This window comes from Microcoleus sp. BR0-C5 (assembly GCF_036705045.1).
In the GTDB taxonomy this organism is placed as follows: Bacteria; Cyanobacteriota; Cyanobacteriia; order Cyanobacteriales; family Microcoleaceae; genus Microcoleus.
Map to the genome: position 1 here is coordinate 4,697 of NZ_JAUBTR010000027.1, position 57,671 is coordinate 62,367.

Consider the following 57,671-nt stretch of genomic DNA (forward strand, 5'->3'; position numbering starts at 1 on the left):
CCGACAGTCCGACAGGGGTTGAAACCCCTGCCTCAAAGCTAAAGTCGGTTAAAACCGACTACAGAATCTGATGAAAATGCAATTAATTGTAGTCCTCTTTTAGAGGAATTTCGCTGTGAGATAAAGGTTTTAAACCCCTGTCGGACTGGGAGTCAAACGATAGATTCGATCGCAAATATGAATACTGCTGAACCTTCATTAACTAAAACAGAATGTTGATACTTTCCGACAGTCCGACAGTCCGACAGTCCGACAGGGGTTGAAACCCCTGCCTCAAAGCTAAAGTCGGTTAAAACCGACTACAGAATCTGATGAAAACGCAATTAATTGTAGTCCTCTTTTAGAGGACTTTCGCTATGAGACAGGGGTTTTCAACCCCTGTCGGACTGCAACTAAAACGAGAAATTCGATCGCAAATATGAATACTGCTGAACCTTCATTAACTAAAACAGAATGTTGATACTTTCCGACAGTCCGGCAGTCCGGCAGTCCGGCAGGGGTTGAAACCCCTGCCTCAAAGCTAAAGTCGGTTAAAACCGACTACAGAATCTGATGAAAATGCAATTAATTGTAGTCCTCTTTTAGAGGAATTTCGCTGTGAGATAAAGGTTTTAAACCCCTGTCATGCTGCAACTAAAACGAGAGATTCGATCGCAAATATGAATACTGCTGAACCTTCATTAACTAAAACAGAATTAAGAAAATCGCTCCTCAACACTCGCAAATCCCTATCAGCACAAGAATGGAGACAAAAGAGCGATCGCCTCTGCAATCACCTGCAAAACTCGCCCTTATTCACCCAGGCAACCACAATCCTCGCCTACTTCAGTTGTCGCCAAGAACCAGATTTAAGTCCCCTATTTACATCTTCTGTGGAGGAGGCATCTTCCCTGCTCAATTCTGGAGACAGGCAAGATGCCTGTCCCACAAATGCCATTCCCACCCCTAAAAAATGGGGATTTTCCCGCTGTGTCGGCAAACAGCTATCCTGGCACATCTGGCAGCCCGGAGATGCTTTACATACTGGAGCTTATGGCATACTTGAACCACTGCCGGATGCTCCTAAAATAGACCACTCAGAAGTAGATTTAATGCTCGTACCCGCAGTAGGCTGCGATGTTCGCGGCTATCGCTTGGGCTACGGCGGTGGCTATTACGATCGAATGCTCAGTTTAGCTGAGTGGGAATCAAAAGTTACGATCGGCATTATCTTTGAATTTGCCTTGAACCCCCAACTACCAGTTGACTCCTGGGATCTACCGCTGCACGGCATTTGTACAGAAAGCGGTTGCAAAATTGCACAGCGAAAATCTTAAACGGGCATAAACAAATTAATTTTCCGCAATTATGCCTATATCCTCTTAATCTAGAATCTAGAATCTAAAATCTAAAATCTAAAATCTAAAATAGTATGGCCCAGCGCTACGTTCGAGTTAAAACAACACAAGGACACATCCATTACGGTTTACTGCAACTGGGCCACAGCGTTCAAGTATTTGATGCACCGCCCTGGTTAAAAGGACAACCAACCGATTTGGAACTTTCACCCGATACTTACCAAATTCTCGCCCCGTGCTCTCCCTCAAAAATTGTAGCCGTCGGCAAAAATTATGTCGATCACGCCGCCGAGATGGGAACCCCAGTACCTGCTGAGCCCCTGTTGTTTTTCAAGCCTCCGAGTGCTGTCATCCCCGCAGGTGCAGCGATTCGCTATCCGCAGCAGTCGGAAAGGGTAGACTACGAGGGAGAATTGGCCCTGGTAATTGGCGAACATTGTAGCAACTGTACTCCCGAACAAGCACACAGCAAAATTTGGGGTTATACGATCGCCAACGACGTAACAGCTAGAGATTTGCAAAAGCGGGACAACCAGTGGGCGAGGGCCAAAGGGTTCGATACTTTTTGTCCGTTGGGGCCTTGGATTGTCCGCGAACTGAGTCCTGCTGCACAATTGCAGACTTTTGTCAATGAGAGCGAGCGACCGGTACAGTCATCCCAGATCGATCGCATGGTATTTTCGCCAGACTTTCTCGTCTCCTACATCAGTCAAGTAATGACCCTAATTCCAGGCGATGTGATACTGACTGGAACGCCACAAGGAGTAGGGCCGCTACAAATAGGCGATCGAGTCCGCATCGAAATTGAAGGCATCGGCAGTCTGGAGAATACTGTCACTCATTAGTTATGGGTTATTTGTGAGGACACGGCGAAAGCCTTTGTCCCTACGGGGAGGGCTTGGAATCTGCTGTATAATATCAATTAGCCCGTCAATTTTCACCAACTTTGAAATAGGATCATTCGCCCATGCAACTCGAAGACTATTTTGACTTTCAGCGGCCAGATGATATTCGGGTCAAAGGGACGCGAATCGGCATTGAAACTGTTCTCTATGATTTCATTCATCGCGCGCGCACTCCTGAACAAATTGCTCAAACTTATCCATCTCTTAACTTGGAACAAGTTTATGCTACTATCCTTTACTATCTGCACAATAAAGAAGCCGTTAGTAACTACATTGCTGATTGGTTGGAGTGGAGCCATCAGCAACTTAAAGCACAAGAACTTAACCCTCCACTTGGTATTGTTAGACTGCAAAAACTGAGCTCGGAAAAAAAATCCCAACAAATCATCAATGAGTCTCAATTATCTGTTGGATGAAAATGTAGATCCTACCTATAAAGCTGAAATCCTTACACGCAATCCAAATTTGATAATTTGGTGTGTAGGCGAACCAGAAGCTCCGAGTCGGGGAACTTTAGATCCAGAAATTATTAAATGGTGTGAGGAATATAACTTTATATTGGTGACGAATAATCGTAAATCCATGCCCGTGCATTTGACAGACCATTTGGCTGAAGGTCATCATATTCCGGGCATTTTTATCCTCAATTCCAAGTTGAGTGTTGGACAAAATATTCGGCAATTAATTTTTATTGCTGAGGCATCTTTTAATGATGAATATCAAGATCAAATAGTTCATCTGCGAGAGATTGTTTGAATAATTTTGTCTCATTGATAAGTAGAAGGAAGAAGGAAGAAGGTGGAAGAGAAATAAATTGGATATGCAAGCTGGATTTGGTATAAACCCTATGATTTTCATTATCGGAAAAATGAACGATTTTGCGAGGATACAGTTAACGCAATATCGAGATTTCACCTCATTTTGAAAATCATAGGGATAACAACTAACAACAGTCAACTGCCAACTGCCAACTGACTAACGAACCTGCATATAAACAGCATCCGAAAGCGGAGGAATCTCTGCATAGCGTCCCAAAAGTGACTGCACGACTGCATAGACAAATGCAGCAAAAGCGCCCAAAAACACCATGTTATACAGAGTTTCCGCAATAAATGCGACTTGTAAGCCGTTAGAAAAAATCGGCAAAACCAGACCACACAGCATCAAAACAATGTCTAAAAGAATCGCCTGCATCGCATTAAAACGAATGAAGTGACTGATGTTTTCGTTTCTAACTACTCCTAAATACAAGGCAAAGAAGATAATCAAGCTAGCAAAAGGCAAACTATAAATTTGCATCAATGGAGCTAGCGGTATCAACAACAGTTGCAGGACAGGAAACTGTGTAAACAGAAACCTGCCAAAGGCAAGCCCGTCAACCAACGGGAGCAAATAAGGCAAAGAAGCAAAAATCCGGTCTGGAACAGTTGTAGATCCGCGCCAAGTCATAATGAACTCTCCTGAGTCGATCGATTAACTATGAATTCCATTAAACTCAGGATAACGCAGCAGCAGGGTTTGTGTTTCGACTCTGCCGGAACTTGCTTTTCACTCAGCACGGAGCAGCCCCAACTACCAGATGCAGGCTTTTTTATTTAATATTAGCGATCGTGAAGCCCATTTGACACTCGTACCGATCGGGCAAATTTTCCGTAGGTTTAGCAACTGGATGGCCACAGCGAAGCTCTCCACCACTCCAGCGCGGTTGGCCTGTGCGATCGGCCAGCAAACAACTTTGGCAAACACACTGAGGGGCAAGCATCTGATTTTCCATTAAAATGACTAACATTTGATACCTCCGGCAGGTTTCACACCAGTAATTTCATTGTATGTCAGGAGTTGGGGACAAACGGCTTAACCTGAACACAACGTAATATTTATATCAATGGGGCGAAATCCGTAGTACGGTATAAGATCCCCAATTCCCAATCCCAAATTTGTCAAGAGGTTGATTATTGTGACGGACACTAACTTAGAATTCCTTTCCAAAACCGATCCGCTCATTGCCGATTTAATCGGGCAAGAGCTTCAGCGGCAGCGAGACCACCTAGAACTTATCGCCAGCGAAAACTTTACCTCCGCAGCGGTAATGGCAGCTCAAGGCTCAGTGCTGACCAATAAATACGCCGAAGGACTGCCAACGAAACGGTACTACGGCGGCTGCGAATTTATTGACGGCATCGAGCAAATCGCGATCGATCGCGCCAAACAGCTATTTGGAGCCGCTCACGCCAACGTCCAGCCCCACTCCGGCGCTCAAGCCAACTTTGCAGTATTTTTGAGCTTGCTAGAACCCGGAGACGGAATTATGGGCATGGATTTGTCCCACGGCGGACACTTGACTCACGGTTCGCCGGTCAACGTATCCGGCAAATGGTTCAAAGCTTTTCACTACGGCGTCAGCAAAGAAACAGAACAGCTCGACTACGACGAAATTTTGGCACTCGCCAAAGAAAACCGACCGAAATTGCTAATTTGTGGCTATTCAGCATATTCGCGAATTATCGACTTTGAGAAGTTTAGAGCCATCGCCGACGAAATCGGAGCCTACCTGCTCGCCGACATCGCCCACATCGCCGGGTTAGTCGCCACAGGGCATCACCCCAACCCCCTCCCTCACTGTCACGCAGTCACCACCACCACTCACAAAACCCTGCGCGGCCCCCGTGGTGGCTTGATTATGACTAATGACCCGGAATTAGGTAAAAAATTTGACAAAGCAGTGTTCCCCGGCACTCAAGGCGGCCCCTTAGAACACGTCATTGCTGGCAAAGCAGTAGCTTTCGGCGAAGCATTAAAGCCTGAATTTAAAACTTATTCGGGTCAAGTAATTGAAAATGCGCGCGCATTAGCTGCACAGTTGCAGCAGCGGGGTTTAAAACTCGTTTCCGGCGGCACGGACAATCACTTAATGCTAGTTGATTTGCGATCGGTAAACATGACAGGCAAACAAGCGGACCAATTAGTCAGCGGTGTGAATATTACTGCTAATAAAAATACCGTGCCTTTCGATCCGGCATCGCCCTTTGTCACCAGCGGTTTGAGACTCGGTTCGCCGGCGATGACCACCAGGGGAATGGGAACAGCAGAATTTACCGAGATTGGCAATATTATTGCCGATCGCCTGCTAAATCCCGATGATGAAAGCGTCGCAGCCGACTGCCTGCGACGAGTTGCGGCACTGTGCGATCGCTTCCCGTTATATCCCCACTTGTACTTGAAAGTGCCGGCATTAGCTTAATTTTCCTGATCGGCAATGGGGAATTGGTAGTTGGAAGTGTACGGGTAAAAGGGTAAAAGAGCAGGAAAAGATTGATAGTTGCCGGTAGCGATATTGACAAGCGGTTTTCACCAAAAATATCGATCGCCAATACGGTTTTTAGTAAAGATATTTGTCGGGCGGGGCTGGTTTGACTAACGGTATTTGTCGGTTGCGAAAGATACCGCTAGGGCTGGGCCCGCTCGCCAAATATCGACTTTTTTGCTCGCGAAAGAGTCGATATTTCAAATCGTTAATTCGAGAGTTATGAATGAACAACCTGACAATTCGCCCCAGGGCAACTGCCATTGTGGCAAATCTCCGACTCCCAAACCCCCAGTCGCTCTTCAAGATGTTTCCTTGTTATAAGCCATCTGAAATGTAGTAGACTCTGCCTGACAGCCTAATTGCCCCGCACTATTTAAAATTGATTTCAGATGCCGTACCAGTATCTGTACCACATACTCGCTTTTCTGGTTTCTGCGATCGTCGTCCTCTGGAGTACACCAATAGTCAAAAAAATTGGTCTCAAAAGCGGGCGAGTCGATCGGCCAGGCGAGCGAAAAGTCCACAAGCGCCCTATGGTGCGCTTGGGAGGAGTTTCCATCTTTCTCGGCACTATCACTGCCCTCTTATTTGTCTGGCTCTCAGGAGGCTTCATCGATGCTAACGGACAAGTTCTCAATCCCAAAGACGAATACGAAATTTGGGGAGTCACCCTCGGCGGCATCGGATTCTTCCTCATCGGTTTAGCAGATGACCTATTTTCGCTCTCGGCATTAAAACGCTTGCTCATGCAAATAGGCGTATCCAGCATCGTTTGGATGGCAGGCGTACAAATTGAGTTTCTGACAGTTCCCTCCTTGGGACTTACTAATATTGGCTGGCTGAGCTTGCCAATTACCGTGATTTGGCTCGTCGGCATGGCCAACGCCATCAACTGGATTGATGGTTTAGACGGTTTAGCGGCCGGAGTTTCAGGGATTGCAGCAGTTGTGATGCTGATTGTCAGTCTGGCGATGCACCAACCGGCAGCGGCCCTGATTGCAGCGGCTTTAGCTGGCGGGACCTTGGGATTTCTGCGCTACAACTTCAATCCGGCTCAAATCTTTATGGGAGATGGCGGGGCTTATTTTATCGGGTTTACTCTCGCGGGAGTGGGAGTAATTGGGTTAGTTAAAACTACGGCTGTTACTTCTGTGTTGCTGCCATATTTAATTTTAGCTGTACCGATTTTAGATATGTCGGCGGTGATTCTCGATCGACTTCGCAACGGCAAGTCACCGTTTATTGCTGACAAGCGCCATCTCCACCACCGACTTCTAGAAGCCGGACTATCCCATCGATTTGCGGTTTTATTTATTTACTCACTGACACTGTGGGTGGGAAGTTTAGCCCTAGCTTTTTCGCTTCCGAGCGGCGTAATTTATGCTATGGGTGCAACCAGTTTGCTGGGATATGCTAGCTGGAAAGTTTGGAGACACGCTAGGTGAAGGAAGAAGGAAGAAGGAAGAAGGAAGAAGGAAGAAGGAACAAGGAAGAAGGAAGAAGGAAGAAGGAAGAAAAATAATTTCTAATGCCCAATGCCCCATGCCCAATTCCCCATGCCCCATGCCCCATGCCCCATGCCCAATTTCCCTATCTAAAATCCAAAATCTAAAATCTAAAATTGCATGGTTGCTGAAATTATTTGTGTTGGCACTGAATTGCTGTTAGGCGATATTCTTAATAGCAATGCCCAGTTTTTAGCCAAAGAATTAGCGAGTCTGGGAATTCCTCACTACTATCAAACAGTGGTGGGGGACAATCCAGAACGCATCAAACAAGTGTTAGAAATTGCCGTCAGTCGATCGCAGCTTTTGCTGTTCACCGGAGGCCTGGGCCCCACACCAGACGACCTCACAGTCGAAACGATCGCCGATTTTTTTGGGGTTCCCCTCATCGAAAAGCCGGAAATTATTGCAGATATCGAATACAAATATGCTCAGCGGGGACGCACCATGAGTCCCAGCAATCGCAAACAAGCTTTAATTCCAGAAACTGCGGACATTCTGCCGAACCGCAGCGGTTCTGCACCGGGCATTATTTGGCAGCCGGTTTCTGACGTGACAGTAATGACATTTCCCGGCGTACCGGCGGAAATGCACTTGATGTGGCAAGAAACCGCCGTTCCTTACCTGAAAAATGGCGGCTGGTGCAGCGCCACTATTTACAGTCGCACATTGAAATTTTGGGGGATTGCTGAGTCGGCATTGGCGGAAAAAGTAGATAGTTTTCTGAATTTAACTAATCCTACTGTGGCTCCCTACGCCAATCACGGCGAAGTCAAACTGCGGATTTCGGCCCGCGCGGAGTCCTCCGTGGCGGCGAAAAATTTGATTGAACCGATCGAACAACAGTTGCTGCAGATTGCTGGCCTAGACTGTTACGGTGCTGATAGCGATACCCTCGGTTCTACTGTCGGCCAATTGTTGCTCGATGCGGGGCAAACTCTTAGCGTGGCTGAATCCTGCACCGGAGGTGGATTGGGGGCGATGCTGACTGGTGTTCCCGGCAGTTCTTGCTACTTTTTAGGTGGGATTATTTCTTACGACAATCGGGTTAAGGAAGGATTATTAGGTGTTAATCCGCAAGATTTAGCCGAATTTGGGGCAGTCAGCCACCAAGTGGCAAAACAAATGGCTGCGGGAGTTCGCGCCAGCCTCAATACAAATTGGGGATTGAGCATTACAGGGATCGCCGGGCCCGGAGGCGGCACAGATGCTAAACCTGTCGGACTGGTTTATGTTGGTTTAGCGGGCCCCCACGGCGACGCAGAAAGTTTTGAATACCGCTTTGGCGATGGCCGAGGCCGCGATTGGATTCGGAATCTGAGTAGCTGTACGGCGCTCGATCGGCTCCGCCGTAAATTATTGTTGACCAAAGCGTAGAAAAAATCCTACGATTGGTCAATTGTCAATAGTCAACCGTAAGCTTAAGCTTTATTTAACACTCTATACTCGGATATAATTCGGCAATTTTCCTTTTCCCTCTTGATTATCTGTAAAGATTCGTTATGATAATAAGATAGGACTGATTGGCCAATATACTGATTCTCTCCTTTGCTCAAAATAACCAGCAAGCGAGAAAGCAAGTTTGACCTTTGGTTTCAAAGTCGTGCTTGCTTATTTTCAAATATTTAGCCGTCAGTTTAGCAATCTAGACTATAAGAAAAGGAGCTATCCGTTCAATGGAAGACATTGAAAAGGTGCTGGAACAAATTAAAGAATGGGTTCGCAAGCTGATAGAAGGGTTGCTGAATCCTGAAGCTCAACCGGAACTCGAACCGATTCGTATTCCTGTCAACCAACCGAGAAATCGCCGATAGTCGGGACTGGATTGAAAGTTTGAGCTTTGAGGTTGGAGACTGGTTCTAAATACCATGTCAAAACTCTCATAATTTTTGTTGCGCTGGAAATTTTAAAATTGTTAAATATCCTGGTACTTCACGGCCCTAATCTGAATCTATTGGGTCAGCGAGAACCTGGAGTTTATGGTTCGGCAACTTTAAATGATATCAACAAGTTGCTAGAACGAGAAGCGCAAGCCCTCCAGGTGCAAGTCTCAATTCAGCAGTCGAATCATGAAGGGGTATTGGTGGATGCAATTCACTCGATGTTAGGGCAGCACCAAGGCTTATTGATTAATGCTGGAGCTTATACTCATACGAGTGTGGCAATTAGAGACGCGATCGCCGCGGTGAATATCCCTGCGGTAGAAGTTCATCTGAGCAATATTTACCGACGGGAAGCTTTTCGGCACCACTCGTTTATCGCAGCGGTGGCGATCGGGCAAATCAGCGGTTTTGGATCGGAAAGTTACCTGCTGGGGCTGCAAGCTCTAGTTAGTTACCTGATTAAAAATTAAAAATTTACCGATTATAGCGATCGGATGAGGGCAGGTTTTAGATGGAAAACCAGCCCTTATATGTTTGGGTTGAATTCTAATTAATCACAAGAGTTAGGCAAAGAAGGAAACCAGGAAGAATTCTAAATTACCAATTACCAATTACCAATTACTAACAACTTGAGTTAAATTCAAATGCGGCATTCCCTGTTGAGCAAGTTTCAAGGAACCATCCTAGGGGCAGTTTTAGGAGACTCTCTCGGCCTGCAATACCAGAGGCAACTCGTGGGTATTCCCCCCCAAACAGAAGACTTGCAGCCCATTTTACAACTGACGAAACACCAACAATTGACCCTAAGAGAGGCAACATTGGCGTTGAATTCTGTCAACAGTAAAATCCCAAGTGGCAAAGACTCATCCGCATCCGGGAGACTTGCGGTAGCGTGTGCTCAAAGTTTAATTCGGTGTAAGGGTTTAGATTTAAAAGATTGGCGCGATACTTGGGAAGCATTTGCCAAGTCGGAAATCTACCATCCCCGCAACAGTGAGTTTCAAACCATGCTTAACCCTGGTGAAGCTGCCGTTGCTGCGCTGCCATCGGCGATGTTTTTTCACGAAAATAAAGCCAAGCTGCGAGAAAAAATCATGCTGGCGATAGAGGTTTGGCACAACGAAAACCAGCCAGAATGGGAAACAGCAATTTTAGCAGTAGCATATACGATCGCCCGATCTCTCAAAGAAAGACTTGACCCCGCGACAGCGATCGAGCAAACACTTGCTTACCTGAAAACAGATAATGCCTTAACAGAGCTGCTGCTGCAAGTGCAAATACTACTAGAAAAGGGAGCCGATTTAGAAACAGCCGCCACTCATCTGTGCAAAAGCGCCACAGCTTTGCGAGAAAGACAGGGCGAAGGTGAAAAAAAATTACAAACCGAGTTAATTGTCAACCCTGGAAATTTCATTCCCATTGCCTTAGCTTTCTACTGCTTTTTGAACACCCCAGAAGACTTACGCTTGTCAGTGGTGCGTGCTGCCCGCTGTGGTATAGCCGGACAAATAACCTGCGCTTTGACAGGAGCTTTGTCAGGAGCCTATAACGGCGTTGCTGGGATTCCTGTAGAATGGCGACAGGTATCTTCGGCTGAGGTTAATTCGCAGCAGCTAGCTGAGGGCCGAGAACCCTCGCTCTGGGGAACTGGCAGCGATGTAAAAATTGTAGAGTTAGCAAATAACCTGTTTGCTGTTTGGGCAGGAGTTTACAGCCCAGATGCCGGACTGGATTCCGCAGCGCTAGCCCGATCGGTGGCGGCACCTTATGTCATTAGACCTCGTAAAATATAAAGTTTGGAGCTTTTAACAGGGAGGGGAAAGCATAAATTAGCAATGAGAAATTAGCAATTAACAAGTCAAAAACGAAAGCCGAAGGAGAGCGACAATTAAAGATTAAAAAGTAAAAAATTAAATAGGACGGACGTGCTTGCCCCAAAAAAGCAGGTTTTTACGAGAATATGGGGTTAGCCAACGAAGAATCTACCGATAAACCGGGTTTTTAGCCCTCGCGCGCGAGTTCTGTTCAAGATGGACAAGGGAAGGAAATAAGCTTCTTGCGTTGTGGGCCACAGTCAAGAAACCCAACTGCTGGCGATAGTTAGGCAAAGTAGCCTGGGGCGTTGAATATAGAGCCACGCTAGTTCGGATAAACTCAATCAAGATGCACAGTCAGAAATTCTGACAAAGCTGCTGGATAACAGTGATATATCTTCGACACAAATGAATACGCTCTCCTCATTGATGCGGCAGATTGAGCAGCTAGGGGCTGCGCGCTCACTGCGCCAACACATTGCTAAAGTGCAAAATGGCGACAGCAAAGCAGATACCGAGCGCACTAGCGGGCCTCTCCTGAGCCGTTTGTCGCGCCAGAAATGGCTTCTTCCCGAGACTTTTACTACTAAATTTACAAGTAAAACCTCCAAATCAAGCCTCAAAAATCAAGCTCGTTCCCCTATGTTGGCGCTGGTAGCGGTAGTTTCCCTAAGCAGCACTCTGGGCCACCGCTTCTACAACCAGCCGAAACTGGATGTGGGGACGAAAGCTCCTCAGACGATTAAGGCTCCTGCTACTGCTAGCATACCCGATTACAAAACTACTGAAGAACAGCGGAAAGCAGCGCGGATAGGGGCTGTAGCGATATTAATGCTGGATTCGGCGGTCGATCGACAAATTTATCAAGAATTGCAACAATTTTTGGAGCAGGGAAGCGAGCTACGGGAGGCGGTAGGCCCGTTTCCGTTTGCGAGTCCCTCGGTGCTCTCAAATGCCGCTCAGGTTTACTTGCGGGGCTGTCCTGAGTGGGAGTGGCGATCTATTGTGGCGCAAGCAGGTGACAAAAGTGCAACTTCCGAGCGATTGAGTTTGGATTCCCCGGCAATTGCTGCGGCAACAGATAACAAGTCTCAGCAAGATGCTATCGCTCAACTGCAAGCTTACAGCCGATCGCTCCCGGCTGCCGAGTTTCAAAGCCTGACAGACAGTATTTCCTCTGCTCGCCGACGCTATCTCAATGCTGTGGAGGCGCTGGAAAAACCGTCGGTTTTGGGACTCCCACAGATTTACGATACTTCGCTGTTTGATTTGTCGGATGCAGCTTGGCAGAAAACCCAAACCGGTATGAGTCGGGCGGCAAAAAGGATGGTGGCTCAAGGTATCCCGCAGGGGTTGCCAAAAGAGATTTTGAAAGAAGCCGTGAAGCTGCAAGTGGCTGATGAAGTGCCGTTAGAGTCCCAAGCTTTGGCGGTGGAGGGTTTAACAGCGATTTTGCAGCCAAATCTGGTGAGAGATCCCGAGGAAACCAAACAGCTAGCTGAATTGGCGGCGCAAAAGGTGAAACCGGTGATGATCGCAGTAGATCAGGGCGAAATAATTGTTGCACAAGGACAAGAGATATCGCAGCAAGATTTCGTGTTGCTGGACTATTTTGGTTTGAGCCGACGGGGAGTGAATTGGCTGGGGCTGACGGGTTTTGTTTGTTTAGTTGCGGGGGCAATTGCGATCGTACTGCTGGTGGAAAGGCACTACCGCTTGCGCCGGAGAGATCATTTGCTATTGCTGCTGCTGACTTTGAGCGCGCCAGTGCTGGTGAGTTTGGGGCTGCCTTGGACGAGTTTGCCCGCGATCGGGATTTTAGCGGGCGGCTTCTACGGTTCGGCAGTGGGAGTGACTGTGGTGGGGCTGCTGTCGGCGCTGCTGCCCGTTGGCTTAAATGTGGACTTGATTCATTTGGTGGCTAGCGGGGCGGGGGGATTGCTGGGCGCTTTTATGGCCGGGCGGCTGCGATCGCGCGAGGAATTGGCTCTTTTGGGCGTGGCTGTCGGCTTGGCTCAGGGCACGGTTTATCTGGTGGGGACTTTGATTGCCAGCGCGGCTGCAGGTGCGATTTGGTACGTGGTACTCGGTACGGTGGGCGCGCAAAGTTTGGCCGGTTTGGCTTGGAGCGTTGTGGCGATCGGCATCAGCCCTTATTTGGAACACGTTTTTGACTTGATTACGCCGATCCGGCTGGCGGAACTTGCCAATCCGAACCGCCCGCTGTTGAAGAAATTGGCTGCCGAGGCTCCGGGGACTTTTCAGCACACGCTGTTTGTGGCGAGTTTGGCGGAGGCTGCTGCCCGGGAACTCGGCTGCAATGTTGAGCTGGTCAGGACTGGGACATTATACCACGATATTGGAAAAATGCACGACCCGCTCGGATTTTGTGAAAATCAAATGGGTGGGGGCAACAAACACGATGAAATTAATGACCCTTGGGCGAGCGCGGAGATTATTAAAAAGCACGTTACCGAGGGTTTGGTGATGGCGCGGAAGCATCGATTGCCGAAGGCAATTCAGGCGTTTATTCCCGAACACCAAGGTACAATGTTGATTGCTTATTTCTACCACCAAGCACAGCAAATTGCTGCCAAAGAAACAGAAGATTTAAAGATTGCTTTGCCAGATGCGGATAATTCAAAGTTAACAATCGCAAGTCGCCAAGTGAGGGAGGAGGATTTTCGCTACGATGGGCCGATTCCGCAGTCGCGGGAAACGGGGATTCTGATGCTGGCGGATTCTTGCGAGGCTGCTTTGCGATCGCTCAAGGATGCTACTCATGAAGAGGCTTTGAATATGGTTAATAAGATTTTGAGGGCTCGCTGGCAGGATAATCAGTTGATTGATTCGGATTTAACGCGGGAGGATATGTCTTTAATTGCGGAGATTTTTGTGCGGGTTTGGGAACAGTTCAATCACAAGCGGATTGCTTACCCTAGTGCAGTTTTTACTCCCAGGTAGGCGAATTTTTTTAGTTATGAAAAATTAGTTGGCATTTCAGTTGTGAATGAGATTTCATGGCGATTTGTCCCGCAAAGCGCCATGCACTTGAGTATTGCCGCTGACAATTACCATAGTTTGTTTGATTCCTCAAAATTCCGAAGAGTCGATATCTCTTTCGCCAGCTAGGTGCGATCGCAATTTTTGCCAGTCTTGGGCATCGATCGCATTTGCAAAAGCGATTATAGTATCTACAGCCCCAGCGCGGTCTACAATCCAGCGGATGTCCGGTAGTTCGTACATAACCAATAAATTTTGTGAGTTGTATCGCAGAAGGAATAAATACTAATTTTGGACTTCCAATCCCCATGTCCCATGCCCCATGCCCCATGCCCTCATTCTATCCTTTGACTCCCGCAGCAGTTTCTGTTGGCACAATGTATTTTTGCAAGAGCAAAAATAGTCCTAAAACTGGAACAATAGAAATAATAGAACCCGCCGCAACTAAACGCCAATCCAAAGAAAATGTCCCCGCTAAATTGGCTACGCCTAAAGGTAAAGTGTAATATTCCGGCCTGTCTAAAACTAGCAGTGGCCACAGAAAGTCGCTCCAAGAACCGATAAATACGAAAATTCCTAGGGTGACTAAAGCTGGCTTAATTGCCGGAATCATGACGTGCCACCAAATGCCTAATTCGCTGCAGCCGTCGATGCGGGCTGCTTCTTCTAGTTCTTTGGGAACTGCTAGAAATGCTTGTCGTAATAAAAATATGCCGAAGGCTGAGGCTAGTCCGGGAAAGATTACGCCTAAATAACTATTTTTTAGTCCGAGCTGTACTGTCAATATGTATAGGGGAATCATGACTATTTGGAAGGGAATCATGATTGTGGAAATGATTGTGATTAAGATGGCTTCGCGGCCGCGAAATTTGAGTCTGGCTAAGGGGTAAGCGGCGAGGGCGCAAAAGAGGACGTTGATGCTAACTGTCAGGCCGGCAATTAGGGTGCTGTTGAACAGGTAGCGGCCGAAGGGGTTGGTTTGCCAAACTTTGATGAAGTTTTCGAGGGTTGGCTGTTGTGGCCACAGTTGCGGGGGAAATTGAAAGATGTTTTCGTTGGGGGATTTGAGGGAGGTACTGAGCAGCCACAGCAAGGGAAACAGCATTAAAAGTGCGATCGCGCTCATGAGGCTGTACGTCCACAGGGTGCTCCACGGCGAGGGAGTGTTGTTTGGGGAATTTGGTTTTTTAGTTTTGAGATTGTTCATTGTTGGGATATGATGATAAGTCCTTGCTTCGTGAGAAGCCTTGTTGTCCATAAGGGGATTATTGCCATGAAACCGTTTATTTACGAAACTATGTACATTCTGCGCCCTGATTTGGGTGAAGAAATGACAGACCAGGCGATCGCTAAATATCAAACTATTTTGCGCGATCAAGGTGCTGAAAACATCGAAACTCAGCACCGCGGCAAGCGCCGTTTGGCTTACGAAATCGGCAAGCACCGGGACGGAGTATACGTTCAAATGAACTATACAGCTCCGGGCGCTGCAATTTTTACCCTGGAACGCGCGATGCGTCTGAGCGAAGAAGTGATTCGCTATTTGACAATCAAGCAAGATGTGCCAGATGCACCGGAAGCGGAAGCGGAAGCTGAAGTCGCCGAGTAGCCTTCGTGTCAACTTAACGTCTTATGTAGTACCAGTCTAGTGTTTGACGATTAGGGCCGCTTATTCCCCGGCACGCATTTGTTAAGGGCGGAATTTGATGTTGATTGAAATTATAGGTGAATGGGCGATTGTTTTTCTAGGGGATGACGATCGCTCTTTTTTGTGGGGAGACTGCTGGGACTTAATCTATTTTTATCAAAAAAGAAACCTCGCTTTTTGAGGATGAGGAGGGCGACTCACTTAGCCCAACTATCTTATCTAGTTGACTACAAAAAACTTGACTATGCTTGAGCATAGCTGCTTAATCATTGTAAATCTAATTGTGATTCGCTACTTATTAAATTTACTGGTAACTAAGGCAAATTCGACTCCCTTGAGAGGCAAAATTCTGCATCTATAACTCTGAACCAAACTATAAAGTTATTTTTGCCACTAGCAATTACGTAGCCGCCAAAATGTGGCACTTAGAAGATGAATATTGTCAAATTTTGCCAACTGCTGCTTGGGGTTGGGTATGAATCAACGCGCCAAAGCTCGATCGCACTCCCTGCAACCTCAATCGAGATTCTCGCCCCATAGCCCAATTGTAAAGTTTTGTGACAATTGTGATTTGGTAGCTTTAGATACAGAAGTGTCTGTTATAGTGATAGAAGAGAAGAAAAAACAAGCCCAACATTAATCTAAAGAATACGGAGGAACCGCATATGTCTACCGAAAATCAAGCTCGCTCTCTGATGATGCGCCACCACCAACTGGTGAAGAACCGCCAGCAATCCATGCTCAACCGCACCGCCACCGAAGTCGGGATGGAAGATACGCACTACTGGGGTCACATTCAAGGCAAACCGCAGCCCAGCTTTCAAGCCAGTTACGATCGCAGCAACGCCACCATGAGCTAGGGCAAGCTCAATTTCGACAATTGTCTACGAAGTTATTACCTATAATTTGGAGAAATCAGTTATGTCAACTCAAGAACAAGCCCGCAACCTGATGATGCGCCATCAACACGTCGTTAAAAACCGTCAGGAATCCATGCTTAGCCGTGCGGCTGCTGAAGTTGGTTTAGATGCTGGTTCTCCAGCGAGTATCGATCGCAAATAACTCCTTTTTTCAACGGCGAGATAGTTGAATCGAGTTTGTTGTTTGCCAGCTAAAAATTAATAATGTCAATTACAAAACCGTCGCGACTTCTTCTTGAGTTCTAACTCTAGATTGGAAGCCGCGATTAGTTTTATGGGGAATTGGGAATTGGGAATGGGGAATGGGAAATTGGGTTCAAAAGAATGGGGAATCTAAAATCTAAAATCTAAAATCGTTCGACTGAGCGCTCACGCCGAAGTCTAAAATCTAAAATCTAAAATCTAAAATCTAAAATCTAAAATGGTATAATCCCCTTTCAGCAGATTGAAGGCTACTAGGGAGGTCATCATGTCGGACTGGAAAGAAATTGACGGCGGAGTTACAGCACCCAGAGGGTATCGAGCATCTGGAATTACAGCGGGCTTGAAGCCTTCAGGCTTGCCGGATTTAAGTTTAATTTTGTCAGAGGTAGACGCGATCGCCGCCGGAGTCTTCACAACCTCCACTGTCCGGGCCGCTTGTGTGGACTACTGCCGCCAGCGTTTGCAAGCTAAACCCAGCGCGAAAGCAATTTTGTGCAATGCGGGACAAGCTAATGCTGCTACTGGCGAACAAGGTTTGGCAGATGCCCTCGAAAGTGCCAAATTGTTGGGAGAAGCGCTGAATATTCCTCCAGAATCTATTCTTTTGGCCTCCACGGGCGTCATCGGACAGCGGATAAAAATGGAGCCGCTGAGGGCTGGAATTCCGCGATTAGTTGCTGAGGCATCGGAAACAGGTTCCGATGCGGCCGCTAAGGCTATTTGTACGACTGATTTAGTGCCGAAAACGATCGCCCTGGAAACCATGTTTGGCGATCGACCCGTCCGCATCGGTGGCATTTGCAAAGGTTCGGGAATGATTCACCCGAATATGGCAACAATGCTGGCATTTGTAACTTGCGATGCAGCAGTATCGTCGCATTTGTGGCAAGAAATGGTGAGTCGGGCGGCTAACAGAAGTTTCAATCAAATTACTGTTGACGGCGATACCAGTACCAACGATTCGCTAATTGCTTTGGCGAACGGTCAATCCCGCACACCGGCAATTACGGAAATGGGAGCAGATGCTGAAAAATTAGAGGCGATGCTGACAGAAGTTTGCGTGCATTTAGCAAAGGCGATCGCCCGTGACGGCGAAGGTGCAACTTGTTTGGTGGAAGTGCAAGTTAGTGGCGCGCTGGATGAAGTTTCTGCGAGTAAAATTGCCAAAACAATTGTCGGTTCTTCTTTGGTGAAAGCTGCTATTTTCGGACGCGATCCGAATTGGGGCAGAATTGCGGCGGCGGCTGGGCGCGCTGGTGTCGCTTTCGATCAAGAGAATTTACGGATTCAATTAGGGGATTTTTTGATGATGGAAAACGGACAACCTAAAGAGTTCGATCGGGCTGCTGCAAGTAATTATATGAAAGCGGCTGCGGAGGGGGAATATTTGAAGGCTGATACGGTTTTAATTCAGGTTAGTGTGGGGAGTGGCAGCGGTTTTGCGAAAGCTTGGGGATGCGATTTGAGTTACGACTACGTGAAGATTAATGCCGAGTATACGACTTAAATAAGTCCAGGCGATTACAAGTCCGGGCGGTTAGAAACCGCGCCTACACAAACAAAACCAGACGAGAGAAAGTTGAAGGCAAATTTCCCACAATTTAAACTCAACTTCCCCCCGTGGGGGGAAATTAAAAAATTTGAAACCTTTACTCACCGAGTTAACCTCAGCTTTTTTGCTCCTCATTTGAAAATCGCTAAAGCCCTTACCAAGATAAGCTTTTTAGGATTTTAACAAAAGAGCGCTAAAAATCTTATTCAGAATAAGTTTCAATACTTTTTAAGCTTATTATTAATAAGTCTAATATAGCGGTTCTCAAAAAAGTGAGGTATGCCCTATGCCCTATGCCCTATGCCCTATGCCCTATGCCCTATGCCCTATGCCCATGAGTACCTCATATGAGAGCTCGAAAGGCTATATAAAGTTTGAAAACACGCCCTAACCAAAACTATCGGAGACAAACACATAGCCGCCGCCATATCCAACATTATCATCCACTAATATTAAGCCCTCGTTACCCTGCGGTTCGCCACTCTGAGCAAGTCCATAATTCACCACGCGCAACAACCGCTGCGGCGTAAACGATTCCAATTCCACAAAATGGCCTGCATCCAGCCATGCTAGTTCTTCTGCTGTTAAACTTTGCCTTACAGCGTCGGGTAATTGACGGGCGGTTTGTGCCATTGTTTGAGATTGTTGCACAAACATATCACGGGTTGCTAAGATTTGACGGGGAGAAATGCCTAAATCAAAAATTGTCACCTGTTGATTCGCAAACCAGTTTGGATTAGTTCGTAGTTGATTTACCAAGCCAACTCCAGCAGGGTTCGCATTGTGCAGCGCATAAACTTTCAAATCGGCATTACGGCGCAGCATTTCGATTACGGTGTTGAAGATGCTTTGGGGATAGCCACTAATACTAAGAATGGCGCAGTTGTTCTCAAAATGGACGTTGTTGGCAATTAGGAATTGAGCTATTTCGTCACTGTCACAGATAATTGCGCGATCAAAGCTGTAGGCGCTGACTTCGCGATCGATGGTGGCGGGCAAAGCCTCTTGACGAGCAGCAGGGAGCAGTTTTTCTAATGTGCCGTTTACTGTTTGCCAGTCTCGCAGCCACTCATCACTCTGCGCTTGATTAACGAGAAATATTTCACCCGTTATCTGTGGGCGTTTTTTTTGTGAGGTACCCAGCCAGTAGGAAAATAGCCCTAGTGTAATCGCTACGATGTATCCTGAAGAATAATCAAATATTAGGCTTCCTGAAATGCCCAGCACTAAAATAATTACCCCTAAAATCTGGAGGTTTTTAGCATTATTTCTTCTGCCGCGAATACCTTGAGCAGGAGATTTGCTGTAGTTGAACAATAGCCCTATCCAAATCAAATTGTAGAGAGCGAAGGGAATAACAACTGAGAATTGTGACGGAAAAATAGCAGAAGCCCAGTTAATGCCGAAGATGCCCATAAATACGCTAAACAAGAAGTAGGTCAAAATCCAACTGGTTTCTGGCGCGCGAGATTTAAGCTTTTGGTCAATAAAATACAAAAACTGTTTGTGCGTAAAAAACAACATATTTTGGCTGGAAATATTTTCGATCGCATTTTTGAAAAATGGATCGGTGAATGCCAACTTTTTATCAGTGACGGTAGTGGGTTCAAACACAAACGGATGGTTGCACCGTTTACAGCGACCTGAGTTGCTTGTACGATCGCTCAAAATGTTGTCTGTTTGACACTGGACGCATTTCATTCCCATTTCGGTTACTCCTGATTGATTTAATGGATTTATATCGTTGACGGTTGTTTTGGAAGGATTTTACCGCAGAGGCCGCAGAGGACGCAGAGGAAGAGAAGAGAGATAATAAGTAGAAGGAAGAAGGAAGAAGGAAGAAGGAAGAAGGAAGAAGGAAGAAACTATGCCCTGTTTGGCCAATGCCCTGTTTGGCCAATGCCCTATTAAAATATTTGCCCGTTTAACAAAATAGAATAGTCTTCTCGCTGTCGAATTAATCGATCGCCCTTAGCATCAATCAACACCTCAGCAGGGCGGGGGCGGTGCAGAAAATGCGACGACATCGCATAGCCGTAAGCCCCGCTATCCAAAATCGCGATCGCATCTCCAATTTTGAGTTTCGGTAGCCAACAGTTGCGCCCCAAATAATCCCGCGAATAAGTCGTGTTGCCACAAATATCCGTTTCATGTCGCGATACATCGCCAGTTTCCCAAGTTGCGATCGCCCGATAGCCCCCGTGCACCGTAGGCACTGATAGATTTGATACAGTGGTATCGACACCGACAATTTGCCGGTCGCCCAACCACTTCACCGACACAACTTTCGCAAGCAAAACGCCACAAGCTGCGATCGCCGATCGTCCCGGTTCAATCACCAACTCGATCGGGCGAGATAGCGCACTCAATCGTTCAGTAATCGCCGCACCAAACTCCCGCCAGTCAAACACTGCACCGCCTCGATAGGGATAGCCAAAACCACCGCCAAAATCGAGGGTTCGCCAATCGGGCAACATTTGGGCGATCGCAATTAGGCGATCGATCGCCTGCGTAAAAGCACTCGTGGCATTAGTTCCAGTCCCCCGATAAAAATGCAATCCGGTAATCCTCAACCCCTGCTGCTGCGCGATTTCGTTGGCTTTCTCGAATTCGGCGGGACGCACTCCAATCCGACTGTCTCCCGTCAATTCCTGTGAGTTGAGGCGCAGTCCAATTTCGGCACGGATCGATCGCGGTTGACTGCGCGAATATTCACAAAAATCTTGGAGTTGCGACAGACTATCGAAGTTAAATCGATCGATCTTCCACTCGATCAATTGCTGAATATCGGCCCTGTTGAGGTTACTGCCGGTGTAGACAATGCGATCGCCCGTAAAACCCGCTTTCTGCCCCAAAAAAACATCCCCCGGTGTATTCGCGTGTAGCCCCCAACCAGCCTGCTGAATCAATTGCAACAGAGCAATATTGCCGTTGGTGACGCTAGCAAAATGAAACTGAACGTGCGGATAGTCGATCGATCGCGTAATATGCTCAAGAGTCTGACGGAGGATATCGGCCTGATAAACATATAAGGGCGAACCATAAGTTGACAAAAGTCGCTTGGCTAATGCTTCGGAGAACGGCGGCGAATGTATTTTGGTTTCATTCTGTAGCAAAGATTCAGTCATAAGGAAGAAGGAAGAAGGAAGAAGGAAGAAGGAAGAAGAAATAAGGAAGAAGGAAGAAGGAAGAAGGAAGAAGAAATAAGGAAGATTGTAAAATCGAGTGAATAGTAGTCAACAGTCAACAGTCAACAGTCAACAGTCAACAGTCAACAGTTAACCTCCTTCGATATTTCCAAATGCGCTGCCCGATCGCCGGTGGCAACCAAAACACATGATCCAGCGATCGCTTAACCGGAATTTCGCCTAAAACCTCGGTTCGCCATGCCTGCCACATCAGCAGCAGCCAGAGATTATTGCCAATATAGCGATCGCGCATGGCAACTCCGAGTTGTCCCGATAACATCGAGTCGGCCAAATGGGGCTGCCAGCAATTTTGCGATCGCAACAGATTCGGATTCAGCCGATCGCCGATCGCAGCCCAAAACTCCCCGTAATACCAAACCTTCAACGGCACACCCATCCCGCGCTTTTCCCGCCAGACAATTTCCGGCGGCAACCAGCGATCGGCAGCTTTTTTGAGGATGTATTTTTCGCACGCACCTTGCAGTAGAAGCTCGCCAGGGAGTTGAAACGTCCAGTCCGTGAGGTCAGGGTCGCAGAAGGGCGATCGCACCCACAAACCGCAAGCAAACGCCAATGCCGTTGCCCTCGGCTGAATATTTTGGGCACCTTTGAGCATCAGCGAAGCACGCCGCAGCCTCGCTAGCAGGGAAGGACACCTCTTCGACAAACAACCGGGATCGATCGCGTCTTGCAGGTAAACGCTCAAATCGTGAGACTGGATGCGATCGAGCATTTCTGGCGAAAAAATCTGTTTTTCATAACCATAAAATCGCTGAAACGTCCGCAAATACTGCTGTTCAAAGGTTTCTCCTCCGGCGGGATGTTCTGCACTGTAAACTCCGTGTGCAATCAAAGGCTTGTTTGTCCATCCAGCAAATAGCTGATCGCCATTCTCGCCATTGAATACAACTCGCACGTCTTGCGCCGCCGCCTGTTTGAGTAAAAACAGTGCAGCCGTGGTGCCGTCTCCATAGGGTAAATCGAGGGCTTTGGCGGTTGGCCCGATCGCGCGCAACACTGCATCACCCGTCGCCGCCACTCGGATCAGCGGAATCTGGAAAAAGTCCGCCACCTGTTGGGCGTAGGGCAGTTCGGAATAGGCTTCGACACCAAAATCGAGGGCATAGGCGCGCACTTGCAAGCCTGCTTTCACTAGCAGCGCCGTCACCAGCGAAGAATCGATGCCACCGGAGAGTAAAACGCCTACAGGTTCGTCGATCGGCAAATCGGCCACTTGTCGATCGATCGCCTGTTGCAACAGCCCTTGCAATTGTGCGATCGCCTCATCCTCCCGCCGCAGTAATTGGGGCGCTTCTTGCCAAGCCGATGGCAGCGATTCCCTACGGGATAGCTTCGCCGCGCGTACTTTCGGCTGATTGTTAATATCGGCGATTTCCCAAATCATCTCGCTTCCTGCGGCTACGGATGCAATTTGCTTGATCGGCGTTAACGGCGTGGGCACGTAGGAAAAGCAAGCATAACTGTGTAGGGCGATCGGGCTAATTTGAGGGGAAGCAATCAGCGGTAGCAGCAATTGCAGGCGCGTCGCAAACCAAATCGTTTCTCCCAACTGCATCCAGTACAACGGCACTCGCCCAAACGGATCGCGCCCCAGCCGTAGCTGTTTCGCTTCTACCGCCGCCCAAGCATCTCCCGGAAAATCCGTCGCCCGATCGCGCCCGCAAGCATTCAGCGTCACTGTGTCAGCCGTGAGTACAGATGCAGAGGCGATCGCCCACTCTGATAATTTGCCCTGCCGAATGCAGTAGTCTGGGACTAAACGGCTGAGCGTTTTTGTGAGATCGTCCAGTCCCCAATAGCCGATAAAATGTGAAGGTTTGTCGATCGCACCCATCTATTTCACCGTGAAAGGTTCACTGCTGATGACGCGCCCATCCAGGGACATCCGAACTTCCCATTTGCCGGGGGCAGCAGCAGATCCGAGATCGTAAAAGCAGTGCGTATTCCAAACCGCAGTATTGATCGTGCGGGTTTGATACCTGCCTTGATGAACAATGTCACCGCTGGGATTAATCCAATCGCATTGCAGAGACAACTGATTGCCGATCGGAGCATTTTTCAACGTCACTTGGTAGTAGATGCGGGGGTTGATTTGACGGTTGACTTGAGTGAGGCTGTCACCGCCCTTTTGAGATAGCGCAATCCTGTCTTCTCCTCCCACAACTTGAGCAGTTTTTTGTTGCTGATTTTGCCCGAACAGCACGCCTATACCGATCGCAGAAATGACAACAACTGTCGAGGCGATCGCGATCCAACGGTTGCGTCGCTGCTGTTTTTCTAGGACTTCGCGGCGGCGCATTTGGGCGATCGCATCTTCTAAAAGCTCATCAGGAAGATTCAACTCCCGTAAAATTTCTCTTACCTGATCTGGGGCCAATTCTAACTCGCGCTGCTGCGATAACTTGTCGATTTCAGCGATCACCTGTGCTAATTGAGTTTGAGTGAGTCGAGGTTCCATAAAGTTTTTTCCAGTTAAAATTAGATATATAAATCACCCCTCTCTTCTCTTCCTCTGCGCCCTCTGCGCTCTCTGTGGTTAAATTATCCATATTATTCAATAAATAGCTCTCAAAGTCAATTCATAAAAATCATAACCTTAACCTCATAAAATTCATATTTATAGTCCTGGACGCATCGGGGCTCATGCAAACCCGGGTTTTTTGTGGGAGTGTGTCTAGGACTGACTTATATAAAATCCAGACTAGGAAACTCTTCTACTTTTTGGGAATCAGTTAAATTCCACTTTCCTGAATCTATTGTTTCCTGCTGGCGATTCAACCAAATTGCGTTTAATCCGGCATTTTTAGCACCACAATAATCTGCTTTGAAGCTGTCGCCGATATGCAACACATTCTCGGCAATGCAGTTGTGCTTTTGCAAAGCTGCGGTAAAAATTTGAGAGTCGGGTTTTGCTGCACCAACTTCGGTAGAAATTGTCACTGATGTGAAATATTCAGCTAAATTTAGTGCTTTTAATACTGCATAAAGTCGCGAATCGAAATTCGATACTACTGCTAATTCAATTCCTTGTTGCTGCCACTTATTTAATGCTGGCAATACGTCGGGATAGACAAACCAAGGTTCGGCGGTGGCAAAATGAGCGTAGAGTTCCACAAAGAATTTGGAAAAGTCAGAAAATTGGTGGAAAATGCCTGCTATTTGGAATGCTTTTACGGAAACTGTTTGCCACCACTCAAATTCTAATTGGGGAATTTTTGCTGCTTCTATCCCTGGAAATGCCATCGGGCTTGCTGAGGCGAAGCTTTGGAAAAAGGCTGCATTTAACTCTTCACTCTTAACTGTTACTCCAAACCTCTGGGCTATTTGTCCGTAGACTTCGCCGACGCTACCGCGAACATCAAATAGTGTACCGGCGGCATCTAGAAAAATAATTTTGGTCATTTGAGAAGAAAAAGGGAAGAGGAAAGAGGACTTATCGCACATCCGGTTGCATCGGAATGATTTAACCACAGAGGACACAGAGAGCACAGAGGAAAAGAAGAGAAGAGAAGAGAAGAGAAGAGAAGAGAAGAGAAAAGAGATTTGAGTAATTCCTTCTTTGTTCTTCCTTTTTCCTTCTTCCTTCTAATTAGTTGTTTGCGGATTCACCACACCAGAATGATTGGCAATGTTGCCCGCAGGTTCAAATCTGCCTCCTAAATATTTGGCTAGGAATTCTTCGGCGATCGCAAAAAAGTGCAGCCGATTTTCTGGCCGCGCAAATCCGTGTCCTTCATCTGTATAAAGCACGTATTCTACAGGTTTGCCGGCTTGCTTCATGGCATTGACAATTTGCTCGCTTTCTGCTTCTTTCACTCGCGGGTCGTTGGCACCTTGGGCGATTAGTAAAGGTTTCTGGATGCGATAGACAAAAGATAAAGGGGAGATCGACTTCAGAAACTCTGGTTCTGTTTCCAAATTGCCGACGCGGTGATACAGACTTGCTTTTCTCGGTTCCCAGTAAGGGGGAATAGTTTGCAGCAGTGTAATCAAATTGCTTGGCCCGACAATATCGACGGCGCAGGCAAAAACATCGGGACTAAAAGTCAATCCGACTAAGGCGGCATAACCACCGTAGGAACCGCCCATAATTGCAATTTTATCCTGTAGGGCAATTCCTGTTTCTACCAGCCAATTTACCCCATCTAGCAAGTCGTCGTGCATTTTAGCGGCCCATTCGCGATTGCCGGCATTGAGAAAGGCTTTGCCGTAGCCGGTGGAACCGCGAAAATTGATTTGCAAAACGGCGTAACCCCGGTTTGCCAGCCATTGGGCTTGTGGGTTGTAACCCCAGGTATCGCGTGCCCAGGGGCCACCGTGAACTAGCAAGACGGCAGGTACTGGTGTGGCGACACCAACCGGTTTTGTCAGGTAGCCGTGAATGGTTAAACCATCTCTTGCGGTGTAAGAAATGGGTTCCATTGATGATAGTGGTAGCCCTTCGAGTTTGGGTTGATTGCTGAACAGAAAGGTGAAAGTTTTGGAAGTGCGATCGTACACATAGTAGTAAACTGGGCCGTCGTCTGTCCTGTAAGCGATTAGCCAAGTAGTGTCGGCGAGGTTGCGGCTGGTAAGGTCGAATTCGCCGGGGCGAAATTTGCCGAGATCCTCAAAATCCTCTGCTATGCTTTGGTCTAAAATCTGCCACTCTTGCTTGTCTTTGTAGAAGGAAACCGCCTGAATCTCTCGTTTGGTGGGGTGTACGACAATGCCGCCGACATCGTATTCTGGGTCAGAGGCGACATCAGTTTCTTGTTTGGTTTCTAAGTCTAATGCGATCAAACGTTTGGCATTAGCATCGTGATTGCCCATGATGTAAAGAATTTTGCCGTTTTCTGAGAACATGACGGCACCACCTTCTTCATCGGGCCCCCAGCTTCGCAGGCTTTCCCAAGACTTGTCGGCAGTTTCCCGAAACACCAATTCTGATCCGCCATCGGCAGTGGTGGCTGTGGCCGCCCGCACTTGGAATTGGGCGTCAACAGTCCAACCGACGATGTTACCTGGGTTGTCGGTGTCAAATTCAACGGCACCATTTTTGAGGTTGATGCGGTAAACGTCGTGTTTGCGCCGATCGCCGATGTTCATTCCCACTAATATTTCATTGGGGAAGTTGCGGTCAAGGGCAATCAGATGAGATCGAACACCTTGAAATGGTGTCAAGTCGCGCACCAGGTTTGACTGGATATTGACTGAGAATAAATGCCATTTTTCATCACCATCAATATCTTGCTGATAAATGAGCTCTTCGCCGCTGTACGTCCAGAAAAAGATGCGGATGCCCCGTTTTTTATCTGCTGTCAGTTGGCGATCGTCTGATTGACCGACGGTACGCAATTGCACTTGCAAGACGTTGTGTTCATCGGGTGCAATGTAGGCGATATACTTGCCGTCTGGTGAAAGTTTGGGGCTAGTTTTTTCGGGGTTTCCAAACAGAATTTCCCGCTCGATTAGCGGTGGAAGTTCTGTTTTTGGCTGTTGAATTGTAGGAGTTTGCATTTTTTATTGTACCTAATATTTTCTATAGGAACGGGCAAGATGCCCATTCCACAAGAATATTTAATTTTTTTGGAACGGGCAAGATGCCCATTCCACAAGAATATTTAATTTTTTTGGAACGGGCAAGATGCCCATTCCACAAGAACATTTAATTTTTGTGGAACAGGCATCTTGCCTGTTGCCGATCTATTTGAAGAAGCATCGATTAACTTTTAAGCAACTCCTGAATCGGTTTACTAATCCAATTGAAACCAACTTTTAGTTGATGGTCAAATGTTGGCATCCGATAGAGATAAGCTAAGCGGCGAGCAATGTGGGCTAGTTGTCCGTCGAGTTTAATTCCTAAACCGGCTAGGGTGGCGTTGTCAATTCCTAATGTCATCATTTCTCCTAGCGGCTGATAGCGGAAAGGAAGTAATGGGCGGCCAGTGAGGGAGGCCCAAATGTTCCATGCGGTGTAGTCAGCTTGCTGGAAGGCTGTTTGGGCTGTTCCGGGGACTTTTTGACCATTTGCATCGTGACATTCAGCTAAGTCTCCCAAGGCAAATATATCTGGATGGTCGATTATTTGCATTTGCGAATTGACTATTAATTGACCGCGGCGGTTTTGTTTGAGGGGTAGCGATCGCACTGCTTGACTAACTTGAGTTCCTACTGTCCACAGCACTATGTCTACGGGGAGAACGTCTAATTGTCCTTTGTAAAGTAAGGATATTGTGTCTGCTTCGATCGCCTCTACTTCTGTTTCTAAGTCGATCCACACTTTCCGTTTTTCTAAAGCTTGGCTGGCGGCTTCGCGGTTAAACTCCGGTGATGTCCGCAGAATCATGTCGCTTTGCTCAACTAACCGCACGCGACCTTTTTCTCCGAGTCTATCGGCTAATTTACAAGCTAATTCTACTCCCGAATAACCGGCGCCGACGATCGCCACCCGAATTTTGTCCTTGTTGCTGGCTTCTAAAAACCGCAGTCTTTCTTCTAAGCGGTAGGCGTCGTCGAGGGTGCGAAATGAGTAAGCGTATTCAACCGCACCCTTAACCATATCTAGAGGGGTTTTGCCGCCTAAAGCTAAAACCAGGCGATCGCACGGAATTTCTGGCCCGTCGTGCAACTGCACTCGCTTTTCCTCCACATCGATGCTGGAGACAGTACCTTGACAAAAGCGCACACCTGTGTTTTCCAATAGTTCGGCAAACGGCGGGGCAATTTCCCAGGTTTGGAGTTCGCCGGTCAGGAGTTCGTACAGCAGGGGAACGAACAAAAATCGATCGCGACGGTCAACTAGGACTATTTCGGGTTTTTCGGTTTTGGAGAAGGGTAACTGACTCAAGCGCAGGGCTGTGTAGAGTCCGCCGAAGCCTCCGCCGAGAATGCAAATCCGGGGTTGTTGTTGAGTCATGGTGTTTTGTTTGAGGGGCTCACGGTAGCAAGGAAACTTATCTTATTCTAACGAGAGTGAGGGAGTGGGGAAGGGGGAGAGTGGGAGTGGGAGAGTGGGGGAGTGGGAGTGGGAGAGATGGGGAGAGGGGGAGATGGGGGGAGTGGGAGAGTGGGAAAGTCGGAAAATCTTCTCTGTTTCCCTCGAACCTCAACATCCATCCGTTAAATGCGTTAAATCCATTAAATCCGTTAGACAATGCGTTTCCGAACTGTTTTCTACATCTCTAGCCTTGATTAGCTTTACCTATTACCCGCCCTCAAATTTTCTGAAGGTTCGCAGAACTAATTTTGTACTATATTAGTTTATAACGAATTATTTCGCACATTAAATTCACTTTTTATAGGGTTATCTACTCTACCACTTGCCCCCGCACTCACAAGTGAAAAAAAACCATGCAAATTTCTTCCAATTCTTCTAAATTTAAGAACGGCTATCGCAATAACGAAGACGGCTCATCTTTGTTAAAAAGCGAAGAAAAATATAAAAATTTAGTAGCTAATATTCCCGGTGCTGTCTACCGCTGTACCTGCGAGTATACGGACGCCGGGGAATTAACACGGACAATGGCGTTTTTGAGCGAGGCGGTTCAAGAAATATCAGGCTATCCCTCTTCTGATTTTATCAACGATCGCGTCCGTTCCTTGGCAAGCATTATCCATCCTCAAGACCGCAAAAATGTGGATGCTACTGTCAAAAAAAGTGTAGCAACTAGAACTCCGTACATCCTTGAATACCGCATTGTCCGGGCTGACGGCGGCATTAGCTGGGTTTACGAAAAAGGCAAAGCTGTTTGCTGCGAGGCGGACGAGGCGAGAGGAAGACAAGAGGGACAAGGGGAAATTGAGGGCTTGTTGTCGGCTGTGGTTTCGCCGGTTTCGCCGGTTTCGCCGATCGCAAATTCTCTGTGTCGGGTGGTTTATCTCGACGGAGTAATTTTGGATATTACGGAACGAAAGCGAGCTGAGGAAAACCTGCGAAACACTCAAGATTTTCTGAATGCGGTACTGCAAAATCTGCCGATTAGCGTCTTTATTAAAGATGCTGTAGAGCAAAAATTTATTTATTGGAATACTGCTAGCGAAGAATTGTTTGGCTATTCCAGGGATGAAGTGCTCTTAAACAATGCTGCTGACTTGTTGAAGTCAGAGGATGCCAATTACTTGCATGCACAAGATTTAGAAGTGCTTGCCACTAGAAAAGGCGTCGATTTGCCCGAACAAACTATCAAACTTCCGCGCGGGGGAAAGCGGATTTTGCACACGAAAAAAGTTCCTTTATTTGACGAGTCTGGCGCGCCTAAGTACATTCTGGGTATTGCTGAAGATATTACGGAAAGCAAAAAAAATGAAACAGAATTGTCGCGCTTGGCAATTGTGGCTCAAAAAACGCAAAATGGTGTGATTATTACTGATGCTCAAGGCTGCATTGAATGGGTGAATGAAGGATTTACTCGGATTAGCGGTTATGTGCTCGCAGAAATACAGGGAAAAAAACCGGGTGATGTACTGCAAGGCCCTGAAACAGACCCGCTAACTATTGCTCAACTGCGATCGGCTTTGGCTGCGGGCGTGCCGTTTAATCAGGAAATTTACAATTACAAAAAGGATGGAAGGGGTTATTGGGTGGCGCTTTCGATTGCTCCAATTTATCAAGAAAAGGGGGAACTCGAAGGTTTTATTGCGGTGCAAACTGATATTACGGATCGCAAGCAAGCAGAGGCAACAGTCAGGGAGAGGGAGAATTATTACCGCTGCATTGTCGAGACGGCTTCGGAGGGCGTTTGGATGTTTAACAGCGAAAGTATCACGACTTTTGCTAACAGCATGATGGCCGAAATGCTGGGGTATACTGTGGAGGAAATGCTGGGGCGATCGCTATTTGAGTTTATCGACTGCGAGTCTAGGGAAATAGCAGAAAGTTACGTCCAGCGCAGGCGGCAAGGCATTCGCGAACGCCACGATTTTAAGTTTACTCGCAAAGACGGATCTCACTTGTGGGCGATCGTGTCCGCGACGCCGATGTTCGACGGTGAGGGCGAATTTTCCGGGGTATTGCGGATGATTACCGATATTAGCGATCGCAAACAAGCAGAAGCAGAATTGCGCCAAACTCTCCAAGAGTTGGAATTTGAAAAATTTGCTTTGGATCAATCGGCAATTGTCTCGAATACCGACGAATTCGGAGCCATTACCTATGTCAACGAGCAATTTTGCGAACTCTTTAAATACTCCCGAGAAGAACTGCTAGGCAAAACCCACAGAATTGTCAATTCTGGCTATCACTCAGCCGAGTTTTTCAAGCAGCTTTGGTCAACCATCCGCCAGGGAAAGGTTTGGCGGGGAGAAATGAAAAATCAAGCTAAAGACGGCACATTATTTTGGTTGGATACTACCATTGTACCTTTCTTAAATACCAGCGGAGAACCCCATCAATATGTAGCAATTCGCAAAGATATTACCGATCGCAAACACGCGGAAGAAGCGGTGCGGCTTTCCGAAAGTCAATTGAGGACTAAAAATGAAGAATTGGCAAAAGCCCTGCGGGACGTGCATAAAACTCAAAGCATGATGGTTCAAAATGAAAAAATGGTAAGTTTGGGGCAATTAGTCGCTGGGGTTGCTCACGAAATCAACAATCCAGTTAGCTTTATTTACGGCAACGTCATGCACGCTGACGATTACTTTAAAGACTTGCTAAAAATGCTGCAACTTTACCAGCAGGAATACCCGCACCCAACACCGGCAATTCAACAAGAGATAAATGATATCGATTTGAATTTTCTGCTCAGAGATTTGCCGAAATTGTTAAATTCGATGAAAATGGGAGCAGAGCGAATTCGCCAAATTGTGCTGTCACTGAAGAATTTTTCGCGATTAGACGAAGCCGAACAAAAGCAGGTGGATATTCACGAAGGGATTGAAAGCACTTTGTTGATTTTGCAGCACAGGTTTAAAGAAACGGCAGGACATCCAAAAATTACGCTGCTCAAAGAGTTCGGGAATTTGCCCCGCGTACAGTGTTATGCAGGACAGTTGAATCAGGTTTTTATGAATATTATCGGCAATGCAATTGATGCTTTGGAAGAGGCAATGGAGACTGGACAGTGGGCAGAGGGACAACTGGCGCCTATTCCTCATTGTCCTTCGCCGACGCTGCGGATTTGTACGGATGTAAAATATGAACAGGATGCTTTGATGCAAGCAGATTCTGCTGTTTCTGATGATTCAATGCGGCATCCTTCTCATATTGTGATTCGGATTGCTGATAACGGGCCGGGGATTCCGATAGATGTTCACAAAAGGCTGTTCGATCCGTTTTTTACTACGAAAGAACCTGGTAAAGGTACAGGTTTGGGGCTGTCTATCAGCTATCAAATTGTAGTGGAAAAACACGGCGGGCTGCTTAAGTGTGATTCTGCACCGGGTCAAGGCACGGAATTTGCGATCGAGATTCCTGTGGGGAATAGTCAGTAGTCAGTAGTCAGTAGTCAGTAGTCAACAGTCAACAGTCAACTAATGAAATATAGCGTAATTTACGACGGCAATTGCAATCTCTGCGTTACCTTGGTGCAGTTACTAGAAAATTTAGATAAAGGCCAGAATTTTGAATATATTTCCATGCAAGATTTAGAGCAATTAAATCGCTTTGGGATTACGTCTGAAGACTGCGAAATGGGGATGATTTTGATAGATGGCAACACCCCGGAACGGCGCTGGCAGGGCAGCGATGCGGCGGAGGAAATCGGGCGAATACTTCCTGCTGGCGAGGTGTTTGTGGCTGCTTATCGGGCAATGCCGGGGATGAAGTGGATGGGCGATCGCGTGTACGAACAAGTCCGCGATAACCGCTATACTTTGTTTGGCAAGCGATCGACTACTTACAAATCTGTTTATCCAGTGGGCTGTAAGTCGATCGGCAATTGCGACAATCGGGACTAATACCAAATCCAGCTTATTTCTTAGTCCGCTTGGAGTGGACTTCGTTCGACAAGAAGCGATTTCAATCGCCGAATGAATGATTAAACAAATCAAATATCTGCTGGCAAAAGTCTTTGAGTTTTTGCGCCGACTCCACCGCAGGTTCGGTTTGGCCGAGAAAATTCCAATTTTCGACAGTAGAAAAGTGCCACTGCTGACCGCTATGATCGTAACCGGCGGCCTCAACTCCGATCGCCCGCCGATATCCTTCCACCGGATCTTGGTAAAATCGGATTTGAATCAAGATGCTGCGGCTTTGCAGCAAGCGACTTCTACCGGGGAAATGGAAGCCAATGTCGATCGAATCTGGATCTACAAGTTCTCTGGTATCCTGGTCATTCATCCAAGGTTTCAAATCGACTTTTGCATCCGGGAATTCGGACTTGAATAAATTAACAACCGCAGCAATTTTGCTGGCAACTTCTATATTTCTGGCTTGTTCGGCAGCGTTCACTCGAAAAACTCCTATCAAATATAGTTATTACATTTAGCTAATAATGTAACTGCATACTGCCGAATGTAGACTGTGAACAGCGGACTTTTTCAGAAACAATTAGGCATTGACAAATTTTCATATATGTGTTGTGGTATTTTTATCCGAGTCTCGCTCCCCCTAAATCCCCCTTAAAAAGGGGAGTAGGAGTTGGCTTTGAGCAGGCTCTTGTCCCCACCTTATTAAGGGGGGTTAGGGGGGATCTCCGGGTTTTAAAACACGCCATAGTTCCATAATCTTAATCCAGTGGCAGGGCGATCGCAAATTCCGAACCTTCTCCCAGCACCGATTTGCAAGTTAGTTTACCGCCGTGGGTTTCTTCCACAATTTGCCTGCTGATAGACAGCCCCAAACCCGTACCTTTTCCTACTCCTTTGGTAGTAAATAAATGGTCAAATATTTTCGACTTGACCTCCGGCGACATCCCGTGGCCGTTATCTTTGATGGTAATCACCACGCTGTTGCTATCCTCGGAGACTTGAGTGATAATGGCGATCGTATTCGGTAAAGCTTCAATTTCAGCGTAAGTGCGACCCTGATTGGATTCGTCAAAACACTCGATCGCATTTGCCAGCAAATTCATAAATACCTGATTCAGTTGCCCAAAATAACATTTAACGGGCGGGATATCTCCGTATTCTTTGATAATTTTAATCGCGGGTCGAGTATCTGTAGCTTTCAGACGATACTGTAAAATCATCAAAGTGCTGTCGAGGCCCTCATGAATATTTGCTGACACTTTATTCGCACTGTCAGCGCGGGAAAAAGTCCGCAAAGACTTGCTAATATTGCGGATGCGCTCTGTACCTGATTTCATAGATAAAAGCATTTTTGGCAAATCTTCGATCAAATATTCTAAATCAATCTCCGATGCTTTATCCTCTAATTCATCTCCAGGATTAGGAAATTTTTCTTGGTAAAGTTGTAAGCAATCAATCAAATCTAAGCTCGCCTCAGCAGCAGCATCAAGATTGCCCGCAATAAAACCAAGCGGATTGTTAATTTCGTGAGCAACCCCTGCAATCAAGTTGCCGAGAGCCGACATTTTTTCGCTTTGAATCAGTTGCAGTTGCGCCTGTTGCAGTTCATTGAAAGATTTTTCTAACTGTTGAGATTTCTCTTTCTCGCGCGCGTACAAACCAGCATTTTCTACAGCAATAGCAACTTGAGAAATTAACACTTTGAATACTTCTACTCTCTCTGCTGTAAAAGCTCCCACTGTCAAAGCATTTTCTAAATAAATTATTCCGCGCCGCTGAGATTGATAAATAATCGGCAAACAGAGAATTGATTTGGGTTGATATTTCTGAATGTAGGTATCTACATTAAAGGGTTCCGCGACAGTAGCATTGTCTAAAACCAGATGGTTTTGACTGCGGTGTACGTAATTAATCACAGACAGGGGTACATCTTGACTATTTTCTACGGGAATAGAGGGTAAAAGTGTCACTTTATCCTCCGCAAAACTGCCAGTAGCTTCTATGCAGAGGATATCGTTTTTCAGCAGCAGCAGCACTACTTTTTGAGCCGCCGCATTTTCTAAAATAATTTTGATTAATTTGGTCAACAATTTTTCTAGAACAATTTCACCGTTAATGGCTTCTGCCGACTTAATAAAAGTAGCTAAGTCTAAGAAATCGCCTAAACTACTACTGGTAGTATTTCCCGTGGCAGTGCGGGTGACATCGAGGGTTGGGGTGGGAATTGTGCGCGTCTGTGCTGCTAAGAAAGGATGGGTTGATTCTAAGTGTTTAACTTTAGCTATGGCTCCCCAATGGATATATCCATAATAGGCTTTAGTCAGATATGCTTGAGAAACTATCTCTTTACCCCAAGCTTGATAAAATTCTCCGGCTAATTCATAGGCTAATGCTTCCTCTTGAATGTAACCGTTTTTGGCGGCTCCATCAATTGCGCGATCGTACAAATCCATTGCTTCGGTATTTTTCCCCAACACTCGCGCTTTCTCGGCTGCTACCAAGTCGTATTTGTGTTGATAATTCATCGGAGCATCAACTGCCCATTTTTTCATCTTCTTTTGGTTGTGCAGCACTTTTTCCAGATATTGCTTTTGTTCCCCTTTGCCAGCTTGGGGATACAAAGCGAGAAGACTGAGAGAGGAGTAAAAATTATTCAGGGAAACTACATAAAATCCGGCTGCGACTTCTTCATATTTCTCAAATAACCTTGAATTTTCTAAGGCTTCCCCGTAGTTTCTGAAAATAAAATTAAGCTGAGTTTTGGCATTATAAACTAAACCAACTAAAACAAAGCTTTGAGATTCTATTAAAACGGGGAGCGTTTTTAATTCATTAAAGTTATCGCCGACTAAATCGCACGGTTCGACAGAGTGACCGCGCAAATTGAGGGCTGTCTGCCTGCCTATACTTAGATACTGTACAGCCATTTCTAGTTGAGATTGCTGCATTAGTTTCATATATTTACCACTCTCCTGCTCCACCAAATCTAGAGGCTCTCCTATCGACATTTTTTTGAAGCAATAGTCACCTATAGAATAACCAGCAAATTCCAAATCTCCAGTTTCCATCCCATTTTTAAAACCTTCTTTTAGTTCGCCTAATCCTGACTTGACAGAAGCTTTCCAGTGGTGAATAAAAGAACCAAATGTTGGATAAACTCTACTTTTGATTGAACGGGAGGGAAATTTATCTAACAGCCTAATTGCCAGTTGACCGAATTGGTATGCCAAACTAATGTCCCCTAACTTGCACATAACTACGGCATAATAAATGTAGGCAATACTTGCATAAGGCGAATTGCCATGTTTAATGGACAGCTTGACCATCCTAAATGCCAGCAGCGGTACCAGGCGGGGCTTGGCCTGAACAGCAGTGCTGATAATCCCTGATAAAATCCGCATGGCTGATTGTTGATTGGGATCTGTCATTTCTGGCAAGTTAGCTAAATCCTCAATTCGTTTCAATCCCAAGCTCAGTTTGGTCTTCATCAGTCCCGCCACAATATTTAGCGCGTTGGGGTTTTGAGGAAAAGAAATGCCTAACAGTTTCAGCACTTCCAGTCCTGTATTTAGTGCTTCTATAAGTCTATTTTGAGCGTTATAAGACTGGATTTGAAGTTGATAGACATTCACTTTCTCCAGTAATTTATGAGCTTTTTGCAGTACAATGTTAACCAAATTTTTTGAATCTTCATAGTTGATGTTTAAGTATTCAGCTTCTGCCGTTGACTCGTAAATTGCTAACGTTAAGTCATAGTGGCTTTGCCAACAATCCGCTGGCAATAATTCCATAGCAACCCGCAAATACCTAACAGCAGCTTCATAAGCACTCGCGGCTTTTGCCTTGCGTCCAGCCGTTAAATTTAATCTTGCTAAATCAATCTTTTCGACTGGCTGGCTAATCGTGTCAATTCCGACATTCAATTGATTGACGATATCAAAGATGTTTTCTTCTAGCTTGTCGGGGGGAGTATTCTGTAACAGTAATTGACCGATTTTTAAATGGGTGGATTGCTTTTGGTCTTCAGGAATTAGCGAATAGGCGGCTTGCTGGACGCGATCGTGCAAAAATCTGTAACTAACCCGCGAAGTGTCTAACTTGAGATTGATTGATTCGGCTCTATCGAAAACTAAAGGAATTCGATAAGCATCGCTCAAGGGCAGAATTAACCCTGCTTGCAAAGCTGAATAAAGTTCAGTTGCTGTAGTATTAACTGACTTTTCGCTAACAAGTGACAGCACATCTAGAGCAAATTTATCTCCCACGCAAGCTGCTAGCTTCAATACTTCTTGCGTGGGTGCGGGCAGCTTTTTAATGCGAGAAGCTACCAGTTCTACCACACTTTTATCGGTGATTCCAATGGCTTGGATTTCATCGAGACTCCAATACCAGCCACTTTGACTTCCCTCATTTGTAATGCGCTCAAATTCAAATTTTAAAAGAGAGTCTTGATAAAGTGCTTGAAGTAATTGGGTCAAGAAAAAAGGATTGCCGCCCGTTTTATTCCAAATTAAATCGGCTAGATTTGTTACTTTTTCTGTGCAAGTGTTAAGTGTTTCAGTGACTAATTCCGTCACATTTGCTAAATCCAGCGGTTGCAACACGATATTGTTGACACTTGTACCAGTTTTTTCAATTTCTTCTACCGTCTGAATTAAGGGGTGGGTCGGACTAACTTCATTGTCTCGATAAGCACCGATTAGCAACAAATATTCCTGGTCAGGGTCAGTTATTAGTATTTGCATCAACTTTAATGTTGCTGAATCTGCCCACTGCAAATCGTCTAAAAAGATAACTAGGGGGTGGTATTTTTGGGCGAAAACGCGAATAAATTCTTTGAATACCCGATTGAATCGATTTTGGGATTCTATGGGGGCGAGTTCTGGGACTTCTGGCTGTTTGCCGATGATTAATTCAACTTTTGGAATTACGTCGGCAATTACTTGGCCGTCTGTTCCCACTGCTGTTAAAATTTTAGTGCGCCATATTTCTAATGAAAGTGCACTTTCGGTTAGCAATTGTCGCAGCAAGGAGTTAAATGCTTGGATTAATGAGGCATAAGGAATGTTGCGTTTTAATTGGTCAAATTTGCCGCTGATGAAGTAACCTTTTGACCGGGTAATTGGCTTGCTAACTTCGTTGACTACGGCTGATTTACCGATGCCTGAGTAGCCTGATACTAGCATTAATTCGCTTTGGCAATGGGCTAATTTTTCTGTATTTTGGTTTGGTGGAAAAGATGCGGCTGAAAGGGTTTCTGCATTGGGGCGGGCGGGTTTTTCTGTATTTAGGTTGGGTGCCAAAGATTTGGGTGAACCCGCCCCTACACGTTCAAATGCTGCTAGCAATTCATTAACCTGATTTTCGCGACCGTACAATTTTTGGGGTATTAACAATTGGCTGAGAATATCTAAGCGTCCGGGGATGAAGTCGGCAATTTGTCCGGTGGTTTCTAACTGATACAAACAAATTTCTAAGTCTGCTAGCAATCCGGCCGCACTTTGATATCTATCTTCGGCATTTTTTGCCATCAATTTCATTACTATCTCAGAGATGGCGACAGGTATTTCTGAATTGATTTGATGGGGATATATTGGTTGAACTGCGATGTGGCTATAAACTATTTCTAAGGGATCGTTGCTGCAGAAAGGCAATTTTCCTGTCAGCATTTCATATAATGTGCTCCCAAGGGAATAAAAGTCTGTGCGGTAGTCGAGGGTGCGGTTCATTCTCCCGGTTTGTTCGGGTGACATATAGGCTAAGGTGCCTTCGACTGAGTTGGGATTGTTAAATTGCGGGTTTTCTTTGTTGAGTTTTGTAGCAATGCCAAAGTCGGTGATTTTTACTTGTTTTGTTTGCGAGTTAATTATGATGTTGCTGGGTTTGATGTCTTTGTGAATAATGTGCTGAAAATGCAGGTATTGTAAGGCTTTGACTATTTGAATGAGGATGTTTAAATTTGCTTGCAGGCTCAACGTCTCTCTTTCCAGCAGTTTTGCGAGGGATTCCCCGCCAAAGTCTTCTAATACGATTCCTAATCGGTGGTCGAAGGTTTCGATACTGATGGCTTTGACGATTTGTTCGCTGTCTAAATTTTGGCGGATTTGATATTCGTGTTTGAGTCTGGTAATGGCTTCGAGGGAGGGATATTCGGCTTTGAGAACTTTCAGAATTGCTGGGGGCGCGTCTGTCGCTTTTTGTCCGCGATAGATTATTGTTTCGACGCCTTCGTGTAGAGTAGAATTTATGTGGTATTCTGATAAGTTTAACATCATTTAAGTTATAAATTACAGGGGTTAATTATCATTAGATTAACACTACTTAATCTTGGTTTTGTGTGATTCCGATCGTGTATTTTGCGATTCCCAATCACACGGAATATACACTAAGTTAAAATGTGGGCTTGGTCGTTGGTGTCAACAAACATCATAAATGTAATATTGGTCTTGTGTGTGAGTCCCGAATGCTTTAGCTGCACAGTTTTGCAGGGGGGTGGGAGCGATCGCACTCCGCCTAAAACAGCAGGAGATGGGAGCGATCGCACTCCCGCTTTTTAACGGGATTTGGGGAGGGGTTTTCAATCGCTGACTACTGTAACTTCACAGATAGTAGAAATAGATTCCGGTTCAGGCAAAATACGCACGCGGGCGAATTTTAAACCGCTAACTCCTTGTTGTGATTCTACCATGCCCGTCTGAACTTTTGGTTCTACCCAACCTTCGCGAGACAAGTAGCGCAAGTATTGCTGATACTCTTCCCACTCCTCCTCGGTGGAATAAACGACAGTCAACATCCCTGACTGGGTAATCCGCTCTTGTGCATCTTTGTCAACGGCTTTTTCGATCCGCTTTTTGACAAGTTCGTAGCGAATGTCGCGAGTGCCTTTGACATCAAACATTTTTTCGGTGTTTTCGTTATGAAAAATGTCGATCGTGGTATTCTGCACTAAGACTAAATGTGCGAGTTCCATGTTGATTTGAGACTCGGCTTGTAGGCGAAAAACTGTGCGGCCGCAATCGCAAATAGCTCGCAGTTGTTCGTACCGCAAACTGTGCAGGTGAAACTCGCTAAATTTGGGGTCGATCGCTTTTCCTACATAAATCATGTGATCTATGCCGTCGGTGCATTCGATGTCGCAGTAGTGGGGCAAAATTTGCTGCATTTTTTCTTGCCAGCGGGCCCAGGTTTCTTGGAGTTTGGTGCTGATTAAGTTCAGCATTTGGTCGTAGCGGTTGCGATCGGTGTAAACGCAGTTATGTTCATTTTCACAGGCTGCTTGGTAAGCTTCAACGGCTGCCTGAACCTTGGACCCGCACTGTACAAAATAGTCAAAATATACTTCTAAATGCTCGTTTAAATACTCGGCGGCTCGCACCTCCATATCGACTGTTACTTTTTGTTTTAAATGCTGGATGTAGTCGAGCAAATCGAGCCGCAATTGCTCGCCGAGGTGGGTAGTTTGTGTTTGGCAAACGGCATCAGCTATGACTAAACCTAAGCGGAATTGTTCGAGCAAATCAGTTTGAATGGCTCGATTTCTTTCGTCGCTAGAACCACGAATATCCGAAATTCCATACAGCGGATGAACATCAGCAAATACGATTGTTTCTGGAGGTAGTCCCCAACTTCGCCTTTCTGCTTCTTGGGCGAACCGCCACTCGACTGCGGGGTGGATGTTGTGAATGTGGGTAAACCGCTCCTGGATGGCTTGCCGCAGGGCTGCAATGAAGGCGGGAATAAGTTCTTGGGCGTGTTTAGCGTCAATGCCGTTGAAGTGGTTTGGCCGATCGCACAACAGCCCCACGACACCCAAAACCCGCTGCCCGCACCCCTCGCGGGTGACGGATTTGACTACCAGGGGAACCAGCAGCATCGATCGAGTTCCCATTCTCCGCAAAGTTCGATCGCACTCGGTTTCGCACTCCCTACGCAAGTCTGGCACATTCCAAACTTGATTTGCTGCTGTGGCCTTCAAAAAGTGAGAAGCTTCTAGGGAGTGCATTGAATAAAGAATCGGCTGCAAATGTTGACCGTCTTTTGCAACTAATAGCTGTACCTGTTCGCCGTCGGGCCGCAGCAGCAAAGTGCCGTCAGCATTGAATAGTGATCGCAAACACCGATCGATTCTCTCAAATTTGTCTGGCTGCAGCATCGAGTCTTGATCGATCAATAACTGAGTCAGACGGCGAATTTGCTCCTGCACGGTGACATCAAAACCTTCTAGCAGCAGCAAACCTTCTACGCGGTAATTATCCAACTGCAATCGATCGGCTAAATTTTCTAGTTGATTCGGCTGCATCAGCCAAGCTTCCCGTTCCGCAACAGGCATTAATCTTAAAGAAACATCCGCAAATTCATCTATTTTTGAGTCAATTCGAGTAATTTTTAACTGTTCCGAACCCAGCCAAAATTCTATAAATTTGGGTTCTCGGTGTTTGGGGTTTTTTACACTCGCCGTGACAGGTTCGTCTAGCACCCGCAAACCGTCAAGGTCAATTTGATAATATTGCTTAAATACCCAGTGCAAAAGGTGGCGGCGGTACAATTGTTCTGCTGTTTTGCCACCCCAATCCTCGAACAGTTCCAGCAGAGTGATGTCAGTTTCTGCAAACAAACCGTTAATAGAATGAGTTGCCAATGAGGTTTCCTCCCAACCTGCCAAGCGACAAAATGCTGCGTTAGCGTACCGCAGGGCAAAAGTTCCCGGTTGCATTACTGCGATTAAAACGCGGCGATCGCCGAGAAATTGAAACAGTCGCTGTAAATCTTGTTTCCACGTTTTCAAGGGTTCAATTTCTGAAGATTGACTGGGTACTTGGCCGGCCAAAGCTTCCAGTAGCTGTTCTATACTTGGTTCACTGGGCAGATTGTTACTGTCTTGCTTTGTTGGGACGATATCTGTCGCTGGCAGTGATTTTACGGAGTTGTTGTTTTGATGGGAAGACGATTTAGGAGTAGACATGAGTAAAACACCTGAAAGCAGTGGATTTTGCCAAAGAATATCAGCGATCGGCGATTATGGCTTTGTAAAGAGCTTAGATCCTGTTTGTAAAGTTTGTGTATGGGTATCGGAAACTGGGTTTTTTCTCGGACGATGGGCCCAGGGACTTTTACTTTTATTCACAAACAACCTCTCAGTCTCGACGTTATAGGTGATATTAACGTGTTTACCACCTGGCGGGTAACACCCATTATAAGCGGTAGACAGTAGCGGATAGTGTCAGCAACTAATGCTATTTGACTCTGAGGCGAGATATATAGCAGGTTTGGGTTGAATGAGGCGTAGCCCTGGTAATTGGTAATTACCAATTGGTAATTACCAATTGGCAAACAGGTTGCTGGTCACTAATTTAGCAAATAAACTTGCGATAGAAATTACCATATAACTTGCTATTTGGCAAGGCAAGAATTAACATATATAATACAGCTAACAGGATTTTTGAAAGGACATAGTTATGGCTTTAACGGTTAACAATCTCATCGGCGATGTAACGGGATTTCCTGTATTTGCTGGCGGCGGGCCACGTCTTTTGGGATTCGCTACACCCGATGAGATTGACGTAGGGAATGGAAATTTGTCGTCTTTTCCCTGGGGAGTTTGGGGACTCGACGGCAACGATACTATAGGAGGTTCGTCGGATTCCAACGAACGTCTGTTAGGAAATAACGGCAATGATATTATTGGTGGTGGTGGCGGAAATGACATAATTTACGGCGGGAAAGAGGACGATCGCCTGGATGGAAATGATGGCAACGACGTAGTTAGGGGCGACGCCGGAAATGACCTTATCTTCGGAGGGTTCGGGAACGATATCCTGCGGGGAGGGCAAGGAGACGACGATTTAGAGGGCAATGAGGGCAACGATTTCTTAGCGGGCGATCGGGGAGTTGACGTGCTCACGGGAGGCCTCGGTGGTGACATATTCGTCCTCAGAAGCAACGATGAAGCATTTGGTATAGAGGGAGCAGATGTCATTACCGATTTTAACTTTGACGAGGGCGATCGCATCGGTTTGACGGACGGTTTAACAGAACTAGACCTTTTCTTTGAAGACGACAATTTGATTGCTTACGATAACGACGGAATTATCAACGACATGGTGATTGAAAACATTATTACCGGACAGATTGTCGGGATAGTTTTAAATACGGACAGTTTTGAACTTGTCGGTGCATTTGAACAGGCAAGTCCGTTTGCATTGGCAATTAATGGTTCTCAATTCCAGTTTTTGGCTTAGTTATTTATAGGGAATTAGACGGGCGATCGGGCTAGTTCCGGGTAGGAGATACGGCACTGCCGTGTCCCTACATATCGTGGGAAATCTATCTCTAAGCAACCGTACTTTGCAGAATTGATATTAAAATAGTTATCCCTTTAGATATTTTTTATGCTAATTTAAAAGTACAAATTCAAACTCTGGGAAAGTATATATGACCATTGCCACTCACCCCAAATTAACTGCACTCCCGGAACAGCGGTTGATTTTGCCGCTATTAATGACTTGGGAACAGTTCAAAGCTTTGGATTCCTTGCTAGAGTACACTCGCAGTGTTCGCTTGTCTTACCTCGACGGATATGTGGAAATTATGACACGTTCGCCGGAACATGAAACCATTAAATATCTGATGGCAGGAATGTTATGTCAGTTTTTTTTAGAAAAAGATATTAGTTTTAGACCGACGGGTAGCGCTACACTCCAAGGGGAAACAAAAGGCAGCAGCAAGGAACCAGATTTATCTTACTACTTTGGGGAAGACAGACGGCAGCGAGAAACACCTGATTTGGCGATCGAAGTTGTTTTTACTAGCGGAACTATTAATAAACTGGAATACTACCGCAGATTTAACGTAGCCGAAGTTTGGTTTTGGGAAGACGGAGTATTTTCGATTTACCAACTTAACTCGGAGGGTTACGATCGCGTTTATCGGAGTATGCTGTTGCCGGATTTGGATCTAGAATTGCTGGGGAGATGCCTGCAAATGTCCGAAGAAAAAGAAGCTTTGAAAGTGTTTCGGGATGCAGTTCGACTTGGTTAACCTACAAGATATACAAATAAAATATGGCAGAGTAATGCCGGCAATGGCGGAAATATACGAAATGTACGAAATGTCATAAAAATCGCAATCATCTGAAAACATCCAGTATTTATTGTTTGCGGACACTTCATTTTCATCTATACTATTCGGAGTATTAGGGCTTACGCATTTCGACCAAAGAAACCGGGTTTTTTACCGAATCTGTGGGTTATAACGCATCTTCTGGGCAAAAAACCCGGTTTCTGCACTCCGATGCGTAAGTCCTAAGTATAAAAAATCTTACTCTTCAGCAAGCACCTATGAATAGGGGTTATTCGCGGTTTGATTCCTTCGCCAGCATCCTAGCAGGAACGGTAACGGTAGCAGGAATAGTCATCTTTGCAGCAGCACCAGTCTCTGCAAAAACTCCCCAAGAAATTGCCAAATTAGCTGAATCTGTTACGGTTCAAATTAACAGAACAGATAATCGTGGTGCGACAGGATTTATTATTGCGAAACAAGGTACAACCTACACTGTCCTGACAGCTAACCACGTTGTTGCAGATACTAAACTTACATATACGATTCGCATTTCTACGGGAAAAAACTATCCAGTAACCCGTTTTGCACGATTACAAAAAAGCCAGAATGAGCCAGATTTAGCAGTCGTAACTTTTAACAGCACAGAATCTTATCCAGTTGTAACTTTAGGCGATTCCGAACAAGCTGCAGTTGGTACAGAAATTTTTGTGTTTGGCTATCCAGGTGTTCCCGAAAGCAGAAAATACCAAAAAGATCGCAATTTTGAGTTCTCACCGGGCTATGTTACTAGCCGTATCCCCAATCATCCACAAGGTTATAATTTGCGCTACAATGCTCTTACGAAAGGGGGAATGAGTGGGGGGCCGGTATTTGATGGAGAAGGGCGCGTAGTTGGGATTCACGGAGAGGGCGATCGCGATTACGATCCTGTCAGTGACGGAAAAGTCCTCACAGGTTCAGCATTTACTAAAACAGGATTTAATTCGGCAATTCCTATTAACATTTTTATAGCTAAATTATCGGAAGCTGGTTTAAATCGATCGGCACTTTTGATAAATACCTCTACAACCGCCAATGAACCTCTGAAACTGAACAATCCGCAAGATGCTAAGACTTATTACGTTCGCGGTTTAACTCGGTTTGACAAGGGAGATTTGCCAGGGGCTGTTGCCGATTTTAACCAAGCGATTCAAACTCAATCCGATTATTCTGAAGCTTATTTCTATCGAGCCCTCGCTTATTTCGATTTGAAACAAATGCCCAAGAGTATCGCTGATTATAGCAAAGCGATCGCCCTAAATGCCGGTTATGTTGACGCTTACTACAATCGGGGGCTGGTTTTGTCGGCAATGGGAGACAAACCGGGGGCGATCGCAGATTATACTCAAGTCATCCGCTTGGATAGAAACTTTGCAGCGGCTTACAACAACCGAGGATTAGCACTTTCGGATTTAGGCGATCAAAAAGGGGCGATCGACGATTTCAATCAAGCGCTGCAAATTAATCCCGGTCGCGCTAACACTTATTTTAACAGAGGATTAGCGCTATTTCGCATCAATAACGATCGCTCTGCCTTAGCTGATTACACCCAAGCAATTCAACTCAATTCCAATTATGCCAAAGCTTATGCTAACCGAGGCATTACGTTGGTGAGAATGGGAGATACAAAAGGGGCGATCGCAGATTTGCAGCAAGCTGCTAATTTATTTAGGACTCAAGGGATGAACGCAGATGCTCAGAAAGCATTAGATTTGATTGGTCAATTGCAAAGACAATAAACGTTATGATATAATCGACGATCGGATTGCAATTAATCCTGTAGGGGCAGGTTTACCAACAATATTTGACACAAACAAACAGGTAAAATAAACCCGCCCCGCCCCATCCATAAGGTAGGGGCGGGTTCACCAACAATATTTGACAGAAACAAACAGGCCAAATAAACCCGCCCCGGCCCTATTCGTGGGTGGGGGCGGGTTTATAAATACCTTGGAGGTGAATTAGAAATCTTGGCGAACCCGCCCCTACAGGATTTTCGTAATGCTGATTTCTCTCTAAAACCTCACCGTCACCAAAATCACCCGCCGAGGCTGATCTTCCGCTTCAATAGTAAACTCAACACGTCCAAAACCTCTCGGCCCCGGTTCAACTAAATCGTAGCGAGATGTCACCGTACCGGCGGCTGTATCGTATTGAGCAAAAACAGCACCGGGATTCCTTCCAGCAGACGCATCCGCATCTCCTCCCCAAGAACTCGTATCATCTATTCGCGATCGAGTTGGTAATACAGAAGCGGCGATTTCTGGCGGTGTCAATCTTTGATCGGCTAAGACTTGTTGAGCGTTATGAATAGCGCACATTGTCGGCCCGGAAATTTTCGAGTCGCTATATTGATCTTGCCACTTTTGCACAAAGCCAAAGCCAACATTTGGGCCGACTTGATCCTGTCTTTGCCGCCCCCACAGCCGACTTGTATCTGATGCAAAATTAGAACCGCTGCCAGTTAGGGCTAATTCGGTTCTTTTGTTGGTAAAATTGCGAGCGACAAATTCTTTATCCGCCGTGCGAATGGCGTTTGCCGCTGCTGGCTCTACTTTACTGCTAACATTACTATTGCCTTGTAAGATTGGTGAGAGAACGCCGGGGATGGGCTGTGCTCCACAATATTTTTGAATACCGTTGAAAACGCGATCTGCTGATAAAGCACTAATCGGAAATTCTAGGGAATAAGCTTCGGCAGGTTTGGGGAAAAAGATGCCGGATGTTGCGGAAGCAGCAAAAGAAGCGCCACCCCAGATGAAGATCCGATTAAATTGACGGCGGCTGATACTCATAATTTATCTTCTTCCTGGAGAGCTTGCCCCTGGTACAATAGCGAGCCAGAAGAAGTAGTACGCTCCATTGTCACAATTTGTTGCTCTGGAACAAGAGATATCAATAGCTAGACTTTTGCCATTACTAACATCTACCAGCATTGTATTGACCCTTCCATCCTTTCCTACCTGGGAAGCTAATTGATTTCCATCTACATAAACATCTATTTGTGCAGGAGGTTTGCTATCCCCATCTGCAACTCCATACTCTATTCGGAGAGAGGCGGGACCACCAGGCAGTCTACAAGTCCAACCGACACCCCTCCCCCATATCAACAAACGACTGGTGTATATTTCTCTACCTATAGAAACATCCCGAGATTGTTCTTGATAATTCTGACCCCATCTGTTAACACAGTTCAGCTCGAGCAAAAAGATCGGGCGCTGGGCCTGTGCCACTTGTGCGCCAACTGTCGCTAAAGTAAAAGACAACACCCCAGCAGACAACAAACCGCTGAGCCACCCCACTCGCTTCATATAAATATCCTGCTAATACCTTAATCAATTAATATAAAGGATGAGCTGTGTAGGAAAAGTCCTGACTTTAGATAGATGACACAATCAAAAATGTCACGATTGTACGAAATGTCAGGTATAATAAATGGCGTAAACTCCAGCTTCTCCCTAATCTATGGATATTGCCGAAGTTTTGACACTGGCAGATGAGCTAATTTTTGCTAAGACGGGAAAGCATTTAGATTACGTGCAAGAAGCTATCCTGCGGGGAACTTTACAAGACACAACTTACACGCAAATTGCTCAAGAAGTTTACTCAAGTCCAAGTCATGTCAGAAATGTCGGTTCACAACTTTGGAAAATACTTTCTAAAGAATTGAAAAAAGATATTACTAAAACAAATTTTAGGGCTGTATTAGAGAAGGGTATAGTTTATAATTATCAATCAACTATTGTTGAAAATATAACAGGTGAGAATGTAACAGTTAATAAAAACCTTAACATTTGTCGTGAAAAAGTGCGATCGCCCAAAACACCTCAAAACCCCCAACCCACAGCAAAACAGCCCCACATCGACTTAGACGACGCACCAGAAATCTCGACATTTTTCGATCGCACTTCCCAACTCACCACCCTCGAAAACTGGATTTTAGCAAGTCGCACCCGTCTCATCACCATCCTAGGATTAGCTGGAAGTGGCAAAAGTGCGATCGCACTCCAACTAATCCCACAAATTCAACACCAATTCGACTGCATCATCTGGCGAAGTCTCCGCAACTCTCCACCGCTGAGTGCACTCCAAACCGACTTAATCAAATTCTGTAGGGGCGGTGCCCCCGTGCCCGCCCCCGAAGAAATGGCAACCACGGGGGGATTGCCCCTACAATATTTGCGATCGTACCGCTGTCTGATCGTCCTCGATGATGTGCAAACAATCTTCAGCAGCCAACAACTAGCAGGAAACTACAAACAAAGCTATGAAAATTATGGCACTTTCTTCAAACAAATAGCAGAATCATGTCACAACAGTTGCATAGTTTTGCTCAGTTGGGAAAAACCCAGAGAAATTGCAGCATTAGAAGGCGGTGACAAAAATTGTCAAACATTGCAACTAAATGGTTTAGGCGAATCAGCGCGAGAAATATTTACAGAAAAAGGCTTAGCAGAATCCGAAAAATGGTCAGAATTGATAGACATTTACCGAGGCAATCCCTTGTGGTTGAATACAGTAGCCGCTGCAATTCAAGACTTATTTAGCGGCAATATTTCAGATTTTTTATCCTATGATAGCCTAGTGTTAGGAGACTTAGAATATTTATTGCACCAACATTTTCAGCGTTTGTCAGACTCCGAAAAACAAGTAATGTCCTGGTTAGCAAATCAAAACAAACCAGTCGAAATCTCCAAAAAGCCAGCCCTTCTGGAATTATCCCCTTCAGACTTCCTCAAAGCCGTCGAATCCTTGAGACGGAGGTCATTAATCGAAAAAGTGCACTCATGCGATCGCACGCTGTTTGCAGTCCAGCGGGCGATCGCAGAATATGTAAAAACTCACATCTTATAGCAGTTTTAGGAACAGGCAAGATGCCTGTTCCACAACACATGAATTTTAGGGCAACAGTTTTAGGAACAGGCAAGATGCCTGTTCCACAACACATGAATAATTTGCTTGTGGGGTGGGCTTCTAGCCCGCCCTGAAAGGATTATTGAAAAATTAGCAAAACATTAATCCAAACAGCCCCATTTAGCCTTAAAATAAAAAAGACTGACTAGCCAACAATGCCCTATGTTTGAAGCCCTTGCCGATCGACTCGAATCCACCTGGAAAAAACTGCGCGGACAAAATAAAATCTCCGAGTCCAACATCCAAGACGCGCTCAAAGAAGTCCGCCGCGCCCTCCTGGAAGCCGATGTCAACCTCCAAGTCGTCAAAAACTTCATCTCAGAGGTAGCGGCAAAAGCACAAGGCGCAGAAGTCGTTACAGGCGTCCGTCCCGACCAACAATTCATCAAAATCGTCCACGACGAACTCGTGCGCGTCATGGGGGAAACCAACGTACCCCTAGCCACCGCAGACTCCGGGCCGACAGTGATCCTGATGGCCGGTTTGCAAGGAACCGGGAAAACCACCGCCACCGCCAAACTAGCGCTGCACCTCCGCAAACAAAATCGTACCGCACTGCTAGTCGCAACCGACATTTATCGACCAGCCGCGATCGACCAATTGCTCACACTCGGCAAACAAATCGACGTACCAGTATTTGAATTAGGCAAAGACATTGACCCCGTAGAAATTGCCCGCCAAGGCATCGAACACGGCAAACAAATCGGCATTGATACCATCATCGTCGATACAGCAGGCCGCCTGCAAATCGACCAAGACATGATGGCAGAATTGGGCCGCATCAAACAAACAGTACAACCCCACGAAACGCTGTTAGTTGTTGATGCCATGACCGGCCAAGAAGCAGCAAATTTAACCCGCACCTTTCACGAACAAATCGGCATTACCGGCGCAATCTTAACTAAATTAGATGGCGACAGCCGCGGCGGTGCAGCTTTATCAGTGCGGCAAATATCCGGCGCGCCGATTAAATTTGTCGGCGTCGGCGAAAAAGTGGAAGCTTTGCAACCATTTTATCCCGATCGCATGGCATCAAGAATACTCGGCATGGGCGATGTCTTGACGCTAGTAGAAAAAGCGCAAGAAGAATTCGACATCGCCGACGCCGAAAAAATGCAAGAGAAAATGCTCACGGCAAAGTTTGACTTTACCGACTTTCTCAAACAAACCAGACTATTAAAAAATATGGGTTCCCTCGGCGGCATCATGAAAATGATTCCGGGGATGAACAAACTTTCAGACGAACAAATGCGGCAGGGAGAAGTGCAGCTAAAACGCACCGAAGCCATGATTAATTCCATGACAGTTGAAGAACGCCGCAACCCCGAACTTTTAGCAAGTTCTCCATCTCGCCGCCGTCGCATCGGCAAAGGCGCAGGCTACGCAGAAAACGACGTAACAAAGCTCGTCAGCGACTTCCAGAAAATGCGTACCATGATGCAGCAAATGAGTCAAGGCAACTTTACAGGAATGGGAGGATTGCCGGGAATGCCGGGAATGCCGGGAATGGGCGGCCCCGGAGGAATGCAGCCCGGTTCCCGTGGCTATATGGGTGCCCAGCAGAAGAAGAAAAAGAAAAAAGATAAGCCTAAAAAAGGTTTCGGACAGTTGTAGAAAGCGTCAAACATAATGTTGCAGCATTCTCAATAATCCTTTTATGAACAGGCAAGATGCCTGTTCCACAAAAAAATTAATCTCTTGTGGAACGGGCATCTTGCCCGTTCTTGAGAATGGTACAATCTATCAAAACCATCAAACTTTAACTCTTTTGTTGTTGCCGAGTTCAATCTAAAAAAAACTGGAATTGAATATGGTACAAATATTTACTGAACCAGAAACCATCTCTATAGAATTGCCAAACGCGATCGGGCTTCTTGTCAGTAGCGAGCAATTCGAGGCCCTAGCATTGGCAAATCCCGACTTGAGATTAGAGAGAAATGTATTAGGAGAGTAGGCTTTTGGCCCTGTCCCACAAGAGTTTCATAAAATTTATCGAGGCAAACTAGATGTCAGGCCAGCTTGCTAGCCCTACCTTTATGCCTAATAGTTCGGTTGCCTTGAAGCTGTCTACAGGCCTAGAAAATAAATATCCTTGCCCCAACTCACACCCCAACTCTCGCAGTTTCTGTAGCTGTGCTGGCGTTTCTATGCCTTCTGCGACGATATCCATACCTCGGCTGCGAGCCAGCGTTACAATTGTCTGGATAATTTCTACGCCGCTGTTGTCTAACCCAATGCGGCTCACAAAAGAGCGGTCAATCTTTAAGGTATCAATGGGAAACTCGTGTAAGCGGCTTAAAGAAGAGTAGCCCGTGCCAAAGTCATCGATACATAACAGAATGCCTAGGGCTTTTAGCTGCTTCAACATCTTTTCTTCCCTGGATACTGTTTCCAAAATGCAACTTTCAGTAATCTCTAGTTTGAGACGGTAGCTGGGAAAGCCAGTCTCCTGCAAAATCTCCTCAATTCGATTGAGTAGGTTTGCTTGCTTTAGCTGCACGGGGGAAAGATTGACATTAATCGCCAAGGGAGGTGTTTGGGGAAACTGTTGCTGCCAAATACTAATCTGGTGACAAGCTTCCCGCAAAACCCACCACCCCAGTTCATTGATCAAACCAGTTTCTTCAGCCACAGGGATAAACTCGGCAGGCGGGTAGATGATGCCAGATGGGTGATGCCAGCGCACCAAAGCTTCAAAACCACTCAGTTTCCCCGTAGAAAGCGAGACAATTGGCTGGTAGTGAACGCAAAATTCTTGTAGCGCCATTGCCCTTCTCAAGTCGTTCTCCAACTGCAAGCGCGTCATCGCCACAGTTTGCATCGCTGGATCGAAAATTTCGTAACGCCCTCTACCTTGAGCTTTAGCATAATACATGGCGATATCTGCATCTCTGAGCACGTCTTCTGGGCGATCGTAACCCATTGTGCTAACGATAATTCCAATGCTGATCTCGGTAAAGACTTCATAATCATTCAAATTAAACGGCTGTCTTAATTGATTTTGGATGCGTTCAGCCACCCGGTTTGGTTCATCAATATCTTTAATATCTTCCAGCAATATCACAAATTCATCTCCTCCAAACCGCGCAACTGCATCTGTATGGCGTAAACAAACTTGCAGTTGACGAGCAACGCTTTTTAGTAATTGATCCCCAACCAAATGTCCGAGGCTATCATTCACTACTTTAAAGCGATCTAGGTCAATAAATAGCACCCCATATAGATAATCTTCACGTCTGTACGACAAGTCGATCGCCTGTTGCAGCCGATTCATAAACCAAGCGCGGTTAGGCAACTCCGTTAGCGCGTCGTGAAAAGCATCATGTCCTAATTTTTCTTCTCTTTCCAACAACTGAACTTGAGCCTGTTGAAGCTCGTTGTAGGCTTGTCTAAGTTCCGCCGTTTGAGAAGCCACCCGTTGCTCTAACTCAGAAGTGAGTTTCTGCAAGGCCGCTTCCGCCTCTTTTCGCGCTTCAATTTCCTGTTTGAGAAGCACATTTTGCTCTTCCAGCGTCTTGGTCAAATTTCGCAGTCTCAGGTGTAGTTGCACGCGGGCTAGGACTTCCTCTTGCTGAAAGGGTTTGGTGATGTAATCTACTGCCCCCATTGACAAACCTTTAACCTTATCCACGCGATCCGTAAGAGCTGTCATAAAAATCACAGGGATATCTTTCGTTGCCACTGATGCTTTTAAGCGGTAGCAGGTTTCAAACCCATCCATCCCCGGCATCATCACATCTAACAATATGATATTTGGCGAAACTTGTTGTAACTTCTCAATAGCACTTTCCCCATCCTTAGCTACTAAAACCTTGAAGCCTGACTCCTTTAAAAAATCGAACAGAAGTTTGAGGTTATTCGGGTTATCGTCAACAATTAAAATTACATTGTCTTTTTGGTTGAGCATTTTATTCCCCCAAATGTGTTTTTACAAAGGCTAGTAGTTCTTTTTCTTCAAAATTTTTCGCAAATTGCAATATTTTATTAGCAAAGGGTAGATAGTTGCCGTCTATCTGCTTTAGTCTATTGGCTTCCTGCTCAACAACTTCAATATCGCCGATCCGAGCTGCATTAAACAGCGCTACCAGCTCTGCTGATGGCGGTATCACAAGCTCACCACTCTGAACGTTTAATAAATTAGTGAAACCTTCCTGCTGTGCCTTCGCCAAATCCGCAGGTTGGTCGTAAATCCATTCGATTTGCAAATATTTTTTTAATACTTCTAGCAATTCTTCTACTTCGATCGGCTTTGACAGGAACTCATTACAACCTGCTTCGTGGCTATTTTGCCGATCGAAGTTAAACACGCTGGCGCTGGATGCTATCAATATGACATCTTTAAATTCTGGTGATTGTCGCAAGCGTCGCGACATTTCAAATCCATCCATTACTGGCATCACTAAGTCTGTGATAATCAGATCTGGTTTAAACTCAGCAGCTTTAGCTAAACCCTCTCTTCCATCACAAGCTTCCATGATTTGAAAACCTAGTGGTTCTAAAAGATTTCTAAGAAAACCTCGATTCTCAAATCGATCGTCTACTAGCAAAATTTTATTTTTATCCCCTTTAAATCCAGTTAAATTAATTGAATCATTGATCGAAAGTTTTTCAATATATTCGGATGATTTAGTCAACTCTAAATCGAGGTAAAAAATGCTGCCTTGACCGAGTATACTTTCGACTTTTATTTCCCCTCCCATCATTTGAACAATTTTCTGTGATATCGCTAATCCTAACCCTGTGCCTTCTGCCTTCTGCTGCCTATTTCCGACTTGTTCAAACGGTAAAAATATTTTTTCTAACTGTTCGGGTGCCATGCCTACCCCAGTATCTTGGATATGGAAACGAATTTTAGTAAGTTGTGATTGGTCAGAGTCTTCCCCCGTACCTATTACGCCTACCTTAAAAATAACACCTCCTTTTTCTGTAAATTTAATAGCATTGCCCAAAAGGTTAATCAAAACTTGGCGCAGTCGTTTTTCATCAGCATTTACAGCGTTAGGAAGTTGATTTAATACTTGATAACTAAATGTAATTTGTTTTTGTTCAGCTCGGATGCTACACATTTCCACAACCCCGATCAAAAAGGAAGAAAAATTAAAACTTGAGCTCTCAAGTTCCATTTTACTGGCTTCAATTTTAGAAATGTCTAAAATATCGTTAATCAGCGTGAGTAAGTGCGAACCACACTGGTGAATAATGTGGATAGCATCTTTTTGTTTAGGAGTGGTAGTTTTATCGCGCTCCATAATTTGAGAGTATCCTAGAATTCCGTTCAAGGGTGTGCGGAGTTCATGGCTCATGTTGGCGAGGAATTCGCTCTTGGCATGGTTAGCAGTATCAGCGGCCATTTTTGCCTCTTTTAGCTCACTTGTTCGTTCTTCTACTCGATTTTCTAACTCTGAGTTGGTCTTTTCTAAAGCAGCAAAAGACTCGCGCAATTGCTGTGCCATTTGGTTAAAAGATTGAGCCAGACTTCCCAGTTCATCGATGCTATTGATATCTACTTTTTGGTCTAATTCACCGTTGGCGATCGCTCGACTCGCTTGACTTAACCGAAAAATCGGATGGGTAATCCACCGGGAAGCAAGGATTCCTAACAACGTCGCTAGCACGAGCGCTAAAACGCAGAGTAAGATAGTGCTGCGGGTATTGGCATTAATTTGCTCCATAAAGTCGGCTTCTGGAACGACTACAACAATCAGCCAATCAAGACCTCGACCATCTTGGAATGGGGATACTTGCACGAATTCCCGCTGACCATCTAGGATGAAATCTAGTTGCTGGTTGCTATCAATTTCAGTGAAGTTACCAAAGCGTTCTATTAAATGCTGCGCTGTACCCTGTATCAAAGGGACGCTGCTTTCAATCGCTTTTAATCTTTGCGTTTTTTGGCGATTTTTGATGTTAATAAATGGCTTCTCGACGGTGGAAGAAGCCACTAGCAAGCCAGAGCGTTCTATGATGAAAGTCTTTCCCGATTTACCAATTTTTAAAGTTTGAAGAAAATCGCCGATTTTTGATAGAAACAGATCGGTACTTACAACTCCTAGAAAAGTGCCATTTTTATCGTAAACAGGTTGGCTAGCGGAGATTCCTAGGCTAGGTTGAATAAAATATTGATAAATTTTATTCCACTGGGGTTTGCCTGCAACTTTTGCAGCTTGATACCAGGGTCGAATGCGGGGATCGTAGTCTGGGTGGGTTTCCTTAAACTGAGTCGGGTTGCCCTCTCTATCTACGGTGACGATCGTATTGATAAAATTAGTAGATCGATCGGTTATTTCAATAACCACACTGCCATCATCCTTATATCCAGCACCCGCGTATTCTTTTTTTTCCCCTCCAAAACTGATGTAACTAACAGTGGAAAATTGATTGAGCTGCCAGTAGAAGTAGCTTCTCATAGAACCCATATTGTCTGGATTCCACAACCCAAAGCGGCCAATGGCATCGACGCTGATGGCATTGATCAAATGGGGCGTTTCCAAGTAAGTGTTTAATTGTTGATTGATGCGGGCGACTACCTCCGTTCGTAATTGGCTAGTAACATTGTTGACGGCAGTTTTGCCGTTGCGTAGCGAGAGCCAACCTGTCAGCCCCACAGCAGCGAAGATTTGCAGGACGAATGGTACGACTAAGACGAGGCGCAGCGGGATTTTTTGAGGGCTTTTTGCAAGTTCATTCTCACTTGCGATTAGTGTCATGGCGGAGTCAATCGATTTTAGATTTTAGATTTTAGATTTTAGAGGCGACCCCACGGATAAATGCGGGGGCTTGAGGATTTTCGATTTTAGATTTTGGATTGATTCCACGGATAAATCACGTGGCGGGTACCACCTTTGAAATTCGTGGTCATTTTAGTATTTGGATTATTTCAATAACAACAGTCGCTCACCCTTGGTCATTTAAAGTCAGCTCTAGGGAAATTATTGATTCCGTCTCTCTTGAACGCCAATTGGTTTAATGATATCTTATTGTTGAATAACCGGGCCCAAATGAGCGGCTAATACTGATACAGTTTGCAAATTCATGAAAAAAAACAGATCCCCCATTTGAGACGAAATCTCCATAAATGTCAAATGCTATATTTTGCTTGGGGTTGCAGTGTAAGCCTACCTGCAGATTTCACGGATATTGAGTACACCTTCATTGACTTATAGGTCTTGACCTCAATAATAAGTGATCTAAGCATACAATTATAGTCAGGACTTACGAACTATAGGGTCTCAAACCCAGCTTCCCCGTGCTGCCCTAAAAAAAGGGGAACTTGAAAGCCGTCTTGGAAAAAGGGTTTGGGGGTTCTATGCGTAAGTCCTAAGCTTACGCTAAATGGCGCTTTTTTTTTCAACGGGATATCTGGCACGTCCCACAAGGATTCTCAAATAGAGGAAATGGGAAACTAGATGCACAATAACTTAATAGTCGATCGTCCACAGTGCCTAAATCAACCCTCAACTCAAAACTTTGACTCAGTGACAAGCAGGTTAAAAGCCAAGCTGCGTCAAGGTTTTGAGTTAATTGACCAAGCGAAAATATTTTTGCGGGCGTGAGTCAATAAAAGAGAGTGGCGAGATCCCTTGAATCAGGTTCAAGGCGAGCTTGGACGATCTTATTAGTCAATAAGCCTGTCAATAATCCCCTATCTTTTTTGATGTTGAGGGGCTTTAATGCTTTTACCATCAAGGTTTCACAGGCGTTGTCACCCCGCCAAGTATTTTTACTTACTACTGTCTCGGACGATCGACTTCGCTCCGCTCTTGCCGTGTATGCTGCCCGTTGGGGGTGCGGAATATGGGGTAATTCTTCACAATAAAACGGGTTTGTAGTAACAACTTTATTCCTTAGTAACTAAAAGCTTTAAAACAGGGCAGAAGTCATTATTACAAACTTAATTGCACAATCAAATTCTATTGAATAGCTTCCCTGAATTCCCGCATTGCCTGAAGGTGATTTTCAATATTGATACACGGCGCCAATAATACAATATCTAAGTCTGGCAGAACTTGAGAGCGATCGACCTCTACATATCCATCAGCCCCCAACGAATACATACGAAGTGCGCCATTTTCCCAAAACCAAACTTCAGGAATTTCCAGGCGTTTGTAAGCTTCCAACTTGTTAATACCGCCGCTAGTCACCACCACTTCCACCGCCAAATCAGGAAATTCTCGATTAGCTCCCAATTCGTAAGATAGATCTGCTTCTCGCTTCACCTTTCCAGTTTCACTTTCGAGCGTCACCGAGCCAGTTGGCGTAAAATCAATCCCTGCATATTCCAAATAGAGATCCACCAGCGTTGAAATCCGCTGTTTGGCAGTTTCATGTTTTCTTCCAGGCATACGTCTAATCTCCAACACCCCATCTAAAAACGACAGCCTCAGCCCTGGGCGTGAGAGCAACTGTTCAACAGCCTTAAACTCTCTCCAACTCAGCTCGTCAATTAAGATAGGTTCATCAAGCCGTTCTAACTTTTCTAAAGTTGTCGTCATCCCAACCCCTCCTTACTCAATTCAATCTTAATTATATCTGCGTTCCTCTGCGCTCATCTGCCAACATCTGCGATCGCAATCCCATCTACTGTCCCACCGTTCCCTTATACTCATCCGGTACAAATTCCGTAACCACTTGGCCGCCACCACCGTCGCCTTTGACAATCACAGTTTGATTTTTCAACTCTCCCGCCGCCCTCGGCCCAGTCAAATTAAACACCGGATTTAGTTGCTTGTAAACCACATTTCCTTCGGCGTCGAAAGTCTGGTTAGTTAAATACCACGTTACGCGATCGGTATTTAATTGAGCTTGACGTTTTTCCCCTATTCCTACCACATTGCCCGTCAAATAAAAAACTTTTTTATCTAAATCTCCCCGCCCCATATCCCCAGTCATCGTCACCTTTTCCACGCGGTGCAAAACCTTCACAGGCCCAGGGGATACCACAGATTGCGCCGGAAAATTCCAACTCATCAAACTGCTTTCTATTTGCAGCGGCGGGTCTGATGGCATCAACTGAGCGTTTTTTGTCAGCGTCGCAATCTTGGTTTTTAAGTCTACATCTACTTGGTCGGCAAAACCGCTATCTGTTACTATTTTATCTTTGTATCTGTCAATTTGAGTTGGTTGGTCGCTGTTTACCTTTTGTTGCTCCACAAACCACACTAAGTGCTCCGTTCGCAATTGCAAAATCGGATCTTTAACATTTGCCACCACAGAACCGAATAACTCCATCCTCTTAGCCCTGCTGAAAACCCGCGCTTCCTTCGCTGAAGCCATCACCTGTTTGTTCTCTCCCGTCAAATTATTGCGGACAACTAAAACATCTTCCTTCGGCCGCCACTCCAACTCATTTCCCCGCAAAACCACTCCATTTTTCAGGTCTTTAGCGACTATGTTACCTTTGAGAAAAACCTGATTTCCTTCCTGAAATACCTGCCCCGTTTCTCCCTGAATGTCGTAAATTTCTTTGCCGTCCTGAAACAATTT

The 57,671-nt window shown here is 45.7% G+C and carries 46 protein-coding genes (1 of these 46 cut by a window edge); 26 read left to right on the forward strand and 20 right to left on the reverse strand.

Annotated elements, in window-relative coordinates:
* The first annotated feature begins 659 nt into the window (after window positions 1-659).
* The 4 genes from QUB08_RS14900 to QUB08_RS14915 all read left to right on the forward strand — a co-directional run bounded on the left by QUB08_RS14900 (window position 660) and on the right by QUB08_RS14915 (window position 2,998).
* Window positions 660-1,316, forward strand: coding sequence for a 5-formyltetrahydrofolate cyclo-ligase (locus tag QUB08_RS14900; protein ID WP_333225434.1), 657 nt, complete (start codon window positions 660-662; stop codon window positions 1,314-1,316).
* A 95-nt stretch (window positions 1,317-1,411) separates the two neighbouring features.
* Window positions 1,412-2,182 (forward strand): fumarylacetoacetate hydrolase family protein, encoded by a 771-nt coding sequence (locus tag QUB08_RS14905; RefSeq protein WP_333225436.1) that lies wholly within the window; start codon window positions 1,412-1,414, stop codon window positions 2,180-2,182.
* 122 nt (window positions 2,183-2,304) lie between these two features.
* Window positions 2,305-2,658, forward strand: a complete 354-nt coding sequence (locus QUB08_RS14910; protein WP_333143794.1) for a DUF433 domain-containing protein — start codon at window positions 2,305-2,307, stop codon at window positions 2,656-2,658.
* Window positions 2,633-2,998 carry a hypothetical protein gene (locus tag QUB08_RS14915; protein ID WP_333225437.1) on the forward strand — a complete coding sequence of 122 codons (366 nt, stop codon included), beginning with the start codon at window positions 2,633-2,635 and terminating at the stop codon, window positions 2,996-2,998. The genes QUB08_RS14910 and QUB08_RS14915 overlap by 26 nt, the downstream gene beginning before the upstream one ends.
* A 219-nt stretch (window positions 2,999-3,217) precedes the next feature.
* On the opposite strand, the gene QUB08_RS14920 is transcribed toward QUB08_RS14915, so the two are convergent.
* A complete protein-coding gene (locus QUB08_RS14920; protein WP_333081032.1) occupies window positions 3,218-3,691 on the reverse strand; it encodes a Tic20 family protein in 474 nt (157 codons plus the stop codon).
* Window positions 3,692-3,833: 142 nt separating this feature from the next.
* Window positions 3,834-4,031 carry a hypothetical protein gene (locus tag QUB08_RS14925; protein ID WP_190739976.1) on the reverse strand — a complete coding sequence of 66 codons (198 nt, stop codon included), beginning with the start codon at window positions 4,029-4,031 and terminating at the stop codon, window positions 3,834-3,836.
* Between the two features lie 168 nt (window positions 4,032-4,199).
* Here QUB08_RS14925 and glyA point away from each other — a divergent pair, with 168 nt between their 5' ends.
* Window positions 4,200-5,483, forward strand: coding sequence for a serine hydroxymethyltransferase (glyA, locus tag QUB08_RS14930; protein WP_333225439.1), 1,284 nt, complete (start codon window positions 4,200-4,202; stop codon window positions 5,481-5,483).
* Window positions 5,484-5,621: 138 nt separating this feature from the next.
* On the opposite strand, the gene QUB08_RS14935 is transcribed toward glyA, so the two are convergent.
* Window positions 5,622-5,810: a hypothetical protein gene (locus QUB08_RS14935; protein WP_333198677.1), complete on the reverse strand. Its 189-nt coding sequence runs from the start codon at window positions 5,808-5,810 to the stop codon at window positions 5,622-5,624.
* A 128-nt stretch (window positions 5,811-5,938) separates the two neighbouring features.
* Here QUB08_RS14935 and QUB08_RS14940 point away from each other — a divergent pair, with 128 nt between their 5' ends.
* The 7 genes from QUB08_RS14940 to QUB08_RS14970 all read left to right on the forward strand — a co-directional run bounded on the left by QUB08_RS14940 (window position 5,939) and on the right by QUB08_RS14970 (window position 13,715).
* Window positions 5,939-6,994 (forward strand): MraY family glycosyltransferase, encoded by a 1,056-nt coding sequence (locus QUB08_RS14940; RefSeq protein ID WP_333153078.1) that lies wholly within the window; start codon window positions 5,939-5,941, stop codon window positions 6,992-6,994.
* Window positions 6,960-7,217: a hypothetical protein gene (locus QUB08_RS14945; protein WP_333225440.1), complete on the forward strand. Its 258-nt coding sequence runs from the start codon at window positions 6,960-6,962 to the stop codon at window positions 7,215-7,217. The genes QUB08_RS14940 and QUB08_RS14945 overlap by 35 nt, the downstream gene beginning before the upstream one ends.
* Window positions 7,175-8,431 (forward strand): competence/damage-inducible protein A, encoded by a 1,257-nt coding sequence (locus QUB08_RS14950; RefSeq protein ID WP_333225441.1) that lies wholly within the window; start codon window positions 7,175-7,177, stop codon window positions 8,429-8,431. Before QUB08_RS14945 ends, QUB08_RS14950 begins: the two co-directional genes overlap by 43 nt.
* Before the next feature lie 299 nt (window positions 8,432-8,730).
* Window positions 8,731-8,868, forward strand: a complete 138-nt coding sequence (locus QUB08_RS14955; protein ID WP_333054680.1) for a hypothetical protein — start codon at window positions 8,731-8,733, stop codon at window positions 8,866-8,868.
* A gap of 98 nt (window positions 8,869-8,966) precedes the next feature.
* Window positions 8,967-9,407: a type II 3-dehydroquinate dehydratase gene (aroQ, locus tag QUB08_RS14960; RefSeq protein WP_242718570.1), complete on the forward strand. Its 441-nt coding sequence runs from the start codon at window positions 8,967-8,969 to the stop codon at window positions 9,405-9,407.
* A gap of 174 nt (window positions 9,408-9,581) precedes the next feature.
* Window positions 9,582-10,730, forward strand: coding sequence for an ADP-ribosylglycohydrolase family protein (locus tag QUB08_RS14965; protein WP_333225443.1), 1,149 nt, complete (start codon window positions 9,582-9,584; stop codon window positions 10,728-10,730).
* Window positions 10,731-11,159: 429 nt separating this feature from the next.
* Window positions 11,160-13,715, forward strand: a complete 2,556-nt coding sequence (locus QUB08_RS14970) for an HDIG domain-containing metalloprotein (RefSeq protein WP_333225445.1) — start codon at window positions 11,160-11,162, stop codon at window positions 13,713-13,715.
* 129 nt (window positions 13,716-13,844) lie between these two features.
* Here QUB08_RS14970 and QUB08_RS14975 read toward each other — a convergent pair whose 3' ends face one another.
* On the reverse strand, window positions 13,845-13,997 hold the full coding sequence (locus QUB08_RS14975) for a hypothetical protein (RefSeq protein ID WP_333225446.1): 153 nt from the start codon (window positions 13,995-13,997) through the stop codon (window positions 13,845-13,847).
* Between the two features lie 97 nt (window positions 13,998-14,094).
* Entirely contained in the window at window positions 14,095-15,012 is a 918-nt protein-coding gene (locus QUB08_RS14980) for a carbohydrate ABC transporter permease (protein ID WP_333225447.1), read from the reverse strand.
* A 15-nt stretch (window positions 15,013-15,027) separates the two neighbouring features.
* Between QUB08_RS14980 and rpsF the strand changes: the two genes are divergently transcribed.
* The 4 genes from rpsF (at window position 15,028) to argJ (ending at window position 18,033) form a co-directional block, all read left to right on the forward strand.
* A complete protein-coding gene (rpsF, locus tag QUB08_RS14985) occupies window positions 15,028-15,363 on the forward strand; it encodes a 30S ribosomal protein S6 (protein WP_015176119.1) in 336 nt (111 codons plus the stop codon).
* A gap of 704 nt (window positions 15,364-16,067) precedes the next feature.
* Entirely contained in the window at window positions 16,068-16,262 is a 195-nt protein-coding gene (locus QUB08_RS14990) for a hypothetical protein (RefSeq protein WP_006631905.1), read from the forward strand.
* Between the two features lie 61 nt (window positions 16,263-16,323).
* Complete coding sequence (locus QUB08_RS14995) at window positions 16,324-16,464, forward strand: hypothetical protein (protein WP_333225512.1); 141 nt, start codon at window positions 16,324-16,326, stop codon at window positions 16,462-16,464.
* Window positions 16,465-16,791: 327 nt separating this feature from the next.
* Complete coding sequence (gene argJ, locus QUB08_RS15000) at window positions 16,792-18,033, forward strand: bifunctional ornithine acetyltransferase/N-acetylglutamate synthase (protein ID WP_333225449.1); 1,242 nt, start codon at window positions 16,792-16,794, stop codon at window positions 18,031-18,033.
* Between the two features lie 432 nt (window positions 18,034-18,465).
* On the opposite strand, the gene QUB08_RS15005 is transcribed toward argJ, so the two are convergent.
* Both QUB08_RS15005 and QUB08_RS15010 read right to left on the reverse strand, forming a co-directional pair.
* Window positions 18,466-19,779: a hypothetical protein gene (locus tag QUB08_RS15005; RefSeq protein WP_333225450.1), complete on the reverse strand. Its 1,314-nt coding sequence runs from the start codon at window positions 19,777-19,779 to the stop codon at window positions 18,466-18,468.
* Between the two features lie 206 nt (window positions 19,780-19,985).
* On the reverse strand, window positions 19,986-21,131 hold the full coding sequence (locus QUB08_RS15010; protein WP_333225451.1) for an alanine racemase: 1,146 nt from the start codon (window positions 21,129-21,131) through the stop codon (window positions 19,986-19,988).
* A gap of 7 nt (window positions 21,132-21,138) precedes the next feature.
* Between QUB08_RS15010 and QUB08_RS15015 the strand changes: the two genes are divergently transcribed.
* On the forward strand, window positions 21,139-21,285 hold the full coding sequence (locus QUB08_RS15015; RefSeq protein ID WP_333225452.1) for a hypothetical protein: 147 nt from the start codon (window positions 21,139-21,141) through the stop codon (window positions 21,283-21,285).
* A 57-nt stretch (window positions 21,286-21,342) separates the two neighbouring features.
* Here the strand turns inward: QUB08_RS15015 and QUB08_RS15020 are convergent, their stop codons facing one another.
* The 5 genes from QUB08_RS15020 to QUB08_RS15040 all read right to left on the reverse strand — a co-directional run bounded on the left by QUB08_RS15020 (window position 21,343) and on the right by QUB08_RS15040 (window position 28,185).
* Window positions 21,343-23,121 carry an asparagine synthetase B family protein gene (locus QUB08_RS15020; RefSeq protein WP_333225453.1) on the reverse strand — a complete coding sequence of 593 codons (1,779 nt, stop codon included), beginning with the start codon at window positions 23,119-23,121 and terminating at the stop codon, window positions 21,343-21,345.
* Entirely contained in the window at window positions 23,122-23,745 is a 624-nt protein-coding gene (locus tag QUB08_RS15025; RefSeq protein ID WP_333225454.1) for a DUF3859 domain-containing protein, read from the reverse strand.
* A 227-nt stretch (window positions 23,746-23,972) separates the two neighbouring features.
* Entirely contained in the window at window positions 23,973-24,689 is a 717-nt protein-coding gene (locus tag QUB08_RS15030) for an HAD family hydrolase (protein WP_333225455.1), read from the reverse strand.
* A gap of 183 nt (window positions 24,690-24,872) precedes the next feature.
* Entirely contained in the window at window positions 24,873-26,786 is a 1,914-nt protein-coding gene (locus QUB08_RS15035; RefSeq protein WP_333225456.1) for a S9 family peptidase, read from the reverse strand.
* Window positions 26,787-26,991: 205 nt separating this feature from the next.
* Window positions 26,992-28,185, reverse strand: coding sequence for an NAD(P)/FAD-dependent oxidoreductase (locus QUB08_RS15040; RefSeq protein ID WP_333225458.1), 1,194 nt, complete (start codon window positions 28,183-28,185; stop codon window positions 26,992-26,994).
* A 434-nt stretch (window positions 28,186-28,619) separates the two neighbouring features.
* On the opposite strand from QUB08_RS15040, the gene QUB08_RS15045 reads away from it, so the two are divergent.
* The gene (locus QUB08_RS15045; protein ID WP_333225459.1) at window positions 28,620-31,700 is read left to right on the forward strand and encodes a PAS domain S-box protein; all 3,081 of its coding nucleotides are present in this window, start codon (window positions 28,620-28,622) and stop codon (window positions 31,698-31,700) included.
* Between the two features lie 42 nt (window positions 31,701-31,742).
* The gene (locus tag QUB08_RS15050; protein ID WP_333225460.1) at window positions 31,743-32,165 is read left to right on the forward strand and encodes a DCC1-like thiol-disulfide oxidoreductase family protein; all 423 of its coding nucleotides are present in this window, start codon (window positions 31,743-31,745) and stop codon (window positions 32,163-32,165) included.
* A gap of 61 nt (window positions 32,166-32,226) precedes the next feature.
* Here QUB08_RS15050 and QUB08_RS15055 read toward each other — a convergent pair whose 3' ends face one another.
* The 3 genes from QUB08_RS15055 to QUB08_RS15065 form a co-directional block, all read right to left on the reverse strand.
* Complete coding sequence (locus QUB08_RS15055) at window positions 32,227-32,658, reverse strand: hypothetical protein (RefSeq protein WP_333225462.1); 432 nt, start codon at window positions 32,656-32,658, stop codon at window positions 32,227-32,229.
* 277 nt (window positions 32,659-32,935) lie between these two features.
* Window positions 32,936-38,452, reverse strand: coding sequence for a protein kinase domain-containing protein (locus tag QUB08_RS15060; protein ID WP_333225463.1), 5,517 nt, complete (start codon window positions 38,450-38,452; stop codon window positions 32,936-32,938).
* Between the two features lie 302 nt (window positions 38,453-38,754).
* A complete protein-coding gene (locus QUB08_RS15065) occupies window positions 38,755-41,139 on the reverse strand; it encodes a GAF domain-containing protein (protein WP_333225464.1) in 2,385 nt (794 codons plus the stop codon).
* A gap of 493 nt (window positions 41,140-41,632) precedes the next feature.
* Between QUB08_RS15065 and QUB08_RS15070 the strand changes: the two genes are divergently transcribed.
* The 3 genes from QUB08_RS15070 (at window position 41,633) to QUB08_RS15080 (ending at window position 45,013) form a co-directional block, all read left to right on the forward strand.
* Complete coding sequence (locus QUB08_RS15070; protein WP_333225465.1) at window positions 41,633-42,415, forward strand: calcium-binding protein; 783 nt, start codon at window positions 41,633-41,635, stop codon at window positions 42,413-42,415.
* A 193-nt stretch (window positions 42,416-42,608) separates the two neighbouring features.
* Complete coding sequence (locus tag QUB08_RS15075; RefSeq protein ID WP_333225467.1) at window positions 42,609-43,214, forward strand: Uma2 family endonuclease; 606 nt, start codon at window positions 42,609-42,611, stop codon at window positions 43,212-43,214.
* A 299-nt stretch (window positions 43,215-43,513) separates the two neighbouring features.
* The gene (locus QUB08_RS15080) at window positions 43,514-45,013 is read left to right on the forward strand and encodes a tetratricopeptide repeat-containing serine protease family protein (protein WP_333225468.1); all 1,500 of its coding nucleotides are present in this window, start codon (window positions 43,514-43,516) and stop codon (window positions 45,011-45,013) included.
* A gap of 276 nt (window positions 45,014-45,289) precedes the next feature.
* On the opposite strand, the gene QUB08_RS15085 is transcribed toward QUB08_RS15080, so the two are convergent.
* Complete coding sequence (locus tag QUB08_RS15085; RefSeq protein WP_333225469.1) at window positions 45,290-46,069, reverse strand: Tat pathway signal protein; 780 nt, start codon at window positions 46,067-46,069, stop codon at window positions 45,290-45,292.
* A 670-nt stretch (window positions 46,070-46,739) separates the two neighbouring features.
* Here QUB08_RS15085 and QUB08_RS15090 point away from each other — a divergent pair.
* The 3 genes from QUB08_RS15090 to QUB08_RS15100 all read left to right on the forward strand — a co-directional run bounded on the left by QUB08_RS15090 (window position 46,740) and on the right by QUB08_RS15100 (window position 50,142).
* The gene (locus tag QUB08_RS15090) at window positions 46,740-48,128 is read left to right on the forward strand and encodes an NB-ARC domain-containing protein (RefSeq protein ID WP_333225470.1); all 1,389 of its coding nucleotides are present in this window, start codon (window positions 46,740-46,742) and stop codon (window positions 48,126-48,128) included.
* Between the two features lie 222 nt (window positions 48,129-48,350).
* Complete coding sequence (gene ffh / locus QUB08_RS15095) at window positions 48,351-49,802, forward strand: signal recognition particle protein (RefSeq protein ID WP_333225471.1); 1,452 nt, start codon at window positions 48,351-48,353, stop codon at window positions 49,800-49,802.
* Window positions 49,803-49,998: 196 nt separating this feature from the next.
* Window positions 49,999-50,142 (forward strand): hypothetical protein, encoded by a 144-nt coding sequence (locus QUB08_RS15100; RefSeq protein ID WP_333225473.1) that lies wholly within the window; start codon window positions 49,999-50,001, stop codon window positions 50,140-50,142.
* 48 nt (window positions 50,143-50,190) lie between these two features.
* Here QUB08_RS15100 and QUB08_RS15105 read toward each other — a convergent pair whose 3' ends face one another.
* Together QUB08_RS15105 and QUB08_RS15110 are read right to left on the reverse strand one after the other, a co-directional pair.
* Window positions 50,191-52,095, reverse strand: a complete 1,905-nt coding sequence (locus tag QUB08_RS15105; protein WP_333225474.1) for an EAL domain-containing protein — start codon at window positions 52,093-52,095, stop codon at window positions 50,191-50,193.
* Window position 52,096: 1 nt separating this feature from the next.
* Window positions 52,097-54,895, reverse strand: coding sequence for an ATP-binding protein (locus QUB08_RS15110; protein ID WP_333225475.1), 2,799 nt, complete (start codon window positions 54,893-54,895; stop codon window positions 52,097-52,099).
* Between the two features lie 699 nt (window positions 54,896-55,594).
* On the opposite strand from QUB08_RS15110, the gene QUB08_RS15115 reads away from it, so the two are divergent.
* Window positions 55,595-55,741 (forward strand): hypothetical protein, encoded by a 147-nt coding sequence (locus QUB08_RS15115; protein ID WP_333225477.1) that lies wholly within the window; start codon window positions 55,595-55,597, stop codon window positions 55,739-55,741.
* A gap of 357 nt (window positions 55,742-56,098) precedes the next feature.
* On the opposite strand, the gene QUB08_RS15120 is transcribed toward QUB08_RS15115, so the two are convergent.
* Both QUB08_RS15120 and lptC read right to left on the reverse strand, forming a co-directional pair.
* Window positions 56,099-56,680 (reverse strand): Uma2 family endonuclease, encoded by a 582-nt coding sequence (locus tag QUB08_RS15120; protein ID WP_333225479.1) that lies wholly within the window; start codon window positions 56,678-56,680, stop codon window positions 56,099-56,101.
* Window positions 56,681-56,765: 85 nt separating this feature from the next.
* Window positions 56,766-57,671: the 3' portion of an LPS export ABC transporter periplasmic protein LptC gene (gene lptC / locus QUB08_RS15125; RefSeq protein ID WP_333225480.1), read on the reverse strand. Its footprint extends 261 nt past the window's final position; 906 of the gene's 1,167 nt are visible here — the last part of the coding sequence; the start codon falls outside the window, past its right edge; it ends in the stop codon at window positions 56,766-56,768.

Coding starts and splice junctions, on each gene's coding strand:
- QUB08_RS15115 (WP_333225477.1), top strand. CDS start 55,595: ATGCACAATAACTTAATAGTCGATCGTCCACAGTGCCTAAATCAACCC.
- QUB08_RS14955 (WP_333054680.1), top strand. CDS start 8,731: ATGGAAGACATTGAAAAGGTGCTGGAACAAATTAAAGAATGGGTTCGC.
- QUB08_RS15070 (WP_333225465.1), top strand. CDS start 41,633: ATGGCTTTAACGGTTAACAATCTCATCGGCGATGTAACGGGATTTCCT.
- QUB08_RS15025 (WP_333225454.1), bottom strand. CDS start 23,745: ATGGAACCTCGACTCACTCAAACTCAATTAGCACAGGTGATCGCTGAA.
- rpsF (WP_015176119.1), top strand. CDS start 15,028: ATGAAACCGTTTATTTACGAAACTATGTACATTCTGCGCCCTGATTTG.
- QUB08_RS15050 (WP_333225460.1), top strand. CDS start 31,743: ATGAAATATAGCGTAATTTACGACGGCAATTGCAATCTCTGCGTTACC.
- QUB08_RS14935 (WP_333198677.1), bottom strand. CDS start 5,810: ATGGCAGTTGCCCTGGGGCGAATTGTCAGGTTGTTCATTCATAACTCT.
- QUB08_RS15005 (WP_333225450.1), bottom strand. CDS start 19,779: ATGAAATGCGTCCAGTGTCAAACAGACAACATTTTGAGCGATCGTACA.
- QUB08_RS15100 (WP_333225473.1), top strand. CDS start 49,999: ATGGTACAAATATTTACTGAACCAGAAACCATCTCTATAGAATTGCCA.
- QUB08_RS15075 (WP_333225467.1), top strand. CDS start 42,609: ATGACCATTGCCACTCACCCCAAATTAACTGCACTCCCGGAACAGCGG.
- QUB08_RS14990 (WP_006631905.1), top strand. CDS start 16,068: ATGTCTACCGAAAATCAAGCTCGCTCTCTGATGATGCGCCACCACCAA.
- QUB08_RS15105 (WP_333225474.1), bottom strand. CDS start 52,095: ATGCTCAACCAAAAAGACAATGTAATTTTAATTGTTGACGATAACCCG.
- QUB08_RS15040 (WP_333225458.1), bottom strand. CDS start 28,185: ATGACTCAACAACAACCCCGGATTTGCATTCTCGGCGGAGGCTTCGGC.
- QUB08_RS15045 (WP_333225459.1), top strand. CDS start 28,620: ATGCAAATTTCTTCCAATTCTTCTAAATTTAAGAACGGCTATCGCAAT.
- QUB08_RS14915 (WP_333225437.1), top strand. CDS start 2,633: ATGAGTCTCAATTATCTGTTGGATGAAAATGTAGATCCTACCTATAAA.
- QUB08_RS14925 (WP_190739976.1), bottom strand. CDS start 4,031: ATGTTAGTCATTTTAATGGAAAATCAGATGCTTGCCCCTCAGTGTGTT.
- QUB08_RS14970 (WP_333225445.1), top strand. CDS start 11,160: ATGAATACGCTCTCCTCATTGATGCGGCAGATTGAGCAGCTAGGGGCT.
- QUB08_RS15110 (WP_333225475.1), bottom strand. CDS start 54,895: ATGACACTAATCGCAAGTGAGAATGAACTTGCAAAAAGCCCTCAAAAA.
- QUB08_RS14945 (WP_333225440.1), top strand. CDS start 6,960: ATGCTAGCTGGAAAGTTTGGAGACACGCTAGGTGAAGGAAGAAGGAAG.
- QUB08_RS15020 (WP_333225453.1), bottom strand. CDS start 23,121: ATGGGTGCGATCGACAAACCTTCACATTTTATCGGCTATTGGGGACTG.
- QUB08_RS14905 (WP_333225436.1), top strand. CDS start 1,412: ATGGCCCAGCGCTACGTTCGAGTTAAAACAACACAAGGACACATCCAT.
- QUB08_RS14900 (WP_333225434.1), top strand. CDS start 660: ATGAATACTGCTGAACCTTCATTAACTAAAACAGAATTAAGAAAATCG.
- QUB08_RS15035 (WP_333225456.1), bottom strand. CDS start 26,786: ATGCAAACTCCTACAATTCAACAGCCAAAAACAGAACTTCCACCGCTA.
- QUB08_RS14940 (WP_333153078.1), top strand. CDS start 5,939: ATGCCGTACCAGTATCTGTACCACATACTCGCTTTTCTGGTTTCTGCG.
- ffh (WP_333225471.1), top strand. CDS start 48,351: ATGTTTGAAGCCCTTGCCGATCGACTCGAATCCACCTGGAAAAAACTG.
- QUB08_RS15030 (WP_333225455.1), bottom strand. CDS start 24,689: ATGACCAAAATTATTTTTCTAGATGCCGCCGGTACACTATTTGATGTT.
- QUB08_RS15065 (WP_333225464.1), bottom strand. CDS start 41,139: ATGTCTACTCCTAAATCGTCTTCCCATCAAAACAACAACTCCGTAAAA.
- QUB08_RS15120 (WP_333225479.1), bottom strand. CDS start 56,680: ATGACGACAACTTTAGAAAAGTTAGAACGGCTTGATGAACCTATCTTA.
- QUB08_RS14980 (WP_333225447.1), bottom strand. CDS start 15,012: ATGGACAACAAGGCTTCTCACGAAGCAAGGACTTATCATCATATCCCA.
- QUB08_RS14920 (WP_333081032.1), bottom strand. CDS start 3,691: ATGACTTGGCGCGGATCTACAACTGTTCCAGACCGGATTTTTGCTTCT.
- QUB08_RS14975 (WP_333225446.1), bottom strand. CDS start 13,997: ATGTACGAACTACCGGACATCCGCTGGATTGTAGACCGCGCTGGGGCT.
- QUB08_RS15060 (WP_333225463.1), bottom strand. CDS start 38,452: ATGATGTTAAACTTATCAGAATACCACATAAATTCTACTCTACACGAA.
- QUB08_RS14950 (WP_333225441.1), top strand. CDS start 7,175: ATGGTTGCTGAAATTATTTGTGTTGGCACTGAATTGCTGTTAGGCGAT.
- QUB08_RS14965 (WP_333225443.1), top strand. CDS start 9,582: ATGCGGCATTCCCTGTTGAGCAAGTTTCAAGGAACCATCCTAGGGGCA.
- QUB08_RS15085 (WP_333225469.1), bottom strand. CDS start 46,069: ATGAGTATCAGCCGCCGTCAATTTAATCGGATCTTCATCTGGGGTGGC.
- QUB08_RS14995 (WP_333225512.1), top strand. CDS start 16,324: ATGTCAACTCAAGAACAAGCCCGCAACCTGATGATGCGCCATCAACAC.
- QUB08_RS15080 (WP_333225468.1), top strand. CDS start 43,514: ATGAATAGGGGTTATTCGCGGTTTGATTCCTTCGCCAGCATCCTAGCA.
- QUB08_RS14910 (WP_333143794.1), top strand. CDS start 2,305: ATGCAACTCGAAGACTATTTTGACTTTCAGCGGCCAGATGATATTCGG.
- argJ (WP_333225449.1), top strand. CDS start 16,792: ATGTCGGACTGGAAAGAAATTGACGGCGGAGTTACAGCACCCAGAGGG.
- QUB08_RS15090 (WP_333225470.1), top strand. CDS start 46,740: ATGGATATTGCCGAAGTTTTGACACTGGCAGATGAGCTAATTTTTGCT.